Here is a 57413-nt window from a genome sequence, read left to right as displayed (position 1 = left end):
GGCACCGTCATTGCTGACGGGTCGCTCACTCAAAAAACTGACAGGCTACTTCCGAAGAAGTATCCTATTTCATTATTTCTTGTGAACATTTGATATTTTAAGTATTACGACAATCCGAAGATCATCGCTGCACTTACATCAAATGCTCACACTTATCGACTGTTAATTGTTAAAGAACTGTATTCGGTTACTGCTTTCGCGCTATCGACAAAGCGTTGTGTTTGTCAGCTGCGAAGAAGGAAGAGTATGAAGCATTTCGCTAAATCCGTCAACACCTTCTTTTTACTACCCAGCCCCTGAAGGCTGCCCCGTTTGTGCCGCAAACTAGTGCGCCTCATCGGGGAGGCGAACTATAGCCAAGTCCTGGCCAGGAAGCAAGCTTTATCCTGAGAAATCCTCATGTGCAGCGTAAAATGGCTGTTTTCCCTCGATCTCTGCCGTCATGACCATCCTGCTCTCCACCTTGAACGCCCGCTACACCCACGCTTCGCTGGGATTGCGCTATCTGCTGGCCAATATGGGCCCGCTGCAGGCGCAAACGCGGTTGCAGGAATTCGTCATCGGCACCAAGACCACGGAACTGGTCGAGCGCATCCTGGCGAACAAGCCGCGCATCATCGGTTTTGGCGTATATATATGGAACGTCGAGGAAACCACGAAATTGGTGGCCATGCTCAAGCGCGTGGCGCCCGAGGTGATCATCGTGCTGGGCGGGCCGGAAGTGTCGCATGAGGCGGGCGAGCAGGAAATCGTCAGGCTGGCCGACTATCTGATTACCGGCTGGGGCGACGTCACCTTCCCCAAGCTGTGCGGCGAGATTCTCAACGGCCCGAAACCGCTGATGAAGATCCACGCGGGCGTGCAAGCGCCGCTGGCCGAATTGCAACTGCCCTACTCTCTCTATACAGACGACGACATTCGCCACCGCACGATTTACGTGGAAGCGTCGCGCGGCTGCCCGTTCAAATGTGAATTCTGCCTGTCGGCGCTGGACAAGACGGCCTGGCCCTTTGCGCTGGAGAACTTCCTGGCCGAGATGGAATCGCTGCATGCGCGCGGCGCGCGCCTGTTCAAGTTCGTCGACCGCACTTTCAACCTGAATATCAAGACCAGTTTGAAAATCATGCAGTTCTTCCTCGACAAGATCGAGGCAAATCCCGATGATCCGATCTACGCCCACTTCGAACTGGTGCCCGACCACCTTCCCGACGCCTTGAAGGAAGGCATCAGCAAGTTCCCGCCCGGCGCGCTGCAGTTCGAGATCGGCATCCAGAGTTTCAATCCAGACGTGCAAGCGCTGGTCAGCCGCAAGCAGGACAATCAAAAGGCGGCAGATAACATCCGCTGGCTGTGCGAGGAGTCGAACGCCCACTTGCACGTGGACTTGATCGCAGGCTTGCCGGGCGAGGATGAAGCCAGCTTTGCAGCTGGCTTCAACAAGCTGGTGGCCTTGAAACCGCATGAAATCCAGTTCGGCATCTTAAAACGACTGCGCGGCACGCCCATCATCCGCCACACGGAGAACTTCGGCATGGTGTTCGATCCGCACCCGCCCTACACCATCCTGGCGAACAAGCAGCTCGATTTCATGAGCATGCAGCGCCTGGTGCGCTTTGCCCGCTACTGGGATCTTGTCGCCAACTCGGGCCGCTTTGCCAACACGGTGCAATGGATGCTGGGCGACGCGCCGTTTGAAAACTTCATGGATTTTTCGAACTGGCTGTACGCGCACACGGACGCCACCCACCGCATCGCCATGGAACGCCTGGCCAAGCTGGTGGCGCAATGGCTGCAGACGCGCGGCATGAGCGCTGCGGAAGCGAACGCTCTCGTGGCCAGCGACTATGCGGGCGGCGCGCAGGCGGCGGCCCATGCCAAGCCTGCCGAAGTGAGCACTGGCAACGCCAGGGTGCGCCCGGAAGTCGCCCTGCCGCAGCGTCAGGCGCGCCACCTGGCCTCCTGACGGGCCGGCGATTGAACATCGGTGGCGGTCTGCGCCATTCTCCCTTAAACTGACACGATGCCGACTGTACAATCGCCGAAACTGACCCTCTCCCAGACCAGCTCCCAACAGGGAGCCACCGTGACCGCCAGCGGCACCTGGCAAGTGCACGCGCTCGCGCATGACAATGCGATCAAGGCCATCGAGGCCCAGCTCAAGCCGCTGCAGGGCGATGCCGCCACGCACTGGGACCTGTCGCAGATCGACAGCATGGACCATATCGGCGCCCAGTTGTTCTGGAATGCCTGGGGCAAGCAGCGCCCCGCGCAGCTGACCCTGGCGCCATCGCTGGAAGAGTTTTTCCGGCGTATCGAAGAAACGGGCCCGCTGGAAACGCCGCCCTCGCGCGCCAACCGCCTCACGCCCGTGATGAAACTGGGCATGGCCATCCTGCTGTTTTTCGAGCATTTAAAAGGTTTTATCGCCCTGGTGGGCCAGGTGACGCAGGATATCGGCCGCTTCGCGCGCCATCCCATGCGCGGACCGTGGCGTGAAATTTCCGCCAATATCTTCCATGCGGGCTTCCAGGCGCTGGGCATTACGGCCCTGGTCGGCTTTTTGATCGGCGTGGTGCTGTCATATTTGTCCGCGCAGCAACTGCGCGCCTTTGGCGGCGACATTTATCTGGTCAACCTGCTGGGCATGAGCATCATCCGCGAACTCGGCCCCCTGCTGGCGGCCATCCTGGTGGCCGGCCGCTCCGGCTCGTCCATCACGGCGCAGCTGGGCGTCATGCGCGTCACGGAAGAGCTCGACGCCATGCTGGTGATGGGTATTTCGCACGGTTTCCGCCTGATCATGCCGAAAGTGCTGGCCCTGGCCATTTCCATGCCCCTGCTCGTCATCTGGACGGACACGGCCGCGCTGATCGGCGGCATGGTGGCGGCCAAGGTGGAACTGAACCTGTCGGCACGCTACTTCATCCAGAAGCTGCCCGACGCCGTGCCCCTGGCCAACTACATGATCGGCCTGGGCAAGGGCGTGATCTTCGGCATGCTGATCGCCCTCGTCTCCTGCCACTTCGGCCTGCGCATCAAGGCCAACACGGAAAGCCTGGGGCGCGGCACCACCACGGCCGTCGTCACGGCCATCACCGTGGTGATCCTGGCCGACGCCGTGTTCGCCATCGTCTTTAATGGAGTGGGCTACTGATGGCGGACAACGATATCGCTTGCAGCACCAGCCAGGAAGGCCAGTTCAACCTGCATGGCAGCGCACCCGTGGTGGAAATCACCAATCTGTGGACCAAGTTCGGCCGCACTGTCGTGCACCAGGACTTGAACCTGGAAATCGAACGGGGCGAGATCCTCTCCATCGTCGGCGGCTCCGGCACCGGCAAGACCGTGCTGCTGCGCCAGATGCTGGGCCTGGAACATCCGGCGCGCGGCTGCGTCAAAGTCTTTGGCGAAGATATCAACCAGGCAAGTTCCGACCAGCTGCAGCAATTGCGCAACCACTGGGGCATGCTGTTCCAGCAGGGCGCGCTGTATTCCGCCCTGACCGTGTTCGACAATGTAGCGCAACCGATGCGCGAATTGCGCGTGCTGCCCGAAGCGCTGATACACGACGCGGTATTATTAAAGATGAACATGGTGGGGCTGGGCCCGGAACATGCGCTGAAGATGCCATCGGACTTGTCCGGCGGCATGATCAAGCGCGTGGCCCTGGCGCGCGCCCTGGCGCTGGAACCGAAGCTGCTTTTCCTCGACGAGCCGACGGCGGGCCTGGACCCGGATTTATCGGAAAGCTTTGTCGCCCTGATCCAGTCGCTGCACCGCGAGCTGGGCTTGACGGTGGTCATGGTCACGCATGACCTCGACACGCTGTTCGCCCTGTCCACGCGCATCGCCGTGCTGGCGGCCAAGCACGTGATCGCCATCGGCCCCACGCGCGAGGTGATCGAAGTTGACCACCCGTTCATCAAGCAATTTTTCCTCGGCGACCGCGGCAAGCGCGCGCTGGCCGTGCTGGACGAAAAACAGGCGGCAGACGCGGCCGCACAGCCAGGCGACAGCGCCGGCACAGACAAGAAAGCGGAGAAGTAATGGAAAACAGATCACATGCCCTGATGACGGGATTCTTTACCCTTACCCTGCTGGTGGCGGCCATTCTGTTCGGCGTCTGGTTCAACCGCGACCGCGTGGAACGGGTGCCATACCTGCTGGCCACCACCCTTTCCGTGCCGGGCCTGAACCCGCAAGCCACCGTGCGCTACCGTGGCCTGGAAGTAGGCAAGGTCGACGCCATCGATTTCGATACGCAAAAAGCGGGGCAAATCCTCGTGCATATCAGTGTTGCGCCCGATACGCCCGTCACCAACACCACCTTTGCCACCCTCGGCTATCAGGGCGTGACGGGCATCGCCTACATCCAGCTCGATGACGAGCACGTAGGCTCGAAGCTGCTGGGCACCAGCAAGGACAGGCCGGCCCTGATCCCCCTGCGCGCCGGCTTGCTGGACCAGCTGGAAAAGCGCGGCAAGCGCATCCTCGACCAGGCCGAGCAGATCACCAACAAGGTGAATAACCTGCTCAGCCCCGACAACCAGGCAGCCATGCTGGGCGCCTTCAACGAAGTGGGCAAGGCCGCCAAGGCCTTTGGCGAGATTCCGAAACAGCTGGAACCGACCCTGGCGCAATTGCCGCAGCTGACCGATGAAACACGCAAGAGCCTGGCCGCTGTCAAGGAAGCGAGCAACAATGTGACGCAACTGTCGCAAACCTGGAAAAAGCTGGGCAACGATATCCAGGCGCCCGGTGGCGTGCTCGACAAGGTCAATGGCACGGTCGACAAAGTGGGTAGCTCGGTGGAAACGGTCGCCAATGGCGTCTCGCTGGAAGTCTTGCCACAGGTAATCGAGCTGAGCGGCGAAGCGCGTTCCTCGATGCGCGCCCTGAAAACCACCATGAGCACGCTCAATGAACAGCCGCAGAGCATCTTGTTCGGCGCCCCAGACATTCCGCCCGGCCCGGGCGAGCCCGGTTTTTCGGCGCCAGGCAAATAAGGAGAACACCGCATGCCTATCCCACGCAATCTCACCGTACTCATGCTGGCCAGCGCTTTCCTGCTGGGCGGCTGCGCCAGCCGCGGCCCCGTGCCCACCTTTTATGATTTCGGCCCGGCGGCGCCCATGGCGGCTGCACCAGCGTCCACGCCGGCCGTGCCCGTGCTGGTGATCGCCGAGGCGAATGGCCCGTCCTGGCTGGACAGCCAGCGCATGTATTACCGTTTGCTGTACGCCGATGCGCAGCAATCGCGGCCCTATGCTTACAACCGCTGGAACACGCCACCGCTGCAACTGCTGAGCCAACGCCTGAAGACGCGCGTGGCGCAAAACGGCGTGAAGGTACTCTCGACCACGGACGCGGCCGCCGGCGTGCCCCTGCTGCGCATCGACGTCGACGATTTCTCGCAAAATTTCGATACGCAGAGCCGCAGCAGCGGCCATGTGTCGCTGCGCGCCTCGCTGTTCCACGGCCACCGGCTGATCGACCAGAAAACCTTCAGCCGCAGCGGACCGGCCGGCAGCGCCGATGCGCAAGGCGGCGCGCAGGCGCTGGCGGCCGCCTCGGATGCCATCGCCGCCGACCTGCTCACCTGGCTGGGCACGCTGAATCTGCCGAAAGAGTGACCGCAGCACGATGAGCGACCCCGTAGCCCCCGCCAGCCCGCCAGCACCGCTGGCGCCGCCGCGTTCTTCCCCCGTCTCGCGCGCGACCCTGCTCGCCTACGTTTTCCTGATCGTGTATGCCAGCTGGTTTCCGTTCACGGGCTGGCACAGCAATGGGCTGTCGCCGCTGACCTTCCTGGAAAACACGCGCATGCCCCGCTACTGGACGGGCTTTGACGTCGGCATCAACGTCGTCGGCTACATCCCGCTGGGCGCGCTGATCGTGTATTCGCTGTTTCCACGCATCACGGGTTTCTTTGCCGTCATTGTCGCCAGCCTGTGCGGCATGTTGATTTCCGGCAGCATGGAAGCCGTGCAAACCTATCTGCCCAGCCGGGTTTCATCCAATCTCGACTTTTACACGAATTCGGCCGGCGGCTGCATCGGCGCCATCATCGGCGCCCTGACTGCGCGCAAGCTGCTCGACCATAGCCATCTGTACCGCTTGCGCCAGCGCTGGTTTGCCCAGCATGCCAGCCAGGGCCTGGTACTGGTGGCCCTGTGGCCGCTGGCGCAAATCTATCCGCAAGGCTATCTGTTCGGCCTGGGCCAGCTGCTGCCCATCCTGTCGGACTGGGCTTCCACCCTGATGGGCATGGAAATCGACCTGGCCGCCTATCTGCGGCCCGATGCCATATTGACGGTCGAACAATACTGGCTGTCGGAAACCATCATCACGGCCTGCGGCATGACAGGTGCCGTGCTCACCTTGCTGTGCCTGCTGCGCCGCGCCGCGCCCCGCGCCGTGCTGATGCTGGCCCTGGTCGCGGCCGCCCTGATCGTGCGCTCGATGGCCAGCGCGCTGCTGTTCTCGCCGCAAAATGCCTTCGTCTGGATCACGCCGGGCGCCCAGGGCGGCTTCCTGATCGGCCTGATCATGCTCGGCGGCCTGGCGTTCGCGCCGCACGTGGCGCAGCGGCGCATCGCCGCCGCCACTTTGCTGCTGAGCCTGGTGATGGTGAATACGACGCCGATCAATCCCTATTTCATGTCGACCCTGCAAGGCTGGGTACAAGGCAAGTTCCTGAACTTTAATGGCGCGGCGCAATTTTTGGCACTGCTGTGGCCCTTCATGGCCCTGTGGTTCCTGTGCCTGCCGTCGCACCGCCTGAACCGGCAGGATGATGTGCCGCGCCAGCGTCGCGAAGACCATCCATAAGCGCTATCATGGCGCATTAATGTCTTGAACAGCAGGAGAGCAGCATGAGCGACGCACCCTATTTTGAACGCCACGTTTTTTTCTGCATGAATAAACGTGAAGACGGCCGCAACAGCTGCGGCGACCATGGCGCGGAAGCGGCGCAAAAGCATTGCAAGCGCCGCATCAAGGAACTCGACATGAATGGCGCGGGCAAGATCCGCATCAACCAGGCCGGCTGCATGGACCGCTGCGAAGAAGGCCCGCTGCTGGTGATCTACCCGGAAGCGACCTGGTACACCTATGTCGACACCAGCGATATCGACGAAATCATCGATACGCACCTGGTCGGCGGCAAGGTGGTCGAACGCCTCAAGATTTAAGCCGCATCGTTAATCTCAACGCTTTAACCTCAAATTAAGCCTAAGCCACCAGTATGAGCATCATGAACAGAAACTCGGAAAAATTTACCCTCGCCGGCCATGCAGGCAGCATGGAAGGCTTGCTCGATTTCCCGGCAGACACCCCGCGCGGCATCGCCCTCGTTGCCCATCCGCATCCGCTGTATGGCGGCACGATGGACAACAAGGTCACGCAAACCCTGGCGCGCGCATTTGTCGCGCTCGGTTATGTGGTGGCGCGCATCAACTTCCGCGGCGTCGGCGCCTCGCAAGGTGTACACGACCATGGCGTGGGCGAGACGGATGACATGCAGCTGCTGTACGAACACATGCGCAGCCTGTACCCGGGCTTGCCCGTCGCCTTGTCCGGTTTCTCGTTCGGCACCTTTGTCCAATCGAAATTGCAGGAGCGCCTGGCTGCCGCCGGCACGCCCGTCGAGCGCCTGGCGCTGATCGGCAGCGCGGCGGGCAAATGGGCCATGGCCGACATTCCGGCCGACACCATCTTGATCCACGGCGAACTGGACGACACCATTCCCCTGTCCGCCGTCTTTGACTGGGCCCGTCCACAAGACATTCCCGTGATCGTCATCCCCGGCGCCGACCACTTTTTCCACCGCAAGCTCAATCACATCAAGAACCTCGTGATTGCGCTGTGGCATGGTGACAAACCCGCAATTGCAGCAGATGATCATTGAAGTGTGGGCTTACTAGCGCCTCCACGGCTATAATTGATCCGTTTTTTCCACGCGGCCATGCATGCAGCAACGGCATGGCCCTCAGCCTTCATCTTTTTCTCGCAGACCAGCCTCCATGAAAAAACTTTTAGCGGCACTGGCCTCCAGTGTATTTTTCTTTTCCGCCGCCTTCGCCCAGAGCGTTCCAGCACCAACCATCGCTGCCAAATCCTGGCTGCTGCTTGACGCCACCAGTGGCCAGATCATTGCTTCGCAAGATCCGGACGCACGCATCGAACCGGCATCGTTGACCAAAATCATGACGGCTTACCTGACGTTTGCCGCCATCCGTGAAAAGAAACTGGCGCTGGATCAAAAAGTGAATGTCTCCGTGCGCGCATGGAAAGTCGATTCGAGCAGCTCGAAAATGTTCATCGACCCGGCCACGCCCGTCTCGATCGACGACTTGCTGCATGGCTTGATGATTCAGTCGGGTAACGACGCGGCCGTGGCACTGGCAGAAGCCGTTGCCGGCGATGAAGGCACGTTTGTCGTGCTGATGAACCGCGAAGCCCAGCGCATGGGTCTGAAAAACACGCGTTTTGGCAATCCGCATGGCTTGCCTAGCCCGGATAACTATTCTACGGCGCAAGATTTGTCCGTGCTGGCGCAGCGCGTGATCGCCGACTATCCGGAATTCTACAAAATCGATTCCATCAAGAGTTTTACGTACAACAAGATTACCCAGCCTAACCGCAACCGCCTGCTGTGGCTGGACCCAACCGTGGACGGCATGAAAACGGGCCACACGGAAGCGGCCGGCTATTGCATGATCGCCTCGGCCCGTCGTCCGGGCGGCTCCGGCGAGCGACGCCTGATCTCCGTGGTGCTGGGCACCTCGTCCGACCAGGCACGTACGCAGGAAAGCCAGAAGCTGCTGAACTGGGGCTTCCAGAACTTCGATACGGTCAAGCTGTACTCGAAAGGCCAGGCCGTGGCCACGCCCGAAGTGTGGAAAGGCTCGAAGGGCACCGTGAAAATCGGTTTCGCCCGCGATGTGCTCGTCACCGTACCAAAAGGCACGGCCGCGAAAATGAAACCTGTGCTGGAACGCAAGGACCCGCTGGTCGCACCGCTGGCTGAAAACGCACCTGTTGGCAAACTGAAAATGGTTGTCGACGGCAAGACCCTGCTGGAACTGCCGGTCGTGGCCCTGGAAACCATCAACCAGGCCACCATCTTCGGCCGCGCGTGGGATTCCATGCGCCTGTGGATGAAATAAGCAGTCAGCGTACCTGTAAAAAATGCCCGCAGTTGCTGCGGGCATTTTTTTCGCCTGCCGCTTTACCCCGCTGGCGCATGCCGCAGGAGTCCCGCCGCCGCTTTCTCCGCAGCATGCTCCGGCACTGGCTATAATCGTGGCGTCTTCCTCCACATACCACCAGAAAGCCAGCCCATGAGCCATGTGTTTCCCGCCAGCCTGCAAGCGCCGCGCAGCCGTTTAAGCGCCAACGGTCCCGAACTGTCGCGCATCGTCGCCGGCATGTGGCGCATCGGCGAATGGAATATGTCGGCGCAGCAGCGCCTGGCGTTCATCGAGCAGTGCCTGACGCTGGGCGTGTCGAGCTTTGACCACGCCGATATCTATGGCGACTACAGCGCGGAAGGCTTGTTCGGCGAAGCGCTGGCCCTGCAGCCAGGCTTGCGCGACAAGATGGAGCTGGTCAGCAAGTGCGGCATCAAGCTGCTCTCGCCGCACCGTCCCGGCCACGCCATCCAGCATTACGACACGAGCGCGGCGCACATCACCAGTTCCGTGGAACACACCTTGCGCCAGCTGCAGACGGACCGCCTGGACTTGCTGCTGATCCACCGTCCCGATCCGCTGATGGATTTCGACGCGATCGCCGGCGCCTTCACGCAATTGAAAGCGGCGGGCAAGGTGCTGCACTTCGGCGTGTCGAACTTCAGCCGCCACCAGTTCGAGTGCCTGCACCGCCGCTTCCCGCTGGTGACGAACCAGGTCGAGTTTTCTCCGCTGCACGTGGCGCCCCTGTTCGACGAAACCTTCGACGGCTTGCAGGACGTGGGGGTGGTGCCAATGATCTGGTCGCCGCTGGCCGGCGGCCGGCTGTTCCAGGGCGGCGATGCGAATGTGGAGAATTTGCGCAATGTCATCAAGCAGATCGCCGACCAGCTGCAGCGTCCGTTCGCCAGCGTGGTATTTGCGTGGATCATGCAATTGCCTTGCCGGCCCCTGCCGCTGACGGGCACGGGCCGCATCGAAGCCGTGGGCGTGGCCGTGGAAGGCACGCAATTTTCGCTCAGCCGCAGCGACTGGTTCGCCATCCTGCGCGCCGCGCGCGGGCACGAGGTGGCTTAGTCGATCTCGTCGGGGTCGTTGAATACCTGTGGCAAGGCAATTCCACGCCAGCCCAGGTACCACGCCAGGTTGAGCAACAGGGTGACGGCGATGTAGACGGCGAAGAACAGCGCAAAGAAACTGGTCTTCAGCCATACCAGCAAGGCGATGGCGACGATCAGCACCAGCAGCGCGGCCAGGCTTTTCTTTTGCTTGGAGCTGGGGAAGCGCAAGGTCGACACCATCAGGCTGCCCACACCGACGAGCAGCAGCATCAGCAGATAGCTGTGCAGCATCGAGTCGATGGGTGCCGGCCAGGCCACCACCACGGCCGCCACGCAGGCGGCCCCGGCCGTGATCGGCATGCCGACAAAGTACAGCGGGTCAGTGCGCCCGACATTCACATTGAAACGGGCCAGGCGCATGGCGCCGCAGGCAACAAAGAAGAAGCTGGCCATGCCGCCAAAGCGCAGCAGCAACGGATCGTGTACGCCCATCTGCACGAAACCATAGCAATACAACAATACCGCCGGCGCGCAGCCGAAATTCATCACGTCGGCGATGGAGTCAAGCTGCACGCCGAACTGCGAGCTGGTGCCCGTCAGCCGCGCCACATAGCCGTCCAGCGCGTCAAACACGCCGGCCAGGACCAGCAGCGCGGCGGCCAGGCGGTACGCATCGGCGTCGCCAACCGTGGCGTTATCGACAGCAATGACGATGCTGGCAAAGCCGCAAGCGATCGACATCAAGGTCACCATGCTGGGCAAGGCGTATTTGGCGCGCTGCAGGCGCGACTTGGGCAAGGTGTTCAAATTATCGGCAATCAAAGAAATCGGGAATAAAACAGCGCGGCGGCAAACGATGCACTATCCTCATTCTACCCTGTACGGCGGCGGCACCGTCCACGCACGAGCGCAGCACTTATCTTTTCAATGATGCTCTACAGCATATAAAAATGCCTTAGAATCGCTGACAGGGCGGTATGGCGGCCCCAACAACTTTATACAGGAGTCAGCTTGATTGCCTCGTCCTTGCGTTGGAAACACTACCTCCCCGCCCTTCTGATCACTGCATTGCTGAGCGCCTGCGGCGGTGGCGGCAGTGATAACGGCAACAGCAATGCGTCCAATACCTCGACACCCGCCGGGCAGCTGACCCAGGAACCGGGCGCACCCGTCCTCAGCAACAATATCGCCACGGATGGCTTCAACTGGTTCAATTACCGGCGCAGCCAGATCGGCCTGTCGGCCATGGCGCGCAATAGCCTGATCGATAACGCGGCGCTCGGCCATTCCAACTATCTGAACAGCAATAATACGGTGGCGCACGAGCAAGTGCTGGGCAAGCCCGGCTTTACGGGCGTCAAGCTGGGCGACCGCATGGCCAAGGCCGGCTATGTCGTCACCTCGCTGCAGGGCGAAGTCATCGCCGGCGCGGCGAACACCTCGGGCTTCTATCTGGCCGAAGAGCTGATCACGGCCATCTACCACCGCTTCGTCATTTTCGAGCCGCTGTTCAAGGAAGGCGGCGCGGGCGCGGCCGTCAATGGCAGCGGCTATGCCTATTTCACCACCGACCTGGCCGGCAACAGCAGCTATGGCCCCGCATTGCCTGCCGGACAACTCGTCACCTATCCCTTCAGCGGCCAGGTCAAGGTCGCCACCAGCTTTTCCAGCAACAACGAATCGCCCGATCCCGTGCCGAACCAGGACGTGGTCGGCTACCCGATCAGCGTGCATGCCAATTACGGCACGACCATCAGCGTGACGGCCTTCAGCGTGCGCCAGCGCGGCGCCGGCACGGACCTGACGGTACGCCTGCTCAAAAGCGACAACGATGTGCACACACCCGTGTCTGCCGCGTCGATCATTCCGCTGGCGACCTTGAACCCGGGCACCACCTATGACGTGAGTTTCATCGGCAAAGTCAATGGCGCCGACGTCACGCGCACCTGGTCATTCACGACGCGCTAGACGGGCAAGGCATGGCAAGCGGGCGCGGCATCGAAGAAGACTGGATGTAAAATAACTGTTCCTGCTTGACTGCCATTGACACGTTTTAGGGCCTCGCGATACCAGGCATGATGAAACCACACGCCACTTGCGATGATGACGCCGCCGTCGCGGCATCCGACATGGTCCGTATTCTCGACGTCGAGAACGGACTGGGCCGCATCATGGGCGACCGCATCCTGTACCTGAAAATCCTGCGCCGTTTCCTGCACGACCACGGCACCACGCCGTGCCAGATCCGCGCCGAGTTCGACACCGGCAACTATGCATCCGCGCGCCTGAAGGCGCACACCCTGAAAGGCGCGGCCGGCATGATCGGCGCGCGCCATGTGCATCACTTGTCGGCAACCCTGGAAGCGGCACTGCGCGCGCAAGCGCCCGACCTGGCGCAGCAAATGCTGCAACTGGAACTGGCCCAGGATCAATTGCTCGGCGCGGTCAGCAGCATGCTGGGCACGCCGGAAGAAACCCATACCGCCGCGCAGGACATGGCGCCCGATCCGGCCGCGCCCGCCATCCAGCTGCTGCTGGCGCGCCTGGCCAGCCATTTGCGCGAAGGCGACGGTGCCGCCATCGACATCCTGGAAAACTCGGCCAGCCTGCTGGCCGCCAGCCTGGGCGTGAATGTCTACCAGGAAGTGGCCGCCGCCGCGCATGAATTCGATTTCGACGGCGCCCTGGCAGCACTGCTGCGGCGCCGCTGATACCAAGCTCAGGAGTTGTAGTGCGCCTCTTCCGCATAGGCCATGCCGCAACTCTTGCCGCAAAAGCGGCGCACGGCGTCGAGAGGCTTATCGCAATACCAACACGCACCCTTGGGCTGCAAGGAGGCGATCAATTCCGGCATGGCCGGCAATGGCCGCGCCACCACCTCTGTCCCGCCCTCCACGACATCCGGCTGTTTGCTGTCCATGGCGCTTCCTTTCCAAGCGGCACTTCAAGGCCGCTCAGCAAGATTACGTCAGCGCAGTTTGGACTCCATGACATTTCTCAACCACGCGGAGGCTAGCGGGACTTGCGGTAGCTGCGCACCGCATCGTTGGCGTGCTCATCGATGATTTTTTGCAGCCGCGGCTGCTTGGCATACCTGGCGGCCAGGCGCTTCCATTGCCGCTGTGCCTGGCCGCAGGAATCGTCCACGGCGGCGATGATCTCGCGCTGGCGCGCCCTGTCATTGTCATCCCATTCGCCCGCGAAATGCTCGCACATTTGCGCATGCTCAATGAACTTGGCCACGTCGGGCGGCAGCTTTTCCTGGGCCGGAGCCAGCAGGGGAAGGCCACTGAACAGCAGAGCAAGCAGCAGCTTCATCGAACCTCCTTATTTGCCGATGCAGAAACGGCTGAAGATCACGCCCAGCAGATCATCGGGCGAGAATTCCCCCGTGATGCTCGACAGTTGCACCTGCGCCAGGCGCAGCTCTTCGGCGAACAGGTCCAGCGACTGGTCGTCCTGTGCCGCATGCTGGGCGGCGATGTCCAGGTGCTTGCCGGCCGATTTCAAGGCGATCAAATGGCGTTCGCGCGCCAGGTACAGCGATTCACCCGTCTGCTGCCAGCCGGCGATGCGCAACAGTTCGGCGCGCAGCAAGTCGATGCCGATATGCTCGTGGGCCGACAGGTAGACGTGGGTCGCGTCCGGCAAACTGTCAACACTGGGCTTGTGGCCGGACAGGTCAATCTTGTTCCACACGCGCACCACCGGCACGCCCTCGGGGAAGGCGGCGACGATGGTTTCGTCGGCCAGGGTCGGGCCGTGGTCGGCGTCGAGCAGGTGCAGGATCACGTCGGCCTTGCCGATTTCGCCCCAGGTGCGTTCGATGCCGATGCGCTCGACGGCATCGATGGTGTCGCCCGCGCTGCGGATGCCGGCCGTGTCGATGATGTTGAGCGGAATGCCTTCGATCTGGATGGTTTCGCTGACCTTGTCACGCGTGGTCCCGGCGATCGGCGTGACGATGGCCACGTCGGCGCCGGCCAGCGCGTTCAGCAGCGACGATTTACCCACGTTGGGCTGGCCCGCCAGCACGACATTGAGGCCTTCGCGCAGCAGCGCGCCCTGCGCCGCCTGCGCAAACACTTTGTTTAACGCTTCGATGACGGCTTTCAATTGACCGCGCGCATTCGATTTTTCCAGGAAATCGATTTCTTCTTCCGGGAAATCCAGGGTCGCTTCGACCAGCATGCGCAGCCCCGTCACCTGCTCCACCAGCGCGTGGATGGTATTGGAAAACGCGCCCGACAGCGACTGCGAAGCGGACTTGGCCGCCGCTTCCGTCGAGGCGTCGATCAGGTCGGCCACGGCTTCCGCCTGCGCCAGATCCAGCTTGTCGTTCAGGAAGGCGCGGCGCGTGAATTCGCCCGGCTCGGCCAGGCGCAAGCCGCTGTCACGGCCCGCTTCGAGCACGCGCGCCAGCAGCAGTTGCAGCACCACGGGGCCGCCATGGCCCTGCAGTTCCAGCACGTCCTCGCCCGTGTACGAGTGCGGGCCATTGAAATGGATGGCGATGCCCTGGTCGATGATGGCGCCATCGGCTTCCGTAAATGGCAGGTAGGTGGCGTGGCGCGGTTTCAGTTGCTGCGCGCCGAACAGGGCCGTCATCAGCGGAGCGAGATTTTTGCCGGAGGCGCGTACCACGCCGATGCCGCCGCGTCCTGGTGCGGTGGCGATGGCGGCGATAGGGGAAGAGTCGAGTTTCATGGAGATATTGTAATAGGTACGGCAAGGGAAGGTGCAGCAACGTAGGTCGGCTTAGCGCGCAGCGCGTAAGCCGACGCAGCACACGCTGGCGATAGTGCCGGATGAGGCGTGGCCTTGCCACGCTAATGCGACCTACAAGAATTAAAAAGCCCGCGCGAGGCGGGCTTTCTGGTCGCTGGCCGGACTTACTTGACGGCAGGCGCGTATTTCTTGGTGATCACCCATTGCTGGCCGATCGACAGGACGTTGTTGACGACCCAGTAGAGTACCAAGCCCGACGGGAAGAAGAAGAACATCACCGAAAATGCCAGTGGCATGAACAGCATCATCTTCGCTTGCATCGGATCGGCCGGGGCCGGGTTCAGCTTGGTCGTGATGTACATCGAGATCGCGTACAGCACGGGCAGGATGCACCATGGATCATGCTGGGCCAGGTCGGTGATCCAGCCAATCCATGGCGCGCCGCGGATTTCCACGGAGGCGTTCAGCACCCAGTACAGGGCGATAAAGACCGGCATCTGGATCAGGATCGGCAGACAGCCGCCCAGCGGATTGATTTTTTCCGTCTTGTACAGCTCCATCGTGGCCTGGTTCATCTTTTGCGGATCGCCCTTGAAGCGTTCGCGGATGGCTTGCATCTTCGGCGTGACCAGCTTCATCTTGGCCATGCTGCGGTAGCCGGCGGCCGACAGCGGGAAGAACAGCAGCTTGATCAGGATCGTGAAGGCGATGATGGTCCAGCCCCAGTTGCCCAGTACGCTGTGAATCTGTTCCATGACCCAGAACATCGGCTTGGCGATGATGGTCAGCCAGCCGTAATCCTTCACCAGTTCCAGGCCAGGCGAGACGTTTTCCAGCAGGTGCGCGATTTGCGGACCCGAGTACAGCTTGCTGTCCATACTGGCTGAAGCGCCTGGCGCCAGGGTAGGCAATGGCAGCACGTTGCCGATGGCGTACAGATTGGTGCCGACCTTCTTCGTGAAGATGTCGCGCTTGGCATTTTCAGGCGGAACGAAAGCCGAGACGAAGAAGTGTTGCGAGATGGCGAACCAGCCGCCATTGGCCGTCTGCGGATGCAGCGCCTTCATGGCATTGTCGTTGCCCTTCTTCTCGTCTTCCACGGCGGCTTTTTCGATTTTCTCGAACGTCAGCTTCTGGTACTTGTCCTGTGGCGTGTACAGGGTCGGACCGGTGAAGCTGCTGTTGAAGAAGGAATCACCGACCGGCTTGTTGCCGTCATGCGTCAGCTGCAGATACAGCTGCGGCGTGACAGGGGCCGCGCCCACGTTGGCCACGTCATGGCGCACGTCGATCACATAGTCGCCGCGCTTGAAGGTAAACGTCTTGGTCAGCTTGACGCCGCCTTCGACCGCTTCCATTACCAGTTGCACTTGCTTGCCATCGCCCAGGGTGCGTACGCCAGGCTGTACCGTGAAGCCGCTTGCGTGCGTCGGGAAAGGACCGCCGACCAGGCCCGACTGCGCCAGGTAGGTGTGGTTCGCGCCTTCGTCGAACAGCACTTCATTTTGCTTGCCGTCATCGGGCTGGCACCATTTGAACAGGCCGAAGCAGCCGCCAAACCAGCCTGGATTGCCAGCACCCTTGAATTTCAGCAATTCCAGACGCTTGACCTGGCCGCCCAGGGTGTCGATATCGACCTTGATGACGTCGGTGGTGATGGTGATCACTTCGCGCTTGAAGGCGGCGGGATCGGCAGCATCACCGGGCACGGCAGGCACGCCCGCTGCGCCATTCGCCGCCAGGGCAGCCGTCTTGGCCGGGGTCGCAGGCGCCTTGGCGGTTTGTTCCGTGTTCGCGGAGAACATCGACGGCTTGCCGTTCGAGATCATCCATTCGTTCCAGAGAATTACCAGCGAGACGGAAAACACGATCCACAGGATGGTACGTTTATTGATATCCATTAGGGTATTTGTCAGGAGTGGTTGCAACCGCAAGCGGTCGTTGAAGATTGTTTAGCATCGGCCGGCGGTACCGGGTCGACGCCCCCTTCATTCCAGGGGTGGCAGCGGCACACGCGCTTGGCAGCCAGCAGGCTGCCCTTGGCGGCGCCGTGCACGCGCAACGCTTCCATCGCGTAATGCGAACAGCTCGGATAGAAGCGGCAATTCTGTCCCAGCACGGGGCTGATCAGCAACTGATAAGCACGCAACAGTAACAGCAGCAGGGTTTTCATGGCGCAGATGGTGGCTGTGGAGCAACAGAACGGGCCTGGGCGGCGATTTGCCCCGCGAACAGGCGGCTCAATTCTTCACGCAGCTCGGCTTTGAGCCTGCTCGTGGTGGCCGGACCATCCTTGCTGTTGACGGCGCGCGACAGGCGCACCACACAGTCGACCGGCGGCAGCGCGCTGTTGCGAAACAGCTCGCGCGTCACGCGCTTGATCGTGTTGCGGGTCGCCGCGCGCGGCGCGAAACGCTTGGCCACAACGACGCCCAGCCGCGCATGCGGCAATTGATTGTGTCGGGTGTACAGCACAAAATGCGCTGTTTTTTGCGAAGGGCGCAAACGAAAAACGGATGAAAATTCATCCGTTTTAACGATACGCCGAAAGCGCGCGAAGTCGTGTGAACCTTCGCGTTGATTGCCGACTGGAGTACAGCTAGCCACGCGATCAGCTGTCAACGACAAGCCTAGACGGCCAGACGTTTGCGGCCTTTTGCGCGACGTGCGTTGAGCACATCACGGCCACCACGGGTAGCCATACGAGCGCGGAAGCCGTGCGTACGCTTGCGGCGAACGACGGAAGGTTGGTAAGTACGTTTCATGTTGGTCTCGCTAAAAACAAAAAAAATGCAAAATCGGGTCTGACGTCCCGTCAGTTTTTGGTGCCAATGACAATCGCGCACTTATGCCAAGGCACAAGCTGGCCAATCTCATCGCCCGCTTGAACGCGTACCAAATCTACTACGCGGAGCGATTTGCGGCCTACGGTGCTCACTGTGCATTCGCACAGTTGCGCGCCTCAGCCACAACTCGTCACCGCTCGCTACGATTTGGTACTGCGTCGTTAATCCACGCTTAGTCCATATTGTCGTTCCAAATGAATAAACACGGAATACGGGCGGGGAACCCTGAATTATTCAGCATATGCCCCCCTCTTGTCAAGGATTGCCGTGATCGCCTGGAAATTTGCGCAGCGCGCCCCATCTGCCTGCAAGGCCCCGCCACAAGCCGCGCCAGCACTGCTTGCAACGGGATAACCGGGGGATAAGTCGCCTCTTATGCACATGGCGCCCCACCCCGCCACAGAAAAATAAGCGTCGTGCCTGTGGATAACTTTGCCAGTCGGGAGTAGAATAGCGCGTTACGTGTGGCGAGCCCTCGCGCGACGCCGGCCTTGCAACACGGTGAACGCAGGGCAGAATCGATACGCCCTCCCACACCTTTTCACATAGACATTCATGGATAATTTCTGGCAGGCCTGTTCCGCGCAATTGGAACTGGAGCTGACACCGCAACAATTCAGTGCGTGGATCAAACCGCTTATCCCTCTCGACTACGAAGAGGGCAAGCTGCGCATTGCTGCGCCCAATCGCTTCAAGCTCGATTGGGTCAAGACCCAGTTCGCCAGCCGCATCACCGCGCTGGCCATACAATATTTCGAAGCGCCCACGGAAGTGCAGTTCGTGCTCGACCCGCGTCTGGCCCTGCCGAAGAAGCCCGTGACCACCAGCACCCCGGCCAGCGACCCGAATGGCGGCGCGCCCAGCGCGCGTACCGCCGCGGAGCCGCAACCGAGCGTGCCGGAACTGAGCATCGGCGCGGCGCCGCGCCGCGAGCAGAGCCGCATCAACACCGACCTGACCTTCGACAGTTTCGTGACGGGTAAAGCCAACCAATTGGCGCGCGCCGCCGCCATCCAGGTGGCCAACAACCCGGGCGTGTCATATAACCCGCTGTTCTTCTACGGCGGTGTCGGCCTCGGTAAAACCCACTTGATCCACGCCATCGGCAACCAGGTGATGGCCGACAACCCGGGCGCGAAGATTCGCTACATCCACGCGGAACAGTACGTCCGCGACGTAGTGACCGCTTACCAGCGCAAGGGTTTCGACGATTTCAAGCATTACTATCACTCGCTCGACATGCTGCTGATCGATGATATCCAGTTCTTTGGCGGCAAGAGCCGCACGCAGGAAGAGTTTTTCTATGCGTTCGAGGCATTGATTGCCGCTAAGAAACAAATCATCATCACCTCGGATACCTATCCGAAGGAAATCACGGGCATGGACGACCGCCTGATCTCGCGCTTCGACTCGGGCCTGACGGTGGCCATCGAACCGCCGGAGCTGGAAATGCGCGTGGCGATTCTGCTGAAAAAAGCCAAGCAGGAAGGCGTCACCTTCTCCGACGACGTGGCCTTCTTTGTCGCCAAGCACTTGCGCTCGAACGTGCGCGAGCTCGAAGGCGCGCTGCGCAAGATCCTCGCGTACTCGCGTTTCCATGGCAAAGACATCACCATCGATATCGTCAAGGAAGCCCTGAAGGACTTGCTGTCGGTGCAGAACCGTCAGATTTCCGTGGAAAACATCCAGAAAACAGTGGCCGACTTCTTCAATATCAAGGTTGCCGACATGTATTCGAAGCGCCGGCCCGCGAATATCGCGCGGCCGCGCCAGATCGCCATGTACCTGGCCAAGGAACTGACACAGAAGAGTCTGCCGGAGATCGGCGAGCTGTTTGGCGGCCGCGACCACACCACGGTGCTGCATGCCGTGCGCAAGATCGCGCTGGACCGCACCAAGAACCCGGAATGCAACCATGAGTTGCATGTACTGGAGCAAACGTTGAAGGGCTAAGCACACCTGTGGCAAGACTGGCTCAAAACGTGCTTTACCCTTATTATCTGGGAGGGCACCGCAGCCGGTCTGTCGGGGCTCCCTATGGCAACAATTGTTAAATTAATACGTTAAACGTCGTACTGTTCAACCTATACATTGAGGATAAATATGCAATTGGTCAAAACCACCCGAGATACCCTTCTCCGGCCACTGCAGATCGTGAGCGGTATTGTCGAGCGTCGGCACACTATGCCGATTCTGGCCAATATCCTCATCCGCAAAGACGGTGAAAATGTCTCCTTCCTGTCGACCGACACCGAAGTGCAGATCACCACGCACGCGGAAATCGGTTCCGGCGCGGACGTCACCGGCACCACCGTGGCCGCGCGCAAGCTGCTGGACATTTTGCGCGCGCTGCCCGAATCGGGCGACGTCACGATGACCCTGCTGAACAAGCGCCTGACCGTGCAAACGGGCAAGTCGCGCTTCGCCCTGCAAACCCTGGCGGCGGAAGAGTTTCCAACCGTGCAACAGGCGGAAAGCTACAACGCCAGCGTCACCCTGCCCCAGAAAACCCTGAAGCACCTGTTCAACATGGTGCATTTCTCGATGGCGCAGCAAGACATCCGCTATTACCTGAACGGCTTGTTGCTGGTGCTGGATGGCAATAATGTCATCGCCGTGGCCACCGACGGCCACCGCCTGGCGTTTTGCCAGGTGGCCACCGAGCAGACTTTCGCGCGCCAGGAAGTGATTATTCCGCGCAAGACCATCATCGAACTGCAGCGCCTGCTGGAAGAGAACGATGAGCCGGTGCAGCTGGACATCGCCGCCAACCAGGTGAAACTGACCTTTGCCGACATCGAGCTGATCTCGAAGCTGGTGGAAGGCAAGTTTCCCGACTACACGCGCGTGATTCCAAAAGGCTACAAAAACGACTTCACGATCGGCCGCGATGAACTGCTGCGCTCGCTGCAACGTGCCGCCATCATGACCAGCGACAAGTTCAAGGGCGTGCGCTGCATCATCACCCCGGGCAGCATGAAGATCAGCTCGACCAACGCCGACCAGGAAGAAGCCGTCGAAGAGCTGGAAATCGACTACGGCGGCGACTCGGTCGACATCGGCTTCAACGTGACGTATCTGCTCGACGTGCTGAATAACCTGAAGTGCGAATACGTCAACATCGCCCTGGGCGATTCGAACTCGTCCGCCCTGATCTCCATCCCTGACAATGCCGACTTCAAGTATGTCGTCATGCCGATGCGGATCTAAAGACCACAGCAGTGACGTAGGTCGGATTAGCGCAGCGTAATCCGACATGCTGAATTGCCGTCTGTCGGGTTACGCCGTTCCGGCTAACCCGACCTACGGCCATCAGCCAGCAGCCCCGAATCAATCAGCAATCGTTATTTGAGAAAGCAGTCCATGTCCGAGAATCCACAAGACACCCCGATCCAGGCCAAAACGGAAGAATACGGCGCCTCCTCCATCCAGATCCTGGAAGGCCTGGAAGCCGTACGCAAACGCCCGGGCATGTACATTGGCGACACCTCGGACGGCACCGGTTTGCACCATCTGGTGTTCGAAGTGCTGGACAATTCGATCGATGAGTCGCTGGCCGGCCATTGCACGGAAATCCACGTCACCATCCACAGCGACAATTCGATCTCGATCACCGACAATGGCCGCGGCGTGCCGACCGGCCTGAAAATGGACGACAAGCACGATCCGAAGCGTTCGGCGGCGGAAATCGTCATGACCGAATTGCACGCGGGCGGCAAGTTCGACCAGAACTCGTATAAAGTCTCGGGCGGCCTGCACGGCGTGGGCGTGTCCTGCGTCAATGGCCTGTCGAAACTGCTGAAACTGACCATCCGCCGCGACGGCAAAGTGCATCACATGGAATTCGTGCGCGGCGTGCCGCAGGACCGCCAGATCGTCATGGTCGGCGACATCGCCACCTCGCCGATCAAGGTCATCGGCGAAACGGACAAGCGCGGTACCGACGTGCATTTCTGGGCCGACGAAGAGATTTTCACGCACGTGGAATTCCACTATGAAATACTGGCCAAGCGCATCCGCGAACTGTCCTTCCTGAACAATGGCGTCAACATCAAGCTGTCGGACCAGCGCACGGGCAAGGAAGAAGTGTTTGCCTTCGAAGGCGGCACGCGCGGCTTCGTCGAGTACATCAACAAGGCCAAGTCGGTCTTGCACCCGACCATTTTCCAGGCCACCGGCGAGCGTATGTCGGACCAGGGCACCAATATCTCCGTCGACGTGTCGATGCAGTGGAACGATGCCTACAATGAACAGGTGCTGTGCTTCACGAACAACATCCCGCAACGCGATGGCGGCACCCACCTGACGGGCTTGCGCGCGGCGATGACGCGCGTCATCAACAAGTACATCGATGAACACGAGTTCGCCAAAAAGGCGAAAGTGGAAATCAACGGCGACGACATGCGCGAAGGCCTGACCTGCGTGCTGTCCGTGAAAGTGCCGGAACCGAAGTTCTCGTCGCAGACGAAAGACAAGCTGGTGTCGTCGGAAGTGCGCGGCCCGGTCGAAGAGATCGTCGCCAAGACCCTGGCTGATTACCTGCAAGAAAAACCGAACGATGCCAAGATCATTTGCGGCAAGATCGTCGAAGCGGCGCGCGCGCGCGAAGCGGCCCGCAAGGCCCGCGACCTGACCCGCCGCAAAGGCATCATGGACGGCCTGGGCCTGTCGGCCAAGCTGGCCGACTGCCAGGAAAAAGACCCCGCCCTGTGCGAACTGTACATCGTCGAGGGTGACTCGGCAGGTGGCTCGGCCAAGCAAGGGCGCGACCGCAAGTTCCAGGCCATCTTGCCGCTGCGCGGTAAAGTGCTGAACGTGGAAAAAGCCCGTTTCGAGAAAATGCTGTCGTCGGAGCAGATCACCACGCTGATCGCCACCCTGGGCACCTCGATCGGACCGGACGAATTCAACGTCGAAAAACTGCGCTACCACCGCATCATCATCATGACCGATGCGGACGTCGACGGCGCCCACATCCGTACCCTGCTGCTGACCCTGTTCTACCGCCAGATGCCGCAACTGGTCGAGCGCGGCCACATCTACATCGCGCAACCGCCGCTGTACAAGGTCAAGGCCGGCCGCGACGAGCGCTATCTGAAAGATGACGCCGAAGAAGCCAGCTACATGATGACGGTGGCCCTGAACACGGCCGTACTGGTGCCAAAGGAAGGCGCGGAAGGCATTTCCGGCGACACCCTGGCCGAACTGGTGCGCAAGTTCAACCTGTCGAACAGCATCATGACGCGTCTGACGCGCGTCATCGACCGCGCCGCCCTGACGGCCATCATGACGGGCGTGCAGCTCGACCTGTCGACCCTGGAACTGGCGGAAAAATCGGCGCTGGCCCTGCAAACGGCCATCAACGACAGCGCCGTGAAAGTGCACGTGCGTTCCGACGACCTGTCGGAAAAACACATGCTGCGCATTGAACGCATGTACCACGGCAACGTGAAAGTCAGCGCCATCGACGCCGACTTCGTGCAAGGCCCGGATTACGCCGTGCTGAGCAACGGCGCCGCCACCTTCGAAGGCTTGATCTGCGAAGGCGCCTTCGTGCGCCGCGGCGAAGGCGAGCGCATGAAGGAAATCGCCGTGGTCGACTTCCACCAGGCCATGCAATGGCTGCGCGACGAAGCCGAACGCACCGTCTCGAAACAGCGCTATAAAGGGCTGGGCGAAATGAACCCGGATCAGCTGTGGGAAACCACGATGGACCCGACCGTGCGCCGCTTGTTGAAGGTGCAGATCGAAGACGCGATTGCGGCGGACCAGATCTTCACGACACTGATGGGCGACGACGTGGAACCACGCCGCAACTTCATCGAAGCGAATGCACTGCGCGCGGGCAATATCGACGTGTAAACCAGCGTCATTGCTGACAGCATGTCCCCAGGCGGCCCCCTTGCAGGGCCGCTTTTTTATGCGCCTCAGGGCGACAGCTGGCGATCGCCGCAGCGCCAGGCCGCCTTGTCATCGTTGCCGGGGGGGGGAGAAGAGTCGCGCATTGACGACCAGGCCGGTCACCGGCTTGTGGAGGAAGCAGCGCATGATGGCGTTGGCAAGCACTTGATCAGCGAGGTGCTGGTGCTGACGCAGCCATGATGCCGCGCCTATTCTCCCTGCTTGCCAGCGGTTTTGGCGAGCCGCTGTGGCGGCGGCAGGACAGCGGCCGCGCCTTTCCACACGCAAGTTACCATTTCCACCAGGAAAGTATTACACTAGTTCCTGAGCGCAACTAATTCGCGCGCATGCCATGCCGACGCTTGCCGCCGGCAGGCACCCCTGCCGCAAGGCCTGTTGTCTGTCTGGACGAATGCAATGTTCACTTCGCGCAACCTGTCTCCTGCCTTGTATTACCTGTTCTTTTCAGGAGAACCGGCGCAGCAGCAGCGCTTTTTCAAGGAACTGCATTTCATTTCGATAGCGATCCTGACGTTTGGCCTGGCTTGCTGGCTGGTCACGTTCAGCCTGACTGTGCCGCGCGCTTCGCTCGACCATGCACAGGCAGCGCTGGGCGTGACGGGCATGCTGGTCGGGCTGGTGCTGACCGTGTATGCCAGGTCGCTGCAGGCGATCATCGCCAGCGGCACCATCAGCGTGCTGTTCATTGCATTCAGCTTTCGCGTGCTGATGCTGGGCACGCAAGACCCCGCTTTCTGGGTGTTGCCGCTGGGCGTGATGATCACCCTGACGACGGCGCCCATCTTCAGCGGCATCGCGTATTACCTGGGCGTGTCGCTGGGCGTGTGGGCCATCCTGGGATTGGGGCAGTTTCCCGTGCATGCAGGCCAGGCCGACCAGCATTGGCCCGTGCTGGCCGTCACCATCAGCGTGATCATCGGCCTGGCGCTGAATATCTATTTTCTAGTCTTGCGCATTCACAATTATCGGGCCCAGCGCGATCTGGCGACGATGGCCTACAAGGATGGCTTGACTGGACTCAACAATCGCCGCATGTTCACGCAAAGCGCGCGCGCCCTGCAGCGGCCCGGGCTGGCAACCGCGTATTTCCTGATGATCGATATCGATGACTTCAAGAAAATCAACGACGTGCACGGCCACGATGTGGGTGATGAAGTATTGAAAAAAATCGCCGGCGTGATCGCGGCACTGGCCGGTGAGCACCTGTGCGGCCGGCTGGGTGGTGAAGAGTTCGCCGTCATCTATCAGGGCGAAAAAACCGCGGCCTGCGCCTTTGCCGCCCAGCTGGTCGATGCTGTCGAGGCAGCCTTCGTGCCGGAACGCAAAGTGTCCGTCAGTATCGGCATCGCGGAACTGGTCAAGGAAGCGGATTTGTCACACAGCTACCGGCGCGCCGATGAATCGCTGTACCTGGCCAAGAAGAACGGCAAGAACCGTTACGTGCTCAACGCTGCTTGAGAAAACGCCATTTCTTCACAGAATGCTAAGATCGCGGCCCGCGCGTGCCGGCATCCGGACCGGCATGGCGCCTCGACAAGGATCGCCATTGCATACCCCCATCCGTTCCATATTGTCCCTGCTGTCGCTATGCGCGATCCTGGGCGCGCCCCTGCATGCGCAAACGCTCGATGACGCCGCCTTCGCGGCTGCCACCGTGCCCGTGCCCTCGCCCCCGCTGGCCCTGAGCGCGCATCCGGAGATCCGCGCCGACATCTTCAAGCTGCTCGGCTATGCGCACGGCAGCTATACGCAGGGCAATGCCCTGATCGCGCGCCAGGTGCTCGACAGCATGCGTTCACCCGATCACATCACGCGCACCATGCTGCCCGACGGACGCTCGGTGCTGGCCTCCATCGATGCCGGCACGCACGGTGCATGGCGCGCCGCCATGCTGTTCGACCCGCAACGCAAGCTGTTGGCACTGGGCCTCGTCAACGGCCATTGCCAGGCCGTCACCAGCGACACCGCCCCAGCCTGCCTGCCGTCCACACACGCCGTGCTGACCCTGTTCCAGCCACCGGACGCGGAAGACGAGACGGCCGCGCCGCTGCTCGTCTGGGCGCGGCAGTTGCCGGCCATGCTGGCACAGGCTGCGCAGGAACAGCGGCAAAGCATTGCCGCTGTGGAATACGTCACGACCCGCCCCGGCCAGCCCGGCTGGCAGCCGCGCGACATACCGCCCGGTTTTCCCGTCAGCCTGCTGCACCTGCTGCTGCCAGCGGCCGAGTTGAACGGCAGTGCCAGCGATGGCAAGATCATCCACCCCGCACGCCTGGCGGGGTTGCCGATGTATACGCCAGCGCAAGCGGCCGAGGCCGGTGGCGAGCCTCTGCCCGACGCTGCCGTCACCCTGCGCAGCTATGCCGATTTTCACTGGGTGCTCAATACCTACGCCAAGCTGGCCAAGGACGCGCAAGTGAAGGGGCATGAGGACAAAGTGGTCTTCAGCGGGCGCGATACCAGCGGACGCTACACAGTTACCTTGCGCGAGCCGGACAAGAAAATGGCGTGTTCATCACCGTGGCCAGCTGGCTGGATAAGTAGGCAACAGACGGCGCGGACAGGGGAAAGCATTGCCATCGCGCACAGGAACATGGCATTTTGGCATTTTGGCATTTTGCGGTATGATTTCCGATCGTGCGGCGCTGCCCGGTCCCTGCCTTGCCCACCCCTTCCCTCAAGCAAAACCACGCTTGACTAGCATTCTGTCCTAAGGAACTCCTATGTTCGGTTTTAACTTGCGCGTCGCCAAGATGGTGTGGACGGCCTTCCTGATCGTCTTCCTGCTGTTCCTCACATATCAAGTCTCGTCGACCCTGATCGTGGTGGTGTTTGCGATTTTCTTCAGCTATCTCGTGTATCCCCTGATCGAGCTGCTGGAACGCCATGGCCCGAAGCGCTTGCCGCGCACGGCCGCCATCGGCATCGTGTTTCTGGTGGTGGTGCTGCTGGTTGCCATCCTGGGTTCGATCTTTGGCGCGCGCATCGAAGAGGAAGCAACCAAGCTCAGCGCGCAATTGCCGACCCTGCTGAAAGGCAATAATTTTGCCGAGCGCATTCCGCTGCCAGAATTCATGGAGCCATTGCGCGCGCGTATTTTGTCTTTCATGCAGGAACAGCTGAGCAGCGGCACGGGCCAAGCCATGCCGCTGGCGAAGGAAATCAGCCTGGGCGTGATGCACGCGGCCAGCAACCTGATCTATCTGGTGCTGGTGCCGGTGCTGAGCTTTTTGCTGATCAAGGAAGGTCCGGACATGCGCGACGGCTTGCTATCCCTGCTGAACCGTCCGAACAAGAAACTCTGGGGCGCCATCATCGACGACCTCGACATCCTGCTGTCGCGCTATGTGCGCGCCCTGCTGCTGTTGTCGATCGCCACCTTTGTGTCCTACAGCATCGCCTTTTCCCTGATGGGCGTGCCCTACGGCCTGCTGCTGGCTGGTGCCGCCGCCCTGCTGGAGTTCATCCCGTTTGCCGGCCCGCTGGCAGCCGCCATCATCGCCGTGGTGGTGGCCGGCTTCAGCGGCTTCGACCACGTCTTCTGGCTGATCGGCTTTATCGCCGCCTACCGCTTGTTCCAGGATTACGTCGTCAACCCGTACTTGATGAGCGAAGGCGTGGAAGTGAGCCCGCTGATGGTGATCGTCGGCTTGCTGGCCGGCGATCAGCTCGGCGGCGTGGTGGGCATCTTCCTGTCCGTGCCCGTGATGGCGGCCATCAAGATCGTCTTCGTGCGCGCCCGCGCGGCATTGCAGGCGCGTCACGATGCTTTGGAGAAAGCGGAACAGGCGGCGGAAGAAGCGCGCGCCCAGGCCCTGGCCGAGGCAGCGCGCTTACAGGAAGAGGGCAGCAAGGTGGCCCTGGACGCGCCGTAACTTAAAACTCTTCCCACTCGCCGCTATTGTCAGCCATCGGTTTGGCTGGGCGCGGCTTGGCGGCGGCAGGTGCAGCGGCAACACGGGCCGTCGCCAGGCGCGGCGCCGGGCGTTTCAAGGCGCTGTTAGCGGCGGCGACGACAGGCTTGCGCAAGGCAGGCTTGGCCGGTGCCGGGCCGCTGTGGGCGGCATCGAGCTTGAAGATGCTGACCATTTCGGCCAGCGCCGCCGCCTGTTCCTGCATCGATTCCGAGGCGGCTGCCGCTTCTTCCACCAGTGCCGCGTTTTGCTGCGTCACGGTATCCATTTCCGCCACGGCTTGATTGATCTGGCCGATGCCCAATTCCTGCTCGCGGCCGGCGGCACTGATTTCACCCATGATGTCGGTGACGCGGCGGATGCTGGAAACGATCTCGTCCATCGTCGTGCCCGTCTGGCTGACCAGCTCGCTACCGGCACCCACGTTCCGCACCGACGCTTCGATGAGCACCTTGATATCCTTGGCGGCGCTGGCAGAGCGGTGCGCCAGGTTGCGCACTTCCGTGGCAACAACGGCAAAGCCACGGCCCTGCTCGCCCGCGCGCGCCGCTTCCACGGCCGCGTTCAAGGCCAGGATATTCGTCTGGAATGCGATGCCATCGATGACGCCGATGATGTCGGCAATCTTTTTCGACGATTCGCTGATGGTGCCCATGGTATCGACCACTTGCGCCACCAGCGCGCCGCCCTTGACGGCCACGTCCGAAGCGGAGACGGCCAGCTGGTTGGCCTGGCGCGCATTGTCGGAATTCTGCTTGACGGTCGAAGTCAGTTCTTCCAGCGACGAGGCGGTTTCTTCCAGGCTCGACGCCTGCTGTTCCGTGCGGCTCGACAGGTCCAGGTTGCCGGAGGCAATTTCATTGCTGGCCGTGGCGATGGCGCCGCTGCCGTCGCGCACGCCACGCACGGTGGTCGACAGGCGCTCCTGCATTTTCTGCAAGCCCGTCAGCAAGGCACCCATTTCATCGTTGCGCGTGATGACGATGTCGTTGGCCAGGTTGCCGTCGGAAATGGCGCCGAAATGGCGCAGGGCCTGGTCCAGCGGGCCGAAGATGGCGCGCAGCAGCAAAATGCTGGAAATGATGATCAGCAAGCCCCCCACCACGATGCCGGTGATGGCCATCGTCACTTGCGTGCGGTAGCTGGCCTGGCTGTCGGCATACATCCTGGCCGCGCCGCTCACCTGGAACTGCGTCAAGGTTTCCGCTGCCTGGTCGAGCGAGCGATACAGCGGCGTCAGTCCCTTCATCATCAAGCTATCGGCTTGCTCGACATTTCCTTCTCGTAAGGCCTTGCTCATGAGCAGCACGCCATTGTTGATGTAATCGCTGCGCTTCTTGTCCATATCGTCGGACAGGCGTTTTTCTTCCACGCTTTGCGGCAAGCCCAAATACACTTTCCAGGCCTTGCTCGATGACTCCAGGAATTGCTCGGCACGCGCCAAGGTATCCTTGGCGTCGGCCGCATCGGGATGGACCATCACGCGATCCATGGTGAAGCGGGCGCGGCCCAGGAAAATCTGCGACTCGCCGATGGCTTGCGTCGAAGCCAGCTGGTTGCTGTAGACCTCGTTGAGACTGTTGTTGGCTGATTTCAGCCCGATCATGCTCATGGCGCCCAAGACGGCGATCAGCAAGCCCAGCACACTCATGGTGGCGATCAGGCGCATTCTTATTGTTATGTTCGATAGCATGCAATTTCCTTGGTAGGGCGCAACCATGCCTGCGCTTGCCGACGGAAATCGCGACAAATGCCAGATGGGCGGGTCAATTCTGAATTGTTCAGGACAAAGTTCGGTCGATGGCGCGTTAACAGCGGCTGGGGGGATGGCGGCCCGCGCATATCGTCAGGAGTAAAATACAGGTCAACAGGGTTGAGGTTTCCGGTATTTTTAATTTCCTGACTGCAAGATACAGGGAAAGATTCCTAGTGGCAATATCCAGCATGGATTTTCACGCTTTGTCACAAACAAGTGATGTTTTTTGCGCAGAACTGGCATTCCCTTGCCGCACGCGCACGCGCCGGAATGCCAGCCGTGTTAATAAACGGTTTCTTCGATCAGCTGGCCATCGTCGCGGAAAGATTGAAAACGGCCCGTTTTCTTGCCCATGTCATAACTGCTGATGTGCTTCAGCATGCCATTCTGAAAATGCTCGATATTGACGCCGTGCGGCACGCCCTTGTGCCAGTTGCGGTGAAATTGCGGTACGTCGCCATCCGGATAAAACAGGATCTCCTCCCCGTCGCGCTTGCCATTCGCAAACGTCCCCTGGTAACGTCGCTTGCCATCCGGATAGAAGCTTTCCATCGGCCCGTCAAGCTCGCCCAGGCGGTAGTGCTCGATGAGTTCCAACTGGCCATTGGCTGCATATTGTTCCAGCCTGCCATCGGGCTTGCCGTCAACCATCGTCAACACTTGCCAGCCGCCGTCCGGTGTCGCCTTCTTCCACGGCCCCTGCTTCACATCATTGACGTAGTTGCCGCCACCGCCAGGTTCAAGCCACTGGCCCTGCTTCTTGCCATTCACATACTGTCCCCGCCAATGCACGACGTCGCCGACGCGGCGCTCGCTGGGTCCATCCAGCCTGTCCTTGAGGTAGGTATCGAAGCCCTGGTAGTTGCCCTTGCCTTCGTCGCGCCATTCGTCCACGCCAGGGTTCACTTCCCAGCGGCCCGTGCGCTGGCCCCGCTGCATCATGCCCGTCGTCGTTTCCTCGCCGCTTGCATACGTCCATGGCCCTTCAGCCTTGTCGTCGACAAACGCGCCAACCGAGCGGATGGTGAGCGGCTCTTCATAGTGCCACTGTCCCGTGCGCTTGCCCTGTGCATACTGGCCGCGGGCAAACACGCTGCCCCTGCAGCAATTCACCTCGTACTCGATGAACAGCCCGTCCTGGCTGGCGGCAAAGCGCTGCGGTTGCGTTTCCCAGGTGATCCACTTGATGTGATAACTGGGCACACGACCGCCTTCCCAACCCTTGCCCAGCAAATAAGTCACCGTAAGGAAATGGCCATCGTTTTCCTGGAAAGTTTTTTTATAGGCAAATGCCGGCGCATCCTCCGGCTTGCCAGGCAGTAAGTCACCGTCGATATTGAAATAGCCGACCAGGCTGCCATGGCCATGCTCGATGGCATCGAAGTCGGCGATGCCCGTGCGCGCATAATCGATGCTGTAATCGATCAGTTGCAGCGACGCCAGCGCGGCGCGCACCTTTGCCTCGTCCATGCTGCTTGCGCCGCGCACGATGGCGTCCAGGGTCGGCTGCAGGGCGGCGACCTTGACCATGCGGCCGCCGCCGCGCTCGTAGCGGTAGGCATGCAAGCCATAGGCCGTCCCATTGCGGCTGAGCACGAAGGTGGTTTCTCCTTCGCTGTCGAGGTCGGCATGAAATACGGCAGCAATGCTGGCCTTGCCATACGTGTCCAGGTTCATGCGCTTGCCGCTGTCCCCGTTGCACTGGCAATAGTAACCGTTGACTTCGCCGTTTTCCCGCAAGAAGGCCAGTACCACACCGCCATCGCGGCGCTCGACGGCGCTGGCATAGGCCATGGCCTTGCCTTCATAAAAGCGCGCTGCCGCCTGCGCTGGCGCCACACTTCCCAGCGCCAGCAGCACCGCCAGCGTGTTCTTTAAAATTGAGTGCCGCATGCCAACTCCACTGCCCAAAACCGCCATTATGCATGGCCATTCAGGCAAGCCCGGATACGCTTGCGCGCCGGCCAAACAGGGGCCGCTGTACCGTTTGCGCCAGCAGCACGCCCAGCAGTGAGATGCCGCCGCCGATCAGGTGATACGCATGCATGCTTTCGTGCAGCCAGACGATAGCCAGCAAGGCCGTCAATATCGGCAGCAAGTTGACATAGATGCTGCAGCGGTTCGGCCCCAGCAGCTTTACCCCTTCGATCCACAGGTAGGACAGGACGATGGACGAACCGATGCCCGCATAGCCGATCAGGGGCAAGGTCGTGGCATCGAGCCGGGCGCTGCCGGCCGGCAGCAGCAGGAAAAACGGCAGCATGCAGGCCAGCGCCGCCAGGGCCTGGCAATAGATGGCTTGCCAGGCGGGAATGGACAGACGCCAGCGGCGCAGCAGCACGCCGTACAGGGCAAAGCTCAGGCAGGCCAGCAGCATCAGCGCGTCGCCCGCATGCACGCCTTGATGCAGCAGCGCCAGCACGTCGCCGCGTCCCACCAGGTACAGCAAGCCGCCAAACGACAGCACGCCGCCGGCCGCCATGCCCACCGTCAGGCGTTCGCCCAGCAGCAGCACGCTGAGGATCGCCGTCATCAAGGGCGCCAGCGCCGTGACGATGGCCATGTTGGTTGCCGTGGTCGATTCCGCAGCGCGGTAGGACAGGCTCTGGAACAAGGCCATGGACATCAGGCCGCACAGGGCCAGCTGCCACCACTGGCGGCGGATGGCGGCACGGTTGCGCCACAGGGGCCGGGCGATAAATGGCGTCATCACCAGCAAGACCAGCACCAGGCGGTAAAAGGTGATGGCCGTGGGGGCGATGCTGGACGCGGCCAGCTTGGATACGACAACGTTGCCGGCCCACAGCAGCATGGCCAGAAACGGATACAGATAGGCGCGCACAGGCATGCGTAGCTCCATAGATTATTGCGGGAAACCATCATGCCGCAGGCACGCCGCGCTTTCTCGCGCTAAGATGTCCGAACCTATTCCAAAACTGACGCTTATTCACATGGATTGCTCCAGCCCCGCCTTCCAGGAACTGTTGCCCGTCACGGCGCGCGCCATGGCGCTGGCCGTTGACTATGCGCATGGCCACGTGATTTCCGCGCACTGCCACACGCATGCCCAGTTGCTGTATGCCATCGAAGGCGTGATGACCATCGAGACGCAGGGCGGGCGCTGGGTGGTGCCGCCCACGCGCGGCGTGTGGCTGCAGGCGGGCGTGGCGCACCAGGTGCGCATGAGCGGCGCCGTGAAAATGCGCACGGTGTTCGTCAACTGCGCCAACTCGCCCTTGCTGCCAAGCCACAGTTGCGTGCTCGACATCAGTCCCCTGCTGCGCCAGCTGATCGTCGCGGCCGTGGATATCGCGCCCGACTTTACAGAAGGCAGCCGCGACTGGCATCTGCTGCAACTGCTGCTGCATGAACTCGACAGCCTGCCCGTGCTGCCCTTGTATCTGCCCTTGCCTGCGGACAAGCGCCTGCGCGGCATCTGCGCCCAGCTGATGGCGCAACCGGGAGAACAGCTGACGGTGGCGCACTGGGCGCAGGAACTGGCGATCACCGAGCGCAGTCTGCACCGCCTGTTCCAGAAACAGACGGGCATGCGCTTTGGCCAGTGGCGCCAGCAGGCGCGATTGCTGCGGGCGCTGGAGCAATTGGCGCGCGGCGACAAGGTCATCGACGTGGCCATGGACAACGGCTACACGAGCCAGAGCGCCTTCACCGCCATGTTCAGGAAACACTTCGGCACCACACCGACGGCGTTTTACCAGGCAAAAGTCATCGCGGCGTAAAAAAAATGCTGCTATGCATCAATAATCATGGGCGATAGTCGCCGCTCTTGTTATCATCGCAAGCCTTATCGCACCGCGCCCATCCTGGCGGCGGTGTTGACCTCATCTCCACACCACCATGACACAGAATTTCTTCCAGACTTTTATCCTGCTCTTGCTCGTCACTGATCCATTTGGCAACGTTTCCCTGTTCGTCAATGCCCTGAAGCGTGTCCCCATCGAGCGGCGCTGGAAAGTCGTGGTGCGCGAGTGCCTGATCGCCTTCGGCATCTTGCTCATATTCATGTTCTTTGGCCGGCATTTCCTGAACGCCTTGCATCTGTCGGAAATCGCACTGCGCATCGGCGGCGGCGTGATCCTGTTCCTGATCGCCATGCGCATGGTGTTTCCGCAACCAAATGCCGGCAATAGCGACCATGAGATGGGCGGCGAGCCGTTCATCGTGCCGCTGGCCATCCCCGCGCTGGCCGGCCCGTCGGCGCTGGCGACCGTGCTGCTGTTTTCCTCGCATGAAATGAACGAAGTCATTGCCCACGTGGCAGGCTTGACGGCCGTGGCAGTCGTCTGGCTGGCCGTCTTCCTGTGCGCCGAACGCTTGCAGCGGGCGCTGGGGCCGCGGGTCATGACGGCCTTCGAGCGCCTGATGGGCTTGATCCTGACGGCAATGGCCATCGAAATGCTGCTGGCCGGCATACGCGCGTTCCTGAAGTCCGTTTAATATAAAACACGCATACACTGCAGGAATCAGCATGAGCCGTTGCGCCCACATTTGCCTGATGGCCGATTACAACCAGTGGATGAATGCGAAGGTGTACGCGGCGGCCGCCAGCCTGCCGCCGGAAGAACTGCAACGCGAGCGGGGCGCTTTTTTCGGCTCCCTGCTGGGCACCCTGAACCACGTGATGGTGGGCGATACCTTGTGGCTGCAGCGCTATGCGAAGCATCCGGCCGGCTTTCCCCTGCTCGATCCCATCCGCGCCATCACGCCGCCCGCCTCGCTCACCCACCCGCTGTTCGCGGCCGAAGACTTTGCCGCCATGCGCGCGCACCGGCAATGGCTGGACCAGCTCATCATCGACTGGGCCGCCGCCATCACGGAAGCCGACCTCGAGCACCTGCTCGACTACCGCAACAGCAAGGGCCCGAACCGGCGCGCATTTTTCAGCCTGCTCATGCATTTCTTCAACCACCAGACGCATCATCGTGGCCAGGCCAGCACCCTGCTGTCGCAAGCGGGCGTGGACCTCGGCGACACGGATCTACTGTTTCGCATCCCCAACCATATCGAGCACTGAGGGCTGGCGGTACAGCCACGCCTTGAGCGCGATGACGGCCAGCGCCAGCGCCACCAGCAGCGCGCCGCAGGCCAGCCCCTCGGCTTGCCGTCCCTGCTGAACTGTAACAATGTCGATACCTTGCTGCACTTCGCCGAAAGCGGCCTGGGCATTGCAGCCCTGCCCGACTTTGCCGTGCGCGCGGCACTGGCCGCGAACCATTTGCAACCGGTACTGGAAACCCACCGCCAGCACCAGGGCGCCTTTCGCATCCTGTGGCCCAGCAGCCGCCACCTGACGCCAAAACTGCGCGCCTTCATCGATTTCCTGGCTGCCCACGTGTTTCCGGAACACTGAATCCGCATCCAACGTCGCGCTCGTTGTTTCCACACGACAACTTAGTTAAGTTGCTACCAAATTTTTAACTTTTCTCGGACTTGATACAAGTTTTTGTATTGCAGTGCGGAATTTTGAGGAACAATTACAGTCTGGCCGCCTCTACGTATAAACCCGTAGCCCTGGCCTGTCGACGTTTTCCTTCACTTCCGCAACACGAAAGCAATCATGTCACTCACACAATTCAAAATCGGCACCCGGCTCGGGATCGGGTTTGCTGTCGTCCTCGGCCTGCTGGTCGCTGTCTTGCTCGTTGGCCTGTATTCCATGGCACAGCTGAGCGCGCGCACGCACGACATCGTGGCCGACAAGAACGTCAAAATGGCGGCCGCCAATACCATGAGCGACAACGTGCGCACCATTACCCTGGCCATTACCAGCGTGGTCGTGGCGCCGACGGAAGCGCTGGTACAGGCGGAGCTGGCGAAGATCGGCGAAGCGCGCAAGAAATACGGCGCCGCCAAGGAAACCTTGCAAAAGAAAATTGCGACGGACAAGGAAACGGCCTTGATGGCCGAGCTGGACGCCGCCCTGAAGGCGGGTGCGCCGCTGAACAACAAGGTCATCGAGCTGCGCAATGCCGGCCAGACGGAAGAAGCGATCGCCGCGCTGACACAACAGGCGGCACCGAGCCTGAAGCGCGTGCTGACGGCGCTCGACAGCCTGGTCGCGCTGGAAGGCGAACTGGCGGCGCAGGCGGCCAGCGATGCCGAGGCGCTGAGCAGCAGCGCGCGCACCTCCATGATCATCCTGGGCAGCCTGGCCGTGCTGCTGGGCGCCTTCGTGGCGTGGATCATCACGCGCTCGATCACCCGTCCCATCAATGCCGCCGTCGGCGTGGCCGAAACCGTCGCATCGGGCGATTTGTCCTCGCACATCGTGGTCGATTCCAGTGATGAAACGGGCCGCCTTCTGGGTGCATTGAAAGCCATGAACACCAGCCTGCTGGGCGTGGTGGCGCAAGTGCGCCACGGCACGGATGCGATCTCCACAGCATCGAGCGAAATTGCCGCCGGCAACCTCGACCTGTCGTCACGCACGGAAGAGCAAGCCAGCTCGCTGGAAGAAACAGCGTCGGCTATGGAAGAGCTGACCTCGACCGTGAAACAGAATGCGGACAATGCGCGCCAGGCCAACCAGCTGGCGAAAAGCGCGTCCGAAGTGGCCGTGCGCGGCGGCAGCATCGTCTCGCAAGTGGTCGACACCATGGGCACCATCAACGCATCGTCGAAGAAGATCGTCGACATCATCGGCGTCATCGACGGCATCGCCTTCCAGACGAATATCCTGGCCTTGAACGCGGCCGTGGAAGCGGCACGCGCGGGCGAACAGGGCCGTGGCTTCGCCGTCGTCGCCACGGAAGTGCGCAATCTTGCGCAACGATCGGCTGGCGCAGCGAAAGAAATCAAGGAACTGATCGCCGCTTCCGTCGCCAACGTGGACACGGGTTCGCGCCTCGTCAATGAAGCGGGCCAGACCATGGGCGACATCGTCGACAGCATCGTGCGCGTGACCGACATCATGGGCGAGATCACGTCCGCCACGCATGAGCAAACCATCGGCATCGAACAGATCAACATGGCCATTGCCCAGATGGATGAAGTGACGCAACAAAACGCGGCCCTGGTGGAAGAAGCGGCGGCCGCCTCGCAAAGCATGCAGGAGCAGGCGGGCGAACTGGCCCATGTGGTGGGTTTCTTTAAAACCGGCAACCATGTGGCCAGCGTTTCAAAGCTGAGCCCCGTGCGCAAGGCACCGGCAGCGGCGGCAACCATCGCGCGCCCCGCAGCCCGCCCGGCGCCAGCGCGCAAGGCCGTGGCAGCCGCGCCGGCACGCCGCGACAATGCCGCCGCCGAAAGCGAATGGGAAGAGTTTTAACGAATAGCAACATCCTTCCCATGGGAAAGCCAGGCAGGAAGTTGCTGCCTGGCTTTTTTTCGTCCATGCGCCGCCCTTTTTTTGCGGCAAAGCGCGCGCAATAGGCAAAAGTGCAAAACATGCGCCGCGCATACCCTTTACAATCCTCGCTCGCTTTACAAAATATTGGTCATCATGAATCAGGCAGAACAGCAGCGCCTCCTGGCTATCCTGGAGTATTGGCACAAGATCGAATTCTTTATCCCGTTTGACCTGAATCAAATCACGGACGTTGAAGACCCGTCCAGCGTGCGCCTCCTGCACCGTGAACAGCTGGCGCAATTGCCGCCGCAGTTCGCCACGCAGTGGCAGGTGCCCTCCGACCGCGAAATCGACGGCTTTGCATTATTCCTCGGCGTCTTCGACAAGGCGGAAATCAACAAGGCTTGCCCTGCCCCCAGCGGTCCGGAAAGCCTGGCCGAAGCGGAAAAAACAGAGCTGCTGGGACGCTCGTGCTTTGCCCGCATCAATCTGAATGCGCTGGGCGAACCGCAATTTGACCCGGTGTCCGTGTCCACCTTGCCGTGGGCGCTGGGCCGCGCCCGCACGCCGGACTGGTCCGGCCTGAGCCTGGACGCTTTCAGCGACAGCCAGCTGGCCCTGCAAGACCGTTTGCGCAACTTCGCGGCAAGTCGCGTATCACCGCAAATAACGGACGAGGCCGGCAATGTGTCTTCGCCCCTGTCCGGCATGGAGATCGCCGCGCTGGCCGACCTGCTGATGGACTGGGCGAATTTCCGCCCGTCCGGCGCGCAGCCGCTGGCCGTGCTGGAAGTGCGCACGCGCAAGAAACGCGCCGCCGTGGCGGACGCCGATACGCCGGAGTCCAGCCAGAACCGCAGCCTGGATTTTGGCGACGCGGTGGAACCCGCTGTCGATATTCTCAACAGTTTTTACCTGGATGACCTGGAGCAGATCACCCGCGCCTTGCGTGGCGGCAAATTACCCGCGACGGTGGCCGCCTACCTGACGCCGCTGGCGCAGGATGAACGCATCGACCTGTACAGCGCGGCAGGACGCCAGGCGCTGGCCGCCATGCTCAATCCGGCCAACATGCACCGCGGCCACTGGCTGGAAGACGCCAGCTACGCCATGAGCCTGATGCAGCAGTTCGCCATCCACGGCGCACGCACGGGCTTGCACGAGCGGGGCATCTTTTCCGTCAACGGCCCGCCGGGCACGGGCAAGACCACCTTGCTGCGCGAATTGTTCGCCGACAACATCGTGCGCCGCGCCAGCGTGCTGTCCTGCCTGGACCGCGCCGGCGATGCCTTCATCGGCAAGGTGGCCGTGGCCTTCGAAGGCGTGCGCGACCCGATCACCATCGCGCGCCTGCGCCCGGAACTGACGGGCTTTGAAATGGTCGTCGCCTCGTCGAACAACGCGGCGGTGGAAAATATTTCCGGCGACCTGCCGAAACCGAAACAGCTGGGCAAGGAATGGGCGCGCACGCGCTATTTTGAAAGCGTGGCGCGCCGGGTGGTGGCCGATGGGAATGGCGCCAACCGCGCCCTGGGCGAGGCGGAAGCGCCGTGGGGCTTGATGTCCTGTGCGCTGGGCAACAGCGCCAACCGCCGCCGCTTCGTCAGCAATTTCTATGACGACGACTGGGATAAAACGACGCCTCGCAAGACGCCGAACACGCAGAATATCCGCCAGTGGCTGGCCAGCTACCAGGGCGTCAGCTTCGCCCAGGCGGCGCGCGAATTCCGCGAAACGGAGCACGTGGTGGAAAAAGCCCTGGCCGAGCACGCCCAGTACGCGGCCCTGTGGCAAGCCGTGGGCACCTGCACGGAAGCAGACTTCATGCAGGCCAGCCAGCAGGCGCTGATTGCTGCCGAGCAGGAAATGGATGCTGCGAATGGCGCCCTGACGGACGCGCTGGCGCAGCAGGACACCCTGCTCGCCAGCAAGAAGGAATTGCTGGAAGAGGAACGCCTGGTGGCGCTGACGCAACCGGGCTTCTTTGCCCGCCTGTTCCGCACGGCACCGGCGCGTGCCTACAAGGACGCCGTCGTCGCCAATGCGGAAGCGCAACGCCAGGCCGCGCGCGACGTGTCCGCCATCAAGCTGCTGCTGAAAGGCGAGCTGGAGCCGCGCTGCGAACGCGCCCGCAACAGCCTGCACATCGCCCTGCGCACGGCGCAATCGCGCCAGCGCGAATGGGATGACAGCACGGAACTGCTGCGCCGCGCGCGCATGCGCTTCCCCACCATCATCGCGCCGGCCACCCTGGACGAGCTGGACGGCGACGCCCTGCAAATTGGCGGCCTGTGGCATGAACCGGCCCTGGCGCGCCTGCGCTCGCGCCTGTTCGCCAAGGCCCTGGCCCTGCATGAAGCGTGGCTGGCGGAAGTGGCAAAGAAAGGCGGCCCCGGCTTTGGCGGCAACTTGCTGGCCGTCTCCAAATTACTGAAGAACAAGCGCGCCTACGATCAGTCGCACATCGCCATGGTCTGGCACAGCCTGTTCATGGTCGTGCCGGTCGTGTCGACCACGTTTGCCTCGTTCGCGCGCCAGTTCCAGGGCATGGGTCCTGAATCGCTGGGCTGGCTGTTCATCGATGAGGCGGGCCAGGCCGTGCCGCAGGCGGCACTGGGCAGCCTGTGGCGCGCCAAGCGCGCTGTCGTCGTCGGCGACCCGCTGCAGATCGAACCTGTGTTCACCGTGCCCGCGCGCCTGGTGCAAACCTTGTCGGCCCTGTCGCCGCACACGCAGGATGGCAGCTATGCGCCAAGCTCCGTGTCCGTGCAGACCCTGGCGGACAAGGCCAACCGCTATGGCGCAACTGTCGGCGCCAATAGCGCGCAGCCCATGTGGATCGGCAGCCCCCTGCGCGTGCACCGCCGCTGCGTGGAACCGATGTTCTCGCTGGCCAACAGCATCGCCTACGAAGACAAGATGGTCTACGGACTCGCCGACCGCACGCCGCCGGCCAGCGCCCGGGGCCTGACGCGTGGCCCGAGCCGCTGGATCGACGCCGTCGGTGCCGTCAGCTACAAGCAGGTGGTGCCGGTGCAGCTCGATTTCGTGCTGGAAGTGCTGCTCAAGCTGTACCGCCGCGACGGCAAGCTGCCCGAGATGTATGTGATTACCCCCTTCAAGGCCGTGCGCAACGAATTGCGTGCGCGCATCATGGACCTGGACTGGGACCGCCGCCTCGGCTACGGCAAGGCGCCCACGGCACGCGAACTGCGCCAGTGGAGCAGCCAGATGGTGGGCACCGTGCACACCTTCCAGGGCAAGGAGCAAAGCGTGGTGATGCTGGTCCTCGGCGCGGATGAGAGCACGGCGGGCGCCGCGCAGTGGGCAGCCAGTACGCCGAACCTGCTCAACGTGGCCCTGACGCGCGCACAACACTATGTGTACATCGTCGGCAACCCGCTGCTGTGGGGCCAGTTGCCGCATTTCGCCCCCGCGTGCGCGCAGTTGGCGCATACGGGCATGCATGAGTTTTTGGTGGAGATGGGGTAGGTCGGATTAGCGGGAGCCGCCGAGGCTGCAAACGCGTAATCCGACAACATTGTTGGCGGCACTTGTCGGATTACGCGTGGCTTCGCCTCGCTAATCCGACCTACCCTGCGCCGGGAAGGTGAGCGTAAACGTCGTGGCGGCCGCGTCCGACGCCACCGTCGCGCTGCCGCCGTGCAATTGCATGATGGCCGTGACGATGGCCAAGCCTAAGCCGGTGGAGGCGGCCGAATCGCTGCGGGCCGGATCGGCGCGGTAGAAGCGCTCGAACAGGTGCGGCAAATGGCGCGCGGGGATGGCGGGGCCGAGGTTGCTCACGCTCAATTCCACGCCCTCATTCGTCGCATGCGAACGCAACAAAATCGTGCTGCCCGGCGCCGCGTGGCGGATGGCGTTCGACAACAAATTGCCCAAGGCGCGGCGCAGCAGTTGCGGCTCGGCAGTGACCGTGCCGCTGCCGTGGCAAGCCAGCGCCAGCTCGCGCTCTTCGGCCAAGCCTTCAAAGAAATCGGCCAGCCGCAAAAACTCGTCCTGCACCGGCAAGACCTGCTTGACGAGCACCATTTCATCCTGCTGGGCGCGCGCCAGAAACAGCATGCTGTCGATCATGCGCGACAGCCGTTCCAGCTCTTCCACATTCGACGACACCAGCTGTTCATACTCGTGCGCGCTGCGCGGGCGAGCCAGCATGACCTGGCTTTGTCCCAGCAGATTGGTAACGGGCGTGCGGAATTCATGCGCCAGGTCGGCGGAAAATTGCGACAGCCGCGCATAGCCTTCCTGCAGCCGCGCCAGCATGGCGTTCAGGGCGTGTATCAGCGGCAGCAATTCCGTCGGCGCATCGCGCGCCTCCAGTTGCTGTCCCAGCTTGCCGGGCCGCACCAGGGCAGCATGCGCGGCGATATTGCGCAGCGGCCGCAGGCCGCGCAGCAGCATCAAGCTCGCCAGCAGGGCGGCCACCAGCGCACTGACAGCAACGGACACGACAATCTGCCAGCGGTAGGCGGCAAACATGGCCGTGCGGTCGCCATATACGCGGGCCACGGAAATATCAGCCATCTGCGCCGGGTCGCCGATGCGCGCGCTGGCCGCCACGACCCTGGCCGGATAACCGTCGCGGCTGGTCCAGCTGACAATGTCGCTGTTTGTCACGGGCGCATCGACGGCCACGGGCACAGGATGCGCCACCATCTCGCCGTTCGGATTGACATCGATCAAGCGCGTGCCATCGGCACGCACGATGCGCACGAGTGAATTCTCCTGGCCGCTCATGGTGTCGCGGAAATACTGGGGCCGCTCGCGGATGATATCGAGGGTGCCGGCATTACCCAGCAGCTGCTGGATCTGCCGCAACTTACCCAGCAACAAAATGTCATCGCGGCGCTCAATTTCCGCCACGAACGAGCGGTACAAATGCATGCCCAGCCCGGCCGAGACAAGGGCCACGATCAGCACGAACACGAGCGTGACGCGCAGGGTCAGCGAACGGCGAAGCTGCGCCAGCTTCATGCAGGTGCCCCCGTGTCAGGCACAACGGGCGCGGCCGGCGCGCGCAATTCGCAGACATAGCCCATGCCGCGCAAGGTGTGGATCAGCTTGGGCTCGAAAGGGTCATCGAGCTTGCTGCGCAGGCGGCGGATGGCGGCGTCGATGACGTTGGTGTCGCTCTCGAAATTGATGTCCCACACTTGCGAGGCGATGATGGAGCGCGACAGCACTTCGCCCTGGCGCCTCGCCAATAAATGCAGCAAGCCGAACTCCTTCGCCGTCAAGGTGATGCGCTGGCCTTGGCGGCTGACCTTGCGTTTCATGACGTCGATTTCCATGTCGCCGATGCGAATCACGTCGTCCTCGCGCGGCGGCCCGCGCCGCAACAGCGTGCGGATGCGCGCCACCAGTTCGGCAAAGGCGAAAGGTTTCACCAGGTAATCGTCGGCGCCCAGCTCCAGGCCCTTGACGCGGTCCTGCACCTCGTCGCGCGCCGTGAGAAAGATCACGGGCACGTCGGCGCCGCCGGGCAACAGGCGCAGAGCGCGCAGCACTTGCCAGCCATCCATGATGGGCAGCATGACGTCAAGCACGATCAAGTCCGGCGTGTCCGTGCTGGCCATGTGCAGGCCGTCGCGGCCATTGCGCGCCAGGCTCACCGTAAAGCCGGACTCGGCCAGGCCGCGCAACAGGTAGTCACCCGTCTTCGGTTCGTCTTCGATTACCAGGATGCGCATGGGTGGGAGCTTTCTTGTTGGAAGTTAAACCATTCTACGCCGCAGGCACGGTGCCGCGGATGATAAAAATGTCATGCGGCCATCATCTTCTCGTAGGGCAAGACTGGCCATACTGGCGTCACTTGATTCTCTGGATGCCACATGAAAGCCCTACTTTTCGGTACTACCCTGCTGTGCCTGCTGGCCAGCCCGGCCCAAGCCCAGTTGCGCAAGGTCAATGACATTTCGCTGGCGGCAGCCAGCAAACTGGCTGATACGGCCATGGCCGCCTGCCAGGCGCAAGGCCGGCATATCGTCGTCACCGTGCTCGACCGAGGCGGCAATATCGTGGCCGTGCAGCGCGCCGATGGCGTGGGTCCGCACAACACGGATGCGAGCCGGCGCAAGGCCTACACGGCCCTGTCGACGAAGAACGATACCCAGGCGCTGGCCGTGGCCGCGCGTGACAATCCCGACATGGCCAATTTGACCACCGTGCCGGAACTGCTGCTGCTGGGCGGCGGCCTGCCCTTGCGCGCCAAGGGAGACATCGTCGGCGCCATCGGCGTGGCCGGCGGCGGCGGCGCGCAGCAAGACCGCGCCTGCGCCCTGGCCGCCCTGGCCGCCATTCCTGAACTCGATTCCCCTACCCTGTAAAGAAAGACACGACAATGACCACACTGAAACAAATCACCGCCGCCCTGGCCTTCGCCAGCCTCTCCAGCCTGGCCCTGGCCGCCAATCCCTTGAGCGTGCATATCCTCGACCTGCAAAGTGGCCAGCCAACGGCCGGCGTGACGGTAACCCTGGAGCAAAAGCAGGGCAAGGGGCAGGACAATGACTGGAAACAACTGGCCAGCGGCGTGACGAATGCGCAGGGGCGCATCACGGAAATGTATCCGGCGAATACACCCATGCAGGCGGGCGACTACCGCATCGTGTTTAAAACAGGCGAACACTATGCACGGCTGAAACAGGAAACGTTTTTCCCGGAAATCCCCGTGCAGTTTCACGTGGAAAAGACTGACCAGCATTACCACATTCCGCTGCTGCTCAGCCCTTTCGGCTTTTCAACATATCGCGGCAACTGACCGTTGATCAGGCTACCGTCTTCGCCGTCTGCCCGAACAGCACGCTTTTCGCGTCGCCGCTGACGGTCGGCTGCACATTGATTTCGGCTGCGCGTGCATACGCACGCACGGTGGCGGGGCGCGCGGCGATGGCCGCGAACCAGCGCGCCAGATGCGGGAAATCTTCCAGCTTCTGGCGCTGGCGCTGGTGCGGCACGATCCACGGATAGATCGCCATGTCGGCGATGGAATACGTGTCGCCGGCAACGAATTGACGGTCGGCCAGGCGCTTGTTCAGCACGCCATACAGGCGGTTCGTTTCGTTGACGTAGCGCGTGATGGCGTAATCGATCGGTTCGGGCGCGTATTGCACGAAATGGTGGTTTTGCCCGGCCATCGGACCCAGGCCGCCCATTTGCCAGAACAGCCATTGCATGACTTCGGCGCGCCCGCGCACATCGGCCGGCAGGAATTGCCCGCTTTTCTCGGCCAGGTACTGCAGAATCGCTCCTGACTCGAACAGGGGCAAGGGTGCGCCGCCATCAGCCGGCGCCTGGTCGACGATGGCGGGGATACGGTTGTTCGGCGCGATGGCGAGAAACTCGGGCTTAAACTGGTCGCCCTTGCCGATATGCACGGGAATGATGTTGTAGGGGATGCCCGCTTCTTCCAGGAACATCGTCACTTTGTGCCCGTTGGGCGTGGTCCAGTAATACAGGTCGATCATCGTGGTCTTTCCAGCTGAATAGGGAGGGCGGGCGGCGCGCGTGGATATTGTCGCGCCGCAACTGGTGTGCATGGATATAATGCCACGTCAGCGAAAAACAAGATGGCGCGCAGGCAGGGTAAGCACCCGCTAGCGCTCTCACGCAGGCATTCCGACATTTCCAAGCACAATCCAGAGCACAAACCAAGAAAGCCGACCATGCGCAAACTCCTGATCGTCATGCTGTCCGTCCTGCTGTCAGGCTGTGTCCAGGACTTCGCCATCTATATGTTCGACGGCCAGGATCATTCCCTGACCGTGCGCCGCCAGCAACGTTATTTTTGGCAAGATACCGTGGAAGTGCAGCTGATGGCCACCAATCTGCCGCAATGCCAGCGCCTGCACAGCCTGTCGACGGATGCGCCGGCCGACATCACGGTCGAGCTGTTTGCCGCTGGCGATGGCATCTGGAATATCCGCATGGGCAAGCAGTTGTGGCAGGCGGAAACGAATACCTGTAATGAGCTGACGGAAATGGAAAACGACCCGAAAGCCGACCTGGGCCAGCCAATCGGGCAATTCGTCGTCGTCGATGACAAGCTGACATTCGAGCCGGCGCCGCCAGCGGCAGCGCCAGCCCAATAGCAAAACCTTAGCGCGCCGCCAGGCTGCGCGCCGGCTTTTTCGCCACGGCGCGCGGCGCGCCAGCCGATGTGGCCGCCAAGCGCGGCGCCGTGCCTGACTCCTGCGCCGACAGTTTGAAGCGCGCCACCAGCTGCGCCAGCACGGCCGCCTGGTCCTGCATGCTCGACGCCGCTGCCGCCGCCTCCTCCACCAGTGCCGCATTTTGCTGCGTCACGCTGTCCATCTCCGTGATCGCCTGGTTGACGTGGCCGATGCCCGTGCTTTGCTCGTGCGAAGCGGCCGTGATGTCGGCCATGATGTCCGTCACGCGCGAAACGCTGGCCACCACCTGGTCCATAGTCGTGCCCGCCTGCGCCACCAGGGTGCTGCCGGCCGCGATGCTGTCGACGGAGGCGCCGATCAGTTCCTTGATTTCCTTCGCCGCGCCCGCGGAACGTTGCGCCAGGTTGCGCACTTCCGATGCCACCACGGCGAAGCCGCGCCCCTGCTCGCCGGCGCGCGCCGCTTCCACGGCCGCGTTCAGGGCCAGGATGTTCGTCTGGAAGGCGATGCCGTCGATCACGCCGATGATGTCGACGATCTTGCGCGACGAGGCGTTGATGGTATCCATGGTGCCAATCACTTGCGCCACCACGGCGCCGCCCTGGCGCGCCACGGCCGAGGCCGATTGTGCCAGCTCGTTGGCTTGCACGGCGTTGCCCGCATTCTGCGTCACGGTCGAGGTCAGTTCCTCCATCGAGGCGGCCGTTTCTTCCAGCGAACTGGCCTGCATTTCCGTGCGTGCCGACAGGTCCATATTGCCGCTGGCAATCTCGCTCGATGCAGTGGCGATCGTCTCGGCGCTATGGCGGATTTCGCTGATCGCATCGACCAGGTTCGTTTGCATGGTTTTCATCGCGTACAGCACGCTATGGCGGTCATTCGCATGCGTGCGCACGACGCCGCTCAAGTCGTTATTGGCGATCTTTTCCGCCACGTCGGCCGCATACTCGGGGTCGCCGCCCAGCGCGTGGCGCAGGCTGCGGTTGATGGCCACGACGACGGCCGCCAGCAAGGCGCACACCAGCAGCAGCACGCCCAGCGAGGTGATCAGCGACTGGCGGAAAGCGGCGTCGATATCGTCCATGTACACGCCCACGACGAGGGTCCAGGCCCACGGCTTGTAGGCGACCACGCGGCTCATCTTCGGTTCGGGATTCTTCTGGCCCGGGCGCGGGAAATAATAGTGGACGAAGCCCTTGCCCGTGTCGCTCTTGCCGACGGCGACGATGTCGCGGTACAGATAAGTGCCGTTGGCATCCTTGAAATCCGACATGTTCTTGCCGTTGGTTTGCGGCGCGGCGGGATTCATCACGACAACGGCGTCAAGATTGATGATGGACAGATAGCCGGTCTCGCCAAAACGCATGCTCTTGATGACGGCCGTGGCCTGCTTTTGCGCCTCTTCCTTCGTCAGGGCACCACTGGCGGCCAGGTCGCCGAACATCTTGACGGCGCCCAGGCCCAGGTCGGCCGCATTGCTCAGGTCGGCGCTGCGCTCCTCGATGCGGATTTTGCGAATTTCCAGGGCGTTGTAGACAAAAATAACGGTGATGCACAACAAGCTGCAAATCAGGGGTATCCATAACTTCTGCTGGAACGTCAATTTCTTCATGTGGCTGTCTCCAACTGTGTGTGCGGCAAAGGGGCAAGTCCGCATCCGGCTCTGCGGCCAGTAATGCGGCGGCGACGGTGCTCTGGCGGCACCGTTCTGACGTCTCCAGCATACGCTCGAACGACCGATATTTACAATGCCGGGAAGCAATGATTTTTGCCCGGTGTTGTTAATGCGTTGCGACAATTGATGAGAATTGATGCTGCATTGCAGTAAAAAAGCCTGCAGATAGGGGGCGGGAAGGCAGGCGGGGCAGCGCGCGTGTGTCAAAATGCGCTCCGGATACACGAAGAATCACGACGAATCACGAAAGCACAGCATGACCAAGAATGAAGCCATGAAACGCATCAACGACCGCCTGGGCAAACCCACCCTGACGGAGAAGAACACGCACTTTGCCAGCGTCGCCAGCTATGGCACGGACGAAGGCTGGTGGCTGAAGATCCCCTTCCTGACTTTCAAGCAGGAATTGCACTTCATCCTCAACAACGAGAAAACGAAAAGCTTCCAGCACCTGAAGATCGGCGCCAACCAGATCCTCAGCCCCGGCATGAAGTTCCGCAGCACGGGCGGCGCCGCCGACGCCTTCATGTCGGCCTCGGCACCGAAGCGCCTGGTCGACTTGCTCGACGGCGGCAGCAAGTACAACTTCACCAAGCATTTCGTCAACGATTATCGCTATTAGGAACACCTGACCAAAGCTGCTGCGCGTCGGTTTTGTCAGGCGCTCTTCATGTCGTTAGTCTTCCCTTGGCGGCAGCCACGCGTGCAGCAAATGCCGGGCGATGTCGAGCGCGTCGTCGCGGCTGCTGCCAAAATGCAGGGGATAGCCCCAGAACTTGCCGAACATCACGGCAAAGGCCTTGCCGGCCAGGCGCTTGGCGGCGCTCGGCTCGACCAGCACCATGCCCTGGATATACGCACGGATGGCTGCCTTGTTGCTCTTCATCCAGAGTGAAGCCCGCTTGCGCTCTTCCTGCGGGTGCGCATGTCCCTCCTCGTCAAAACCTTCCTCGCTGAGAATGACAAAGGCCTGGCGGCGCGCCAGCAGCGCGTCAAACTGGGCAAACAGAATATCGGACTGGACAGGCGCCGCCTCGCGGCGCATCCAGACGAGGGGAAAAGTGGATAGATCAAGTTGCATGATGGTGACTCCTTCGGGGGGGTTGCCGTTCCTCCTCACCTTCATCAGAACACTGGCGGCGGCGGTTGCCGTTGAAGCGGGGCTGCGGATGCACACACGATACCGGTGGCGGCGCTGCGTGTCATTGCATAAAATAGCCACGATATTATTCAATCCAGCCAAAATATTGTCATGCCCCACGCCCTCTTTCCCAGCCTGCTGACGGTCCACCTGGGCCTGGACGACGACGCCTCCATCCTCGATTTCGACGTCGATGGCGTGCTGCGTCCCTTGCTGGCCGTGGGCCTGGCCAGCGTGCCCGAGGATGCGGAGCAGGCGCCGCACCAGCACCGCAAGGGGCAGCTGCTGTATGCCACGCGCGGCGTGATGCATTGCGAGGTGGACAGCGGGGTATGGATCGTGCCGCCCCAATGCGCCGTGTGGATACCGGGCGGCCTGATGCATGCGGCGCAGGGCGTGGGCGAGGCGCAGTGTTATTGCCTGTTTGTCGAGCCAGCCATGGCGCCCGCCTTGCCTGCCGTTTGCTGCACCCTGGCCATCTCGCCCCTGTTGCGCGAACTCATCGCCAAGGCGGCCAGCTTTCCCACCCTGGCCGCCTTGCATGGCGCGCAGGAACGCCTGGTGGCCACCCTGCTTGATGAATTGGCGGCCGCACCCGTGGAAGACCTGCATTTGCCGATGCCGCGCGATGCGCGCCTGCGCCACCTGGCGGCCCTGCTGCTGGCGCAGCCTGCCGATAAAAGCACCCTGGCCGAATGGGCCAGCCGCATCGGCATGAGCGAACGCAGCATGACCCGCCAGTCATTGGAAGAAATGGGCATGAGCGTGGGCCGCTGGCGCCGGCAATTGCACGTCATCCTTGCCCTGCAGCGCCTGGCCATCGGCCACAGCGTGAAGGCCGTGGCGCTGGAGCTCGGTTATGAAAACACCAGCGGTTTCGTCACCATGTTCCGCAAGGCCACGGGCAAGCCGCCGGCACGCTACCTGGCGGAACGGGAAGCCAGGAAAATATAAGCGCACATAAAAAAGGCGGCATCGCGCCGCCTTCGTCCTGCATTTTCACCGAAAATCAGACTTCGCGTGCCAGCGCCAGGAATTCCGTGCGCAGCGCCAGGTTTGGCTGCATCTCGCCCAGCATGGCCGAGGTGATGGTTTCTTCGCCCGGCGTGCGGATGCCGCGGCTTTCCATGCACAGGTGACGGCAGCGTACGACGACGCCCACCGATTTCGGTTCCAGCACTTCCATCAGCGCGTTGGCGATCTGCATCGTCATGCGTTCCTGCACTTGCAGGCGCTTGGAGAAGCAGTCGACCAGGCGCGTCAGTTTCGACAGGCCGACGATCTTGCCGTTTGGCACGTAGCCGATGGTAGCCTTGCCGAAGAACGGCGCCAGGTGGTGTTCGCAATGGCTGTAGACGGGGATGCCGCGTACGACGATCAGCTCGTTGTACTGTTCCGCACCGTCCTCAAAAGCCTTCAGCAAGTCGACCGGGTCCTGGCCATAGCCGGAAGTCCAGTGTTTCCAGGCTTTCGCCACGCGCGCCGGCGTTTCCAGCAGGCCAGGGCGCTGCGGATCTTCGCCAAAGCTGCTGATCAGCCGGCGCCAGTCGTTTTCGGAGAATTCTTCTTGAGACATGCTACACCACCCTAAAATTTGCAATTGCCGCCAGTATATAGAAAATGTGACAGGCTGCCCCGGCCGGCCTTGCTTTGCCTATGCCAGCGGCGGACGGTGCGCGCGCACCAGCAGCGCCGAAATCGACACGCTGGAACTCGCTTCCGGCCAGTCGTCGCTGGCGCCGAACCAGCGCGCCTCGGCGATCTCGTTCTCATCCAGGCGGATCTCGCCATCGAGATAATCGGCCGTAAACGCGATCATCAGCGAATGGGGAAACGGCCACGACTGGCTCATGAAATACTGCAGATTGTGCACGCGCAAGCCCACTTCTTCCATCACTTCGCGGTGCACGGCTTCCTCGATGGATTCCCCCGCTTCCAGGAAACCGGCCAGCGGACTGAAACGCTGCGACGGCGAGTGCTTGTGCATGGCCAGCAACACCTGGTCGCCCTTGCGGATCAGCACCATCATGGCCGGCGAAATGCGCGGATACGCCAGCATGCCGCAGGCCTCGCACTTGAAGCAGCGCTCGCCCTGCGCGCGCCGCATGGGCGTGGCGCACACGCCGCAATAGCGGTGCGTGCGCGCCCATTCGGCCAGTTGCACGGCACGGCTGGCCAGGCCCAGGAAGCCATCGTCGACGGCATTGAAGAGCGCACGCAGGCTGTGATAGGCCAGGCCCGCATCCGCAGGCAAGGCCTCGTCATCGCTCCAGACCGTCTGGCAATAGCGGCCCTGCCACAGGCCCACGGGCTGGACGCGGCCCGGGTCGCTCACGTCGATACCGAGAGCGGCCACCTGCTCCGGCGCCGGCAGGGCCAGGTCCGCCGTTCGCAGCAGCAGGCGCCCGCGGTGAAAGATAAAGGTCAGGGTGTCGGCGGCGGCGGGCGCAGGTGTGGGCACATCGATCAGGGGCAGGAAAGCGTCGGGAGTGTGGAGCATTGCTTGACGGGAATTTGTAAAGGTTGCTCATCATACTCCCGCTCCACGACGCTTGCGCGCATACCAGCCGCTGGGCCGCAAAGCAAGCATTCATGCGGCGTGACAGTGTTTTTTTCCCGGCACGGCAAAAGCGTTGTGTAAACGAGACTGATAACGATTCTCATTTACGAATGAGCGCCCAATTATTACAATGTCACTCAACCCGTTTCCACCGCCAGCCACTTGCCCGCGTGCGATTGCACCGCCGTGCAGCGCCAGCCAGGAGCCAACCCACGACCCTATCGAAAGAGCAAGATGGCAATCAAGAGCCGCAAACACGCCCCCACCCGTTTCAACCAGCACCTCGGCGCCGCCCTGGCCGTCATGCTGCTGCCCGTCGCCGCCCAGGCGGCGGACCCGGCAGGCCAGAGCGCCGCCGCGTCGCAGCAAACCCTGAACGAAGTCAAGGTCGTGGGTTCCAAGGAAAATGATTTCAAGGCCGAAAAAGCCTCGTCGCCGAAGTACACGGAAGAACTGGTCAACACGCCGCAAACCATCGTCGTGATCAAGAAGGAATTGATCGAACAGCAAGGCGCGCTAACCTTGACGGAAGCGCTGCGCAACACGCCCGGCGTCGGCACCTTCTTTCTCGGTGAAAACGGCAACACCAATACAGGCGACGCCGTCTACATGCGCGGTTTCGATTCGTCCGGCAGCATCTATGTGGATGGCGTGCGCGACGTCGGTTCCATCTCGCGCGACGTCTTCAACATCGAACAGATCGATGTACTGAAGGGCCCGGCGGGCACGGACAGCGGCCGCGGTTCGCCCACCGGTTCGATCAATCTGGTCAGCAAGACGGCGACCATGGAAAACAAATTCAATTCCCTGCTGACGGCCGGCAGCGGCAAGCAGAAGCGCGCCACGGCCGACTGGAACCGCGTCCTCGACAGCGATTCCGGCACGGCGCTGCGCCTGAACCTGATGACGCAGGACAGCGGCAACCCGGCGCGCGATGAAGTCAAGAACAAGCGCTGGGCCTTCGCCCCCACCGTCACCTTCGGCATCGGCAAGCCGACGCGCATCACGGCCAGCTACCTGCACGTGGACCAGGACAACGTGCCGGACGGCGGCGTGCCGACCATTGGCTTGCCTGGCTACTCGACGCCGGATGTCGCCACCAAGGAAAAACCGATCATCCGCAGCTATTTGAACAGCGCCGCCAAGGTCGACCCGAAGAATTTCTACGGTTCCACCTCGGACTACGACAAGGTCAAGGCCGACATGGGCACCTTGCGCATCGACCATGATTTCTCGCCGAATGTACAAATCCAGAATACCACGCGCTACGGCAAGACCAAGCAGGACTACCTGCTGACAGCCTTCATGGGCAACACCGCCAACCTGAATACGGAAACGGACGGAGTGAGACGCGATCCTTCGACCTGGACCCTGGCGCGCTCGCTGCGCACCGTGAAGGACCAGGAAAACACGATCCTGACCAACCAGACCGTGGTCAGCGCGCAATTCGACACGGGCGTGCTGAAGCACTCCCTGGTGGCCGGCGCCGAGTTCACCAGCGAAAAGCAGACCAACTACAGCTATGTGCCAGCCACCCTGGGCACCTTGCCACCTGCCAACCTGTACAACCCGAACCCGCGCGACCCCGTCACCGGCTACAACCCCGTGCGCAGCGGCGCCTTCACGGAAGGCGAAGTCAACACGCAAAGCCTGTATGTGTTCGACACCATCAAGTTCGGCGACAAGTGGCTGTTCAATGGCGGCGTGCGCTTCGACCATTTCAACACCACGTATGACGCCGTCACCCTGCAAACGGCCGTGGCCCAGGGCCAGGTGCAAAAACTGCCGGTCGGCACGCCGATTCCTACCCACCTGACCTTGAGCGACACCTTGGCCAACGGCAAGATCTCGGCCATGTACAAGCCGACGCCGGACAGCAGCGTATATGCCTTGCTGGCCACGTCGAAAGCGCCGCCAGGCGTGAACTTCGCCCTGAGCACGGGCGCCAGCAGCGCGCAAAACCCGAACTACGACCCGCAGGAAACCCTGACCAAGGAAATCGGCACCAAGTGGGACTTCCTGAAACAAAAACTGTCGTTCTCGGCCGCCGTCTACCAGACCACCGTCAAGAATGAAGTGGAGCAAGACCCGGTTGTCCCGACCATCTACTACCAGACCGGCAAGAAGCGCGTGGAAGGCCTGGAACTGGGCGTGGTGGGCGAGATCATGCCTAACTGGCTGGTCAGCGCCGGCTATACCCGCATGAATACCAAGGTCGAATCGGGCAAGGTCGTCACGGCCAGCGGCGTCAACAACCTCAGCTACACACCGAAACAGGCGTTCACCAGCTGGACCTCGTACACGCTGCCGTTCGGCCTGAAGATCGGCGGCGGCGCCCGCTATGTCGGCGAAATGCTGCGCGGCACCGACGGCGCCGTCGGCACCCCGGCCCGCGTCGATGCCTACTGGGTCTTCGACGCCATGGCAACGTATCCGGTCAACAAGAACCTCGACCTGCAGCTGAACGCCTACAACCTGGCCGACAAGACCTATGTGGCGGCCATCAACAAGTCCGGCTTCCGCTACACGCCTAGCCAGCCCCGTTCGTTCAGCCTGACGGCAAATATCAAGTTCTAACATCAAAAGTACGCGCATTGTGCCACATCGGGCCCCTCTTCGGAGGGGCTTTTTTATTGTCCTGATAATCTTGCCTTTTTCACGCGCCTGCACCCGCCATGACTAGCGTATGAAAAGTCATACAGCGATCGCCTTCCCCGTCCAATATTTCGCGCAGCGCGGCAATCCAACAACATTTTTGAAATTAAATAAGTCTCTTAAATCAATAACTTAAGAAAGTGTCTGTTGAAAAACCATTTCAGGCATATCCTTTGCTATGTACAGGTTTTGCTGCAAATAATCGCCAGCACGCAAGGGCTTGTTTTTGAGAAATATTGACTCCAAGCTTGAGTTGCTAGCAATCAATAATCCGCTCACAGCGGCGCTTCATTTGGAGGAGTCAAAATGAAAAAGAAACGGCCATTAACCCTGTACATCCTGATTGCCATGATTCTCGGCATCGCCGTCGGTTATGGATGCAACACCGCCTTCCCGGATAGCGCAGTCAGCGCGCAAATTGCGAGCAATATCTCCATCGTCACCGACGTCTTCCTGCGCCTGATCAAGATGATCATCGCGCTGCTGGTGTTCTCCACCTTGACGGTCGGCATCGCCCACATGGGCGACGGCAAGACGGCGGGGCGCATCGGCCTGAAAGCCATGTGCTGGTTCGTGCTCGCCTCGCTGGTCTCGCTGGCGCTGGGCATGGTGCTGTCGAACCTGATGCAGCTGGGTACCAACCTGGGCTTGCCATTGCCGGATGTGCATGCGTCGACCAACCTGAAGACAGCTGCCTTTACCTTGAAAGATTTCTTCACGCATCTGGTGCCGAAATCGCCGATCGAGGCCATGGCCAACAATGAAATCCTGCAAGTGCTGGTGTTCTCCATCTTCTTTGGCGGCGCCCTGGCCGGCCTGGGCGAGTCGGGCAAGACCCTGACGGCCGTGGTCGATCAACTGGCACAAGTCATGCTGCGCATCACCGGCACCATCATGAACCTGGCGCCGCTGGCCGTGTTTGCCGCCATGGCGTCCGTCATCACCACCCACGGCCTGGGCGTGCTGGTCACGTTTGCCAAGTTCATGGGCGGTTTCTACGTGGGCCTGCTGTGCCTGTGGGCACTGCTGATCGGCGCCGGCTTCGTCGTCATCGGTCCGCGCATCTTCAAGCTTGTCAGCCTGATCCGCGAACCATTCCTGCTGGCATTCTCGACGGCCAGCTCGGAAGCGGCCTATCCAAAACTGCTGACGGCGCTTGACCAGTTCGGCGTGGACCGCAAGATTTCCAGCTTCGTGCTGCCGATGGGCTACTCCTTCAACCTGGACGGCTCGATGATGTACTGCACCTTTGCCGTGCTGTTCATCGCGCAAGCCTACGGTATCGACCTGTCGATCGGCACGCAGATCACCATGCTGCTGTTGCTGATGCTGACCTCGAAAGGCATGGCCGGCGTGCCGCGCGCCTCGCTGGTGGTGATCGCCGCCACCCTGAACCAGTTCAATATTCCGGAAGCGGGCCTGCTGCTGCTGATGGGTGTCGACCAGTTCCTCGACATGGGCCGTTCGGCCACCAACGCGGTCGGCAATGCCGTCGCCACGGCCGTCGTTGCCAAGTGGGAAGGTGGCCTGGCCACCGAAGAAGAAGCGGCGGCTGCCAACGCGGCCAACCAGAACACGGAAAGCCACTGGGGCGAAGCGGACCACGCTAGCAAAGCCTAAGGCACCATGGCCCGCCACAAGCGGGCCATTTATTTGTTTTCATTGTTGAGTAACAAGCAGTCAGGTAGTGCGATCAGTAGTTATCCCCCTTACTAGAGAGATTCTCATGAAAAAAGTCCTGTTTACCCTGCTGGCCCTCGGCGCAGCTTCCGGCGGCGCGCTGGCCCAATCGAGCGTCACCATCTACGGCGTGGCCGACGCCGGCCTGGTATTCGACAAGGATGCGGCGGGCGACCGCCTCAACCGCGTCGCTTCCGGCGTCGCTTCCGGCTCGCGCATCGGCTTCAAGGGCAAGGAAGACCTGGGCGGCGGCATGTACGCCAATTTCGTGCTGGAGAGCGGTTTCAATATCGACACGGGCACCTCGGGCCAGGGCGGCTTGCTGTTCGGCCGCCAGGCCTATGTCGGCCTGTCCGGCAGCGCCGGCGCCATCACGCTGGGCCGCCAGTACTCGCCGTACTACCTGGCCCTGCGCGACGTGGCCGACCCATTCGTCATCGGCCTGGCCGGCACGGCATCGAACCTGATGGCGACGAATATCCGCGTCGACAACATGGTGCAATACACCACGCCAACGTATAGCCACCTGTCGGCCGACCTGGCCTACGGTTTCGGCGAAGTGGCCGGCGATAACTCGAAAAACCGCAGCATGGGCGGCGCCGTGCACTACATCGACGGCCCGCTGAACGTGACCCTGACGCATCACCGCAAGGAAAATGCGCTGGCGACCCAGCAGACCCGCAACACCCTGCTGGCCACGCGCTACGACTTCGGCGTAGTGCAAGGCAACTTCGGCTACGCGGACAACCGCGCCCTCGACGACAGCAAGAGCAATGACATCCTGCTGGGCTTCAGCGCCCCGTTCGGCGCCACCAAGCTGGTTGCCTCGTACATCCGCCACAACGACAAGAGCAACCTGAACCGTGATGCCCAGCAGTGGGCCATCGGCGCGTTCTACGCCCTGTCCAAGCGCAGCGACCTGTACACGGGTTACGGCCACATCAGCAACAAGAACGGCGCCACCTTCGTTGTCGGCAACGCCACGGACAATGGCACCGGCAACAGCGGTTTCAACCTGGGCATGCGCCACACGTTCTAAAATCTGCTGCGCGGCGCGCTTTGCGGCCGGCGATGCCCACCGTACCAGCGTACGGTTGCGCTTCTCGGCCGCAGATCACTGCCGTTCGCCAGGATTTTGCCGGACGTCGAGATGTCCGTGAAATAGATGCACAGGCCGCCGGGTAGATATCCGGCGGCTTTTTCTTTTTGCGCAATATTAAAATGCGATACTGTGGGCTCTTGCAAGCATCACCTGATTATGAATAGCAGCAGCAAACCACCTCTTTCCTGGCGCCAGCGCCTGTCGCAACGGTCGGGCCGCGAGGCGCTGGCGTGGGGCGTGGTGCTGGCCGCCTGCCTGGCCACCGTGTGGCTCGTGTATTTCTGGACCGAACGCATCGCCATCGGCAAGCTGCAGGCCAGCGGCGCGCAGCGCCTCGAGGTGTATGTCAGCAGCCTGGAAAACGCGCTGGAAAAATACGATTTCCTGCCCAAGACACTGGAACTGAACCGCGACGTCATCCGCCTGCTGCAGCACCCGGAAGACCCGGTGCTGGTCGACACGGTCAACCATTACCTGGAGCAGATGAATGCCCAGGCAAAATCGTCGACCATCTTCATCAGCAACCTGGACGGCAACACGCGGGCCGCCAGCAACTGGCAGCAGCCCGACAGTTTTATCGGCGACAACATCTCGTTCCGCCCATATGCCCAGGATGCGCTGCGCGGCACGCCGGGCCGCTTCTATGGCGTCGGCACGACGCGGCTGGAACCAGGCTACTTCTTTGCCCACGGCATCTACCAGAATGGTCGCATGCTGGGCCTGGCAACGGTCAAGGTGAACCTGGAAAACCTGGAAAAACGCTGGGTGCAGGGCGCGGACAAGGTCATGCTGGCCGACGAGCACGGCGTGATCTTCCTCAGTTCCATGCCGGACTGGAAATACCGCACCCTGGCGCCCCTGTCGCCGGCCATCGTCGAGGAACTCAACCGCACGCGCCAGTATTACTCGAAGCAGCTCGAACCGATCCCCTTTGTTTCCGACCGCCAGCTGGGCAATGGCGCGCGCGTGATCAGCGTGCGCGAACAGGAACGTGCCGATGCGCCGCCAAAGACCAGCTCCAGCGTCATGACGCAAATCAAGCTCAAGTCGCCGCAAGGCTGGACCTTCATTTATCTGTCCGACCTGGCGCAGGCGAAAGCCAGCGCGCGCGCCGCAGCTGCCTTCTCGTGCGTGCTGCTGGGCTTTTTCATGCTGCTGTTCTTTTACCTGCGCCAGCGGCGCGCCGCCGTGGCGCAGAAACTGCGCGCCCGCGAAGACTTGCAGCACGCCTATGACAACCTGGAAACCATGGTCGAGGAACGCACCTCGGAACTCAACGCCATGACGCAAAGCCTGAGCCAGGAAATCGAGGTACGCAGCAAGGCCGAGCAAAAACTGCACATCACGCAAAACGAACTGTTTCAAGCGGGCAAGATGGCCGTACTGGGACAGATGTCGGCCAGCATCACGCATGAACTCAACCAGCCGCTGACGGCCCTGCGCACCATGTCCGACAATGCCGTCATTTTGCTGGAGCGCGGCCGGCTCGACGATGCGCGGCGCAATCTGGCGAAGATATCGCAAATTGCGGCCAGGATGGGGACGATTACCGGACAATTGAAGATCTTTGCGCGCAAGTCGACCACCAGCCTGACGTCCGTCTCGATTCCCACGGCGATCAGCAACGCCCTGTTCCTGGTCGAGCGCCGCCTGCAGGTTGAAAATGTGCGTTTCAGCCTGCATCTGCCGCCCGAAGATATCTTCGCCATGTGCG

51 protein-coding genes (1 of these 51 cut by a window edge) are annotated in these 57413 nt (G+C 61.7%); 33 read left to right on the top strand and 18 right to left on the bottom strand.

The window, feature by feature from the left end:
- Positions 1-442 precede the first annotated feature (442 nt).
- The 10 genes from ACQ4WR_RS24275 (at position 443) to ACQ4WR_RS24230 (ending at position 10271) form a co-directional block, all read left to right on the top strand.
- A complete protein-coding gene (locus ACQ4WR_RS24275; RefSeq protein ID WP_436490413.1) occupies positions 443-1963 on the top strand; it encodes a B12-binding domain-containing radical SAM protein in 1521 nt (506 codons plus the stop codon).
- A 57-nt stretch (positions 1964-2020) separates the two neighbouring features.
- On the top strand, positions 2021-3154 hold the full coding sequence (locus ACQ4WR_RS24270) for an MlaE family ABC transporter permease (RefSeq protein WP_436490411.1): 1134 nt from the start codon (positions 2021-2023) through the stop codon (positions 3152-3154).
- Positions 3154-4047: an ABC transporter ATP-binding protein gene (locus tag ACQ4WR_RS24265; RefSeq protein WP_102293758.1), complete on the top strand. Its 894-nt coding sequence runs from the start codon at positions 3154-3156 to the stop codon at positions 4045-4047. Before ACQ4WR_RS24270 ends, ACQ4WR_RS24265 begins: the two co-directional genes overlap by 1 nt.
- Entirely contained in the window at positions 4047-5006 is a 960-nt protein-coding gene (locus tag ACQ4WR_RS24260; protein ID WP_102293759.1) for an MlaD family protein, read from the top strand. The genes ACQ4WR_RS24265 and ACQ4WR_RS24260 overlap by 1 nt, the downstream gene beginning before the upstream one ends.
- A gap of 12 nt (positions 5007-5018) precedes the next feature.
- Complete coding sequence (locus ACQ4WR_RS24255) at positions 5019-5633, top strand: ABC-type transport auxiliary lipoprotein family protein (RefSeq protein ID WP_436490408.1); 615 nt, start codon at positions 5019-5021, stop codon at positions 5631-5633.
- A 10-nt stretch (positions 5634-5643) separates the two neighbouring features.
- Positions 5644-6831: a VanZ family protein gene (locus ACQ4WR_RS24250; RefSeq protein WP_436490406.1), complete on the top strand. Its 1188-nt coding sequence runs from the start codon at positions 5644-5646 to the stop codon at positions 6829-6831.
- A 44-nt stretch (positions 6832-6875) separates the two neighbouring features.
- Positions 6876-7193: a (2Fe-2S) ferredoxin domain-containing protein gene (locus ACQ4WR_RS24245; RefSeq protein WP_070310269.1), complete on the top strand. Its 318-nt coding sequence runs from the start codon at positions 6876-6878 to the stop codon at positions 7191-7193.
- A gap of 62 nt (positions 7194-7255) precedes the next feature.
- Complete coding sequence (locus ACQ4WR_RS24240) at positions 7256-7909, top strand: alpha/beta hydrolase (protein ID WP_436490404.1); 654 nt, start codon at positions 7256-7258, stop codon at positions 7907-7909.
- 115 nt (positions 7910-8024) lie between these two features.
- Positions 8025-9170, top strand: a complete 1146-nt coding sequence (locus tag ACQ4WR_RS24235) for a D-alanyl-D-alanine carboxypeptidase family protein (protein ID WP_102293763.1) — start codon at positions 8025-8027, stop codon at positions 9168-9170.
- Positions 9171-9344: 174 nt separating this feature from the next.
- A complete protein-coding gene (locus tag ACQ4WR_RS24230) occupies positions 9345-10271 on the top strand; it encodes an aldo/keto reductase (RefSeq protein ID WP_436490402.1) in 927 nt (308 codons plus the stop codon).
- Here ACQ4WR_RS24230 and pssA read toward each other — a convergent pair.
- Entirely contained in the window at positions 10268-11053 is a 786-nt protein-coding gene (gene pssA, locus ACQ4WR_RS24225; RefSeq protein ID WP_102293820.1) for a CDP-diacylglycerol--serine O-phosphatidyltransferase, read from the bottom strand. The genes ACQ4WR_RS24230 and pssA overlap by 4 nt on opposite strands.
- A 213-nt stretch (positions 11054-11266) precedes the next feature.
- On the opposite strand from pssA, the gene ACQ4WR_RS24220 reads away from it, so the two are divergent.
- Both ACQ4WR_RS24220 and ACQ4WR_RS24215 read left to right on the top strand, forming a co-directional pair.
- Positions 11267-12223 (top strand): CAP domain-containing protein, encoded by a 957-nt coding sequence (locus tag ACQ4WR_RS24220; RefSeq protein WP_308410571.1) that lies wholly within the window; start codon positions 11267-11269, stop codon positions 12221-12223.
- A gap of 107 nt (positions 12224-12330) precedes the next feature.
- Positions 12331-12966, top strand: a complete 636-nt coding sequence (locus tag ACQ4WR_RS24215; protein WP_436490400.1) for an Hpt domain-containing protein — start codon at positions 12331-12333, stop codon at positions 12964-12966.
- 8 nt (positions 12967-12974) lie between these two features.
- On the opposite strand, the gene ACQ4WR_RS24210 is transcribed toward ACQ4WR_RS24215, so the two are convergent.
- The 7 genes from ACQ4WR_RS24210 to rpmH all read right to left on the bottom strand — a co-directional run bounded on the left by ACQ4WR_RS24210 (position 12975) and on the right by rpmH (position 17748).
- Positions 12975-13175, bottom strand: coding sequence for a hypothetical protein (locus tag ACQ4WR_RS24210; RefSeq protein WP_436490398.1), 201 nt, complete (start codon positions 13173-13175; stop codon positions 12975-12977).
- A gap of 92 nt (positions 13176-13267) precedes the next feature.
- Positions 13268-13573 carry a hypothetical protein gene (locus tag ACQ4WR_RS24205; RefSeq protein WP_436490396.1) on the bottom strand — a complete coding sequence of 102 codons (306 nt, stop codon included), beginning with the start codon at positions 13571-13573 and terminating at the stop codon, positions 13268-13270.
- A 9-nt stretch (positions 13574-13582) separates the two neighbouring features.
- Entirely contained in the window at positions 13583-14962 is a 1380-nt protein-coding gene (gene mnmE / locus ACQ4WR_RS24200) for a tRNA uridine-5-carboxymethylaminomethyl(34) synthesis GTPase MnmE (RefSeq protein WP_436490394.1), read from the bottom strand.
- Positions 14963-15147: 185 nt separating this feature from the next.
- A complete protein-coding gene (gene yidC / locus ACQ4WR_RS24195; RefSeq protein ID WP_102293769.1) occupies positions 15148-16884 on the bottom strand; it encodes a membrane protein insertase YidC in 1737 nt (578 codons plus the stop codon).
- A gap of 11 nt (positions 16885-16895) precedes the next feature.
- Entirely contained in the window at positions 16896-17156 is a 261-nt protein-coding gene (yidD, locus tag ACQ4WR_RS24190; RefSeq protein WP_102293770.1) for a membrane protein insertion efficiency factor YidD, read from the bottom strand.
- Positions 17153-17605, bottom strand: coding sequence for a ribonuclease P protein component (gene rnpA / locus ACQ4WR_RS24185; RefSeq protein ID WP_258002874.1), 453 nt, complete (start codon positions 17603-17605; stop codon positions 17153-17155). The genes yidD and rnpA overlap by 4 nt, the downstream gene beginning before the upstream one ends.
- An 8-nt stretch (positions 17606-17613) precedes the next feature.
- Complete coding sequence (gene rpmH, locus ACQ4WR_RS24180) at positions 17614-17748, bottom strand: 50S ribosomal protein L34 (RefSeq protein WP_010401996.1); 135 nt, start codon at positions 17746-17748, stop codon at positions 17614-17616.
- Positions 17749-18384: 636 nt separating this feature from the next.
- On the opposite strand from rpmH, the gene dnaA reads away from it, so the two are divergent.
- From dnaA to ACQ4WR_RS24150, 6 genes are all read left to right on the top strand, one after another.
- On the top strand, positions 18385-19782 hold the full coding sequence (dnaA, locus tag ACQ4WR_RS24175; RefSeq protein ID WP_102293771.1) for a chromosomal replication initiator protein DnaA: 1398 nt from the start codon (positions 18385-18387) through the stop codon (positions 19780-19782).
- 150 nt (positions 19783-19932) lie between these two features.
- Positions 19933-21039 (top strand): DNA polymerase III subunit beta, encoded by a 1107-nt coding sequence (gene dnaN, locus ACQ4WR_RS24170; protein ID WP_034754341.1) that lies wholly within the window; start codon positions 19933-19935, stop codon positions 21037-21039.
- A gap of 153 nt (positions 21040-21192) precedes the next feature.
- A complete protein-coding gene (gyrB, locus tag ACQ4WR_RS24165; RefSeq protein ID WP_436490391.1) occupies positions 21193-23691 on the top strand; it encodes a DNA topoisomerase (ATP-hydrolyzing) subunit B in 2499 nt (832 codons plus the stop codon).
- Between the two features lie 456 nt (positions 23692-24147).
- Positions 24148-25209 carry a GGDEF domain-containing protein gene (locus ACQ4WR_RS24160; RefSeq protein ID WP_102293773.1) on the top strand — a complete coding sequence of 354 codons (1062 nt, stop codon included), beginning with the start codon at positions 24148-24150 and terminating at the stop codon, positions 25207-25209.
- A gap of 88 nt (positions 25210-25297) precedes the next feature.
- Positions 25298-26452, top strand: coding sequence for a hypothetical protein (locus ACQ4WR_RS24155; protein WP_436490389.1), 1155 nt, complete (start codon positions 25298-25300; stop codon positions 26450-26452).
- A gap of 22 nt (positions 26453-26474) precedes the next feature.
- Positions 26475-27626, top strand: a complete 1152-nt coding sequence (locus tag ACQ4WR_RS24150; RefSeq protein ID WP_436490387.1) for an AI-2E family transporter — start codon at positions 26475-26477, stop codon at positions 27624-27626.
- A gap of 1 nt (position 27627) precedes the next feature.
- Here the strand turns inward: ACQ4WR_RS24150 and ACQ4WR_RS24145 are convergent, their stop codons facing one another.
- The 3 genes from ACQ4WR_RS24145 to ACQ4WR_RS24135 form a co-directional block, all read right to left on the bottom strand.
- Positions 27628-29358 (bottom strand): methyl-accepting chemotaxis protein, encoded by a 1731-nt coding sequence (locus ACQ4WR_RS24145; RefSeq protein ID WP_436490385.1) that lies wholly within the window; start codon positions 29356-29358, stop codon positions 27628-27630.
- Positions 29359-29703: 345 nt separating this feature from the next.
- Positions 29704-31314: a toxin-antitoxin system YwqK family antitoxin gene (locus ACQ4WR_RS24140; protein ID WP_436490383.1), complete on the bottom strand. Its 1611-nt coding sequence runs from the start codon at positions 31312-31314 to the stop codon at positions 29704-29706.
- Between the two features lie 40 nt (positions 31315-31354).
- Positions 31355-32269, bottom strand: coding sequence for a DMT family transporter (locus ACQ4WR_RS24135; protein ID WP_436490382.1), 915 nt, complete (start codon positions 32267-32269; stop codon positions 31355-31357).
- A gap of 103 nt (positions 32270-32372) precedes the next feature.
- Between ACQ4WR_RS24135 and ACQ4WR_RS24130 the strand changes: the two genes are divergently transcribed.
- From ACQ4WR_RS24130 to ACQ4WR_RS24105, 6 genes are all read left to right on the top strand, one after another.
- Positions 32373-33161, top strand: a complete 789-nt coding sequence (locus ACQ4WR_RS24130; protein WP_436490380.1) for an AraC family transcriptional regulator — start codon at positions 32373-32375, stop codon at positions 33159-33161.
- 118 nt (positions 33162-33279) lie between these two features.
- Positions 33280-33879, top strand: coding sequence for a MarC family protein (locus tag ACQ4WR_RS24125; protein WP_102293780.1), 600 nt, complete (start codon positions 33280-33282; stop codon positions 33877-33879).
- Between the two features lie 31 nt (positions 33880-33910).
- Positions 33911-34456: a DinB family protein gene (locus tag ACQ4WR_RS24120; RefSeq protein ID WP_436490378.1), complete on the top strand. Its 546-nt coding sequence runs from the start codon at positions 33911-33913 to the stop codon at positions 34454-34456.
- A 3-nt stretch (positions 34457-34459) separates the two neighbouring features.
- Complete coding sequence (locus tag ACQ4WR_RS24115) at positions 34460-34792, top strand: LysR substrate-binding domain-containing protein (RefSeq protein WP_436490419.1); 333 nt, start codon at positions 34460-34462, stop codon at positions 34790-34792.
- Positions 34793-34999: 207 nt separating this feature from the next.
- Positions 35000-36709, top strand: a complete 1710-nt coding sequence (locus ACQ4WR_RS24110) for a methyl-accepting chemotaxis protein (RefSeq protein WP_436490376.1) — start codon at positions 35000-35002, stop codon at positions 36707-36709.
- A gap of 174 nt (positions 36710-36883) precedes the next feature.
- Entirely contained in the window at positions 36884-40222 is a 3339-nt protein-coding gene (locus ACQ4WR_RS24105) for a DEAD/DEAH box helicase (protein ID WP_436490375.1), read from the top strand.
- A 90-nt stretch (positions 40223-40312) separates the two neighbouring features.
- Here ACQ4WR_RS24105 and ACQ4WR_RS24100 read toward each other — a convergent pair whose 3' ends face one another.
- Positions 40313-41728: a heavy metal sensor histidine kinase gene (locus ACQ4WR_RS24100; protein ID WP_436490373.1), complete on the bottom strand. Its 1416-nt coding sequence runs from the start codon at positions 41726-41728 to the stop codon at positions 40313-40315.
- Positions 41725-42444 carry a heavy metal response regulator transcription factor gene (locus ACQ4WR_RS24095; protein WP_436490372.1) on the bottom strand — a complete coding sequence of 240 codons (720 nt, stop codon included), beginning with the start codon at positions 42442-42444 and terminating at the stop codon, positions 41725-41727. The genes ACQ4WR_RS24100 and ACQ4WR_RS24095 overlap by 4 nt, the downstream gene beginning before the upstream one ends.
- Positions 42445-42585: 141 nt before the next feature.
- On the opposite strand from ACQ4WR_RS24095, the gene ACQ4WR_RS24090 reads away from it, so the two are divergent.
- On the top strand, positions 42586-43080 hold the full coding sequence (locus ACQ4WR_RS24090; RefSeq protein WP_046683249.1) for a GlcG/HbpS family heme-binding protein: 495 nt from the start codon (positions 42586-42588) through the stop codon (positions 43078-43080).
- Positions 43081-43094: 14 nt separating this feature from the next.
- Positions 43095-43514, top strand: coding sequence for a hydroxyisourate hydrolase (gene uraH / locus ACQ4WR_RS24085; protein WP_102293787.1), 420 nt, complete (start codon positions 43095-43097; stop codon positions 43512-43514).
- Positions 43515-43521: 7 nt separating this feature from the next.
- On the opposite strand, the gene ACQ4WR_RS24080 is transcribed toward uraH, so the two are convergent.
- Positions 43522-44220 carry a glutathione binding-like protein gene (locus ACQ4WR_RS24080; protein ID WP_436490370.1) on the bottom strand — a complete coding sequence of 233 codons (699 nt, stop codon included), beginning with the start codon at positions 44218-44220 and terminating at the stop codon, positions 43522-43524.
- A gap of 198 nt (positions 44221-44418) precedes the next feature.
- Here ACQ4WR_RS24080 and ACQ4WR_RS24075 point away from each other — a divergent pair, with 198 nt between their 5' ends.
- Positions 44419-44844 carry a hypothetical protein gene (locus ACQ4WR_RS24075; protein ID WP_102293789.1) on the top strand — a complete coding sequence of 142 codons (426 nt, stop codon included), beginning with the start codon at positions 44419-44421 and terminating at the stop codon, positions 44842-44844.
- Between the two features lie 7 nt (positions 44845-44851).
- Here the strand turns inward: ACQ4WR_RS24075 and ACQ4WR_RS24070 are convergent, their stop codons facing one another.
- Positions 44852-46498: a methyl-accepting chemotaxis protein gene (locus tag ACQ4WR_RS24070; RefSeq protein ID WP_102293790.1), complete on the bottom strand. Its 1647-nt coding sequence runs from the start codon at positions 46496-46498 to the stop codon at positions 44852-44854.
- A 319-nt stretch (positions 46499-46817) separates the two neighbouring features.
- On the opposite strand from ACQ4WR_RS24070, the gene ACQ4WR_RS24065 reads away from it, so the two are divergent.
- A complete protein-coding gene (locus tag ACQ4WR_RS24065; RefSeq protein ID WP_102293791.1) occupies positions 46818-47183 on the top strand; it encodes a hypothetical protein in 366 nt (121 codons plus the stop codon).
- Between the two features lie 54 nt (positions 47184-47237).
- On the opposite strand, the gene ACQ4WR_RS24060 is transcribed toward ACQ4WR_RS24065, so the two are convergent.
- Positions 47238-47642, bottom strand: coding sequence for a hypothetical protein (locus ACQ4WR_RS24060; protein ID WP_436490367.1), 405 nt, complete (start codon positions 47640-47642; stop codon positions 47238-47240).
- A 171-nt stretch (positions 47643-47813) separates the two neighbouring features.
- Between ACQ4WR_RS24060 and ACQ4WR_RS24055 the strand changes: the two genes are divergently transcribed.
- Entirely contained in the window at positions 47814-48656 is an 843-nt protein-coding gene (locus ACQ4WR_RS24055; protein ID WP_436490365.1) for an AraC family transcriptional regulator, read from the top strand.
- A gap of 55 nt (positions 48657-48711) precedes the next feature.
- Here the strand turns inward: ACQ4WR_RS24055 and folE are convergent, their stop codons facing one another.
- Positions 48712-49278, bottom strand: a complete 567-nt coding sequence (gene folE, locus ACQ4WR_RS24050) for a GTP cyclohydrolase I FolE (protein ID WP_035822985.1) — start codon at positions 49276-49278, stop codon at positions 48712-48714.
- A 78-nt stretch (positions 49279-49356) separates the two neighbouring features.
- Positions 49357-50202: an NAD(+) diphosphatase gene (nudC, locus tag ACQ4WR_RS24045; protein ID WP_436490362.1), complete on the bottom strand. Its 846-nt coding sequence runs from the start codon at positions 50200-50202 to the stop codon at positions 49357-49359.
- Positions 50203-50496: 294 nt separating this feature from the next.
- On the opposite strand from nudC, the gene ACQ4WR_RS24040 reads away from it, so the two are divergent.
- The 4 genes from ACQ4WR_RS24040 to ACQ4WR_RS24025 form a co-directional block, all read left to right on the top strand.
- On the top strand, positions 50497-52839 hold the full coding sequence (locus ACQ4WR_RS24040; protein WP_436490360.1) for a catecholate siderophore receptor Fiu: 2343 nt from the start codon (positions 50497-50499) through the stop codon (positions 52837-52839).
- Positions 52840-53223: 384 nt separating this feature from the next.
- Entirely contained in the window at positions 53224-54537 is a 1314-nt protein-coding gene (locus ACQ4WR_RS24035) for a dicarboxylate/amino acid:cation symporter (RefSeq protein WP_436490358.1), read from the top strand.
- Between the two features lie 106 nt (positions 54538-54643).
- Complete coding sequence (locus tag ACQ4WR_RS24030) at positions 54644-55636, top strand: porin (RefSeq protein WP_102293797.1); 993 nt, start codon at positions 54644-54646, stop codon at positions 55634-55636.
- A 219-nt stretch (positions 55637-55855) separates the two neighbouring features.
- Positions 55856-57413 carry the 5' portion of a sensor histidine kinase gene (locus tag ACQ4WR_RS24025; protein WP_436490356.1) on the top strand. 350 nt of this gene lie beyond the right edge of the window, so 1558 of the gene's 1908 nt are visible here — the first part of the coding sequence; its start codon is at positions 55856-55858; the stop codon falls past the right edge of the window.

This window comes from Janthinobacterium amylolyticum, assembly GCF_051380655.1.
In the GTDB taxonomy this organism is placed as follows: Bacteria; Pseudomonadota; Gammaproteobacteria; order Burkholderiales; family Burkholderiaceae_D; genus Janthinobacterium.
This window is presented reverse-complemented; position numbering and strand designations above follow the sequence as displayed.

Coding starts and splice junctions, on each gene's coding strand:
- ACQ4WR_RS24275 (WP_436490413.1), top strand. CDS start 443: ATGACCATCCTGCTCTCCACCTTGAACGCCCGCTACACCCACGCTTCG.
- ACQ4WR_RS24270 (WP_436490411.1), top strand. CDS start 2,021: ATGCCGACTGTACAATCGCCGAAACTGACCCTCTCCCAGACCAGCTCC.
- ACQ4WR_RS24265 (WP_102293758.1), top strand. CDS start 3,154: ATGGCGGACAACGATATCGCTTGCAGCACCAGCCAGGAAGGCCAGTTC.
- ACQ4WR_RS24260 (WP_102293759.1), top strand. CDS start 4,047: ATGGAAAACAGATCACATGCCCTGATGACGGGATTCTTTACCCTTACC.
- ACQ4WR_RS24255 (WP_436490408.1), top strand. CDS start 5,019: ATGCCTATCCCACGCAATCTCACCGTACTCATGCTGGCCAGCGCTTTC.
- ACQ4WR_RS24250 (WP_436490406.1), top strand. CDS start 5,644: ATGAGCGACCCCGTAGCCCCCGCCAGCCCGCCAGCACCGCTGGCGCCG.
- ACQ4WR_RS24245 (WP_070310269.1), top strand. CDS start 6,876: ATGAGCGACGCACCCTATTTTGAACGCCACGTTTTTTTCTGCATGAAT.
- ACQ4WR_RS24240 (WP_436490404.1), top strand. CDS start 7,256: ATGAACAGAAACTCGGAAAAATTTACCCTCGCCGGCCATGCAGGCAGC.
- ACQ4WR_RS24235 (WP_102293763.1), top strand. CDS start 8,025: ATGAAAAAACTTTTAGCGGCACTGGCCTCCAGTGTATTTTTCTTTTCC.
- ACQ4WR_RS24230 (WP_436490402.1), top strand. CDS start 9,345: ATGAGCCATGTGTTTCCCGCCAGCCTGCAAGCGCCGCGCAGCCGTTTA.
- ACQ4WR_RS24215 (WP_436490400.1), top strand. CDS start 12,331: ATGATGAAACCACACGCCACTTGCGATGATGACGCCGCCGTCGCGGCA.
- ACQ4WR_RS24210 (WP_436490398.1), bottom strand. CDS start 13,175: ATGGACAGCAAACAGCCGGATGTCGTGGAGGGCGGGACAGAGGTGGTG.
- ACQ4WR_RS24205 (WP_436490396.1), bottom strand. CDS start 13,573: ATGAAGCTGCTGCTTGCTCTGCTGTTCAGTGGCCTTCCCCTGCTGGCT.
- mnmE (WP_436490394.1), bottom strand. CDS start 14,962: ATGAAACTCGACTCTTCCCCTATCGCCGCCATCGCCACCGCACCAGGA.
- yidC (WP_102293769.1), bottom strand. CDS start 16,884: ATGGATATCAATAAACGTACCATCCTGTGGATCGTGTTTTCCGTCTCG.
- yidD (WP_102293770.1), bottom strand. CDS start 17,156: ATGAAAACCCTGCTGCTGTTACTGTTGCGTGCTTATCAGTTGCTGATC.
- rpmH (WP_010401996.1), bottom strand. CDS start 17,748: ATGAAACGTACTTACCAACCTTCCGTCGTTCGCCGCAAGCGTACGCAC.
- dnaA (WP_102293771.1), top strand. CDS start 18,385: ATGGATAATTTCTGGCAGGCCTGTTCCGCGCAATTGGAACTGGAGCTG.
- dnaN (WP_034754341.1), top strand. CDS start 19,933: ATGCAATTGGTCAAAACCACCCGAGATACCCTTCTCCGGCCACTGCAG.
- gyrB (WP_436490391.1), top strand. CDS start 21,193: ATGTCCGAGAATCCACAAGACACCCCGATCCAGGCCAAAACGGAAGAA.
- ACQ4WR_RS24160 (WP_102293773.1), top strand. CDS start 24,148: ATGTTCACTTCGCGCAACCTGTCTCCTGCCTTGTATTACCTGTTCTTT.
- ACQ4WR_RS24150 (WP_436490387.1), top strand. CDS start 26,475: ATGTTCGGTTTTAACTTGCGCGTCGCCAAGATGGTGTGGACGGCCTTC.
- ACQ4WR_RS24145 (WP_436490385.1), bottom strand. CDS start 29,358: ATGCTATCGAACATAACAATAAGAATGCGCCTGATCGCCACCATGAGT.
- ACQ4WR_RS24140 (WP_436490383.1), bottom strand. CDS start 31,314: ATGCGGCACTCAATTTTAAAGAACACGCTGGCGGTGCTGCTGGCGCTG.
- ACQ4WR_RS24135 (WP_436490382.1), bottom strand. CDS start 32,269: ATGCCTGTGCGCGCCTATCTGTATCCGTTTCTGGCCATGCTGCTGTGG.
- ACQ4WR_RS24130 (WP_436490380.1), top strand. CDS start 32,373: ATGGATTGCTCCAGCCCCGCCTTCCAGGAACTGTTGCCCGTCACGGCG.
- ACQ4WR_RS24125 (WP_102293780.1), top strand. CDS start 33,280: ATGACACAGAATTTCTTCCAGACTTTTATCCTGCTCTTGCTCGTCACT.
- ACQ4WR_RS24120 (WP_436490378.1), top strand. CDS start 33,911: ATGAGCCGTTGCGCCCACATTTGCCTGATGGCCGATTACAACCAGTGG.
- ACQ4WR_RS24110 (WP_436490376.1), top strand. CDS start 35,000: ATGTCACTCACACAATTCAAAATCGGCACCCGGCTCGGGATCGGGTTT.
- ACQ4WR_RS24105 (WP_436490375.1), top strand. CDS start 36,884: ATGAATCAGGCAGAACAGCAGCGCCTCCTGGCTATCCTGGAGTATTGG.
- ACQ4WR_RS24100 (WP_436490373.1), bottom strand. CDS start 41,728: ATGAAGCTGGCGCAGCTTCGCCGTTCGCTGACCCTGCGCGTCACGCTC.
- ACQ4WR_RS24095 (WP_436490372.1), bottom strand. CDS start 42,444: ATGCGCATCCTGGTAATCGAAGACGAACCGAAGACGGGTGACTACCTG.
- ACQ4WR_RS24090 (WP_046683249.1), top strand. CDS start 42,586: ATGAAAGCCCTACTTTTCGGTACTACCCTGCTGTGCCTGCTGGCCAGC.
- uraH (WP_102293787.1), top strand. CDS start 43,095: ATGACCACACTGAAACAAATCACCGCCGCCCTGGCCTTCGCCAGCCTC.
- ACQ4WR_RS24080 (WP_436490370.1), bottom strand. CDS start 44,220: ATGATCGACCTGTATTACTGGACCACGCCCAACGGGCACAAAGTGACG.
- ACQ4WR_RS24075 (WP_102293789.1), top strand. CDS start 44,419: ATGCGCAAACTCCTGATCGTCATGCTGTCCGTCCTGCTGTCAGGCTGT.
- ACQ4WR_RS24070 (WP_102293790.1), bottom strand. CDS start 46,498: ATGAAGAAATTGACGTTCCAGCAGAAGTTATGGATACCCCTGATTTGC.
- ACQ4WR_RS24065 (WP_102293791.1), top strand. CDS start 46,818: ATGACCAAGAATGAAGCCATGAAACGCATCAACGACCGCCTGGGCAAA.
- ACQ4WR_RS24060 (WP_436490367.1), bottom strand. CDS start 47,642: ATGCAACTTGATCTATCCACTTTTCCCCTCGTCTGGATGCGCCGCGAG.
- ACQ4WR_RS24055 (WP_436490365.1), top strand. CDS start 47,814: ATGCCCCACGCCCTCTTTCCCAGCCTGCTGACGGTCCACCTGGGCCTG.
- folE (WP_035822985.1), bottom strand. CDS start 49,278: ATGTCTCAAGAAGAATTCTCCGAAAACGACTGGCGCCGGCTGATCAGC.
- nudC (WP_436490362.1), bottom strand. CDS start 50,202: ATGCTCCACACTCCCGACGCTTTCCTGCCCCTGATCGATGTGCCCACA.
- ACQ4WR_RS24040 (WP_436490360.1), top strand. CDS start 50,497: ATGGCAATCAAGAGCCGCAAACACGCCCCCACCCGTTTCAACCAGCAC.
- ACQ4WR_RS24035 (WP_436490358.1), top strand. CDS start 53,224: ATGAAAAAGAAACGGCCATTAACCCTGTACATCCTGATTGCCATGATT.
- ACQ4WR_RS24030 (WP_102293797.1), top strand. CDS start 54,644: ATGAAAAAAGTCCTGTTTACCCTGCTGGCCCTCGGCGCAGCTTCCGGC.